The organism is Marilutibacter aestuarii (genome assembly GCF_006546775.1).
Classification (GTDB): Bacteria; Pseudomonadota; Gammaproteobacteria; order Xanthomonadales; family Xanthomonadaceae; genus Marilutibacter; species Marilutibacter aestuarii.
In genome coordinates, this window is the sequence record NZ_VICE01000054.1 from 1 (window position 1) to 44,090 (window position 44,090).

The 44,090-nt window shown below is 69.8% G+C and carries 48 protein-coding genes; 25 read left to right on the plus strand and 23 right to left on the minus strand.

The window, feature by feature from the left end:
* The first annotated feature begins 181 nt into the window (after positions 1-181).
* Positions 182-937, plus strand: coding sequence for a type 1 glutamine amidotransferase (locus tag FKV25_RS05700; RefSeq protein ID WP_170218560.1), 756 nt, complete (start codon positions 182-184; stop codon positions 935-937).
* 27 nt (positions 938-964) lie between these two features.
* Here the strand turns inward: FKV25_RS05700 and FKV25_RS05705 are convergent, their stop codons facing one another.
* Both FKV25_RS05705 and FKV25_RS05710 read right to left on the minus strand, forming a co-directional pair.
* Complete coding sequence (locus FKV25_RS05705; RefSeq protein WP_141517831.1) at positions 965-1,834, minus strand: pseudouridine synthase; 870 nt, start codon at positions 1,832-1,834, stop codon at positions 965-967.
* Positions 1,831-2,736: a LysR family transcriptional regulator gene (locus FKV25_RS05710; RefSeq protein ID WP_141517832.1), complete on the minus strand. Its 906-nt coding sequence runs from the start codon at positions 2,734-2,736 to the stop codon at positions 1,831-1,833. The genes FKV25_RS05705 and FKV25_RS05710 overlap by 4 nt, the downstream gene beginning before the upstream one ends.
* Positions 2,737-2,830: 94 nt before the next feature.
* Here FKV25_RS05710 and FKV25_RS05715 point away from each other — a divergent pair, with 94 nt between their 5' ends.
* Genes FKV25_RS05715 through FKV25_RS05735 form a run of 5 tightly spaced genes read left to right on the plus strand, consistent with a single transcriptional unit; the run spans position 2,831 to position 7,252 of the window.
* A complete protein-coding gene (locus tag FKV25_RS05715) occupies positions 2,831-3,229 on the plus strand; it encodes a VOC family protein (protein ID WP_141517833.1) in 399 nt (132 codons plus the stop codon).
* Positions 3,230-3,289: 60 nt separating this feature from the next.
* A complete protein-coding gene (locus tag FKV25_RS05720) occupies positions 3,290-4,423 on the plus strand; it encodes an alkene reductase (RefSeq protein ID WP_141517834.1) in 1,134 nt (377 codons plus the stop codon).
* A complete protein-coding gene (locus FKV25_RS05725) occupies positions 4,420-5,436 on the plus strand; it encodes a zinc-binding alcohol dehydrogenase family protein (protein ID WP_141517835.1) in 1,017 nt (338 codons plus the stop codon). The genes FKV25_RS05720 and FKV25_RS05725 overlap by 4 nt, the downstream gene beginning before the upstream one ends.
* 58 nt (positions 5,437-5,494) lie before the next feature.
* On the plus strand, positions 5,495-6,040 hold the full coding sequence (locus tag FKV25_RS05730; RefSeq protein ID WP_141517836.1) for a YaeQ family protein: 546 nt from the start codon (positions 5,495-5,497) through the stop codon (positions 6,038-6,040).
* 3 nt (positions 6,041-6,043) lie between these two features.
* Positions 6,044-7,252 (plus strand): BaiN/RdsA family NAD(P)/FAD-dependent oxidoreductase, encoded by a 1,209-nt coding sequence (locus tag FKV25_RS05735; RefSeq protein WP_141517837.1) that lies wholly within the window; start codon positions 6,044-6,046, stop codon positions 7,250-7,252.
* 197 nt (positions 7,253-7,449) lie between these two features.
* On the opposite strand, the gene FKV25_RS05740 is transcribed toward FKV25_RS05735, so the two are convergent.
* Complete coding sequence (locus tag FKV25_RS05740; protein WP_141517838.1) at positions 7,450-7,602, minus strand: DUF4175 domain-containing protein; 153 nt, start codon at positions 7,600-7,602, stop codon at positions 7,450-7,452.
* A gap of 16 nt (positions 7,603-7,618) precedes the next feature.
* Positions 7,619-9,220, minus strand: coding sequence for a serine hydrolase (locus FKV25_RS05745; RefSeq protein ID WP_141517876.1), 1,602 nt, complete (start codon positions 9,218-9,220; stop codon positions 7,619-7,621).
* A 199-nt stretch (positions 9,221-9,419) separates the two neighbouring features.
* On the opposite strand from FKV25_RS05745, the gene FKV25_RS05750 reads away from it, so the two are divergent.
* From FKV25_RS05750 to htpG, 5 genes are all read left to right on the plus strand, one after another.
* Positions 9,420-10,685, plus strand: coding sequence for a TIGR03862 family flavoprotein (locus FKV25_RS05750; RefSeq protein WP_246071951.1), 1,266 nt, complete (start codon positions 9,420-9,422; stop codon positions 10,683-10,685).
* 102 nt (positions 10,686-10,787) lie between these two features.
* Positions 10,788-11,171, plus strand: coding sequence for an ArsR/SmtB family transcription factor (locus FKV25_RS05755; RefSeq protein ID WP_141517840.1), 384 nt, complete (start codon positions 10,788-10,790; stop codon positions 11,169-11,171).
* Positions 11,171-11,731 (plus strand): SRPBCC family protein, encoded by a 561-nt coding sequence (locus FKV25_RS05760; protein WP_141517841.1) that lies wholly within the window; start codon positions 11,171-11,173, stop codon positions 11,729-11,731. Before FKV25_RS05755 ends, FKV25_RS05760 begins: the two co-directional genes overlap by 1 nt.
* Positions 11,732-11,813: 82 nt before the next feature.
* Positions 11,814-12,245, plus strand: a complete 432-nt coding sequence (locus tag FKV25_RS05765) for an FKBP-type peptidyl-prolyl cis-trans isomerase (protein WP_141517842.1) — start codon at positions 11,814-11,816, stop codon at positions 12,243-12,245.
* A gap of 115 nt (positions 12,246-12,360) precedes the next feature.
* The gene (gene htpG / locus FKV25_RS05770) at positions 12,361-14,256 is read left to right on the plus strand and encodes a molecular chaperone HtpG (RefSeq protein ID WP_141517843.1); all 1,896 of its coding nucleotides are present in this window, start codon (positions 12,361-12,363) and stop codon (positions 14,254-14,256) included.
* Positions 14,257-14,303: 47 nt separating this feature from the next.
* Here the strand turns inward: htpG and FKV25_RS05775 are convergent, their stop codons facing one another.
* Complete coding sequence (locus FKV25_RS05775) at positions 14,304-15,251, minus strand: AraC family transcriptional regulator (RefSeq protein WP_141517844.1); 948 nt, start codon at positions 15,249-15,251, stop codon at positions 14,304-14,306.
* A 166-nt stretch (positions 15,252-15,417) separates the two neighbouring features.
* On the opposite strand from FKV25_RS05775, the gene FKV25_RS05780 reads away from it, so the two are divergent.
* Positions 15,418-16,425 (plus strand): aldo/keto reductase, encoded by a 1,008-nt coding sequence (locus FKV25_RS05780; protein WP_141517845.1) that lies wholly within the window; start codon positions 15,418-15,420, stop codon positions 16,423-16,425.
* A 38-nt stretch (positions 16,426-16,463) separates the two neighbouring features.
* On the opposite strand, the gene FKV25_RS05785 is transcribed toward FKV25_RS05780, so the two are convergent.
* Positions 16,464-17,225, minus strand: coding sequence for a sulfurtransferase (locus FKV25_RS05785; RefSeq protein ID WP_141517846.1), 762 nt, complete (start codon positions 17,223-17,225; stop codon positions 16,464-16,466).
* 165 nt (positions 17,226-17,390) lie between these two features.
* Between FKV25_RS05785 and FKV25_RS05790 the strand changes: the two genes are divergently transcribed.
* Positions 17,391-17,702 (plus strand): HPF/RaiA family ribosome-associated protein, encoded by a 312-nt coding sequence (locus FKV25_RS05790; RefSeq protein WP_141517847.1) that lies wholly within the window; start codon positions 17,391-17,393, stop codon positions 17,700-17,702.
* Between the two features lie 82 nt (positions 17,703-17,784).
* On the opposite strand, the gene soxR is transcribed toward FKV25_RS05790, so the two are convergent.
* The 4 genes from soxR to FKV25_RS05810 all read right to left on the minus strand — a co-directional run bounded on the left by soxR (position 17,785) and on the right by FKV25_RS05810 (position 21,603).
* Positions 17,785-18,237, minus strand: a complete 453-nt coding sequence (gene soxR / locus FKV25_RS05795) for a redox-sensitive transcriptional activator SoxR (protein WP_141517848.1) — start codon at positions 18,235-18,237, stop codon at positions 17,785-17,787.
* Between the two features lie 73 nt (positions 18,238-18,310).
* Positions 18,311-19,486: a glycosyltransferase gene (locus FKV25_RS05800; protein WP_141517849.1), complete on the minus strand. Its 1,176-nt coding sequence runs from the start codon at positions 19,484-19,486 to the stop codon at positions 18,311-18,313.
* A gap of 121 nt (positions 19,487-19,607) precedes the next feature.
* Complete coding sequence (locus FKV25_RS05805; protein WP_141517850.1) at positions 19,608-20,891, minus strand: MFS transporter; 1,284 nt, start codon at positions 20,889-20,891, stop codon at positions 19,608-19,610.
* A 91-nt stretch (positions 20,892-20,982) separates the two neighbouring features.
* Positions 20,983-21,603: an HD domain-containing protein gene (locus FKV25_RS05810; RefSeq protein WP_141517851.1), complete on the minus strand. Its 621-nt coding sequence runs from the start codon at positions 21,601-21,603 to the stop codon at positions 20,983-20,985.
* 175 nt (positions 21,604-21,778) lie between these two features.
* Between FKV25_RS05810 and FKV25_RS05815 the strand changes: the two genes are divergently transcribed.
* Positions 21,779-22,495: an energy transducer TonB gene (locus tag FKV25_RS05815; protein WP_141517852.1), complete on the plus strand. Its 717-nt coding sequence runs from the start codon at positions 21,779-21,781 to the stop codon at positions 22,493-22,495.
* A 12-nt stretch (positions 22,496-22,507) separates the two neighbouring features.
* Here FKV25_RS05815 and sstT read toward each other — a convergent pair whose 3' ends face one another.
* On the minus strand, positions 22,508-23,749 hold the full coding sequence (gene sstT / locus FKV25_RS05820; protein ID WP_141517853.1) for a serine/threonine transporter SstT: 1,242 nt from the start codon (positions 23,747-23,749) through the stop codon (positions 22,508-22,510).
* A gap of 115 nt (positions 23,750-23,864) precedes the next feature.
* On the opposite strand from sstT, the gene FKV25_RS05825 reads away from it, so the two are divergent.
* Together FKV25_RS05825 and FKV25_RS05830 are read left to right on the plus strand one after the other, a co-directional pair.
* Positions 23,865-24,494 carry a hypothetical protein gene (locus FKV25_RS05825; protein WP_141517854.1) on the plus strand — a complete coding sequence of 210 codons (630 nt, stop codon included), beginning with the start codon at positions 23,865-23,867 and terminating at the stop codon, positions 24,492-24,494.
* Between the two features lie 32 nt (positions 24,495-24,526).
* On the plus strand, positions 24,527-25,045 hold the full coding sequence (locus FKV25_RS05830; RefSeq protein ID WP_141517855.1) for an LEA/WHy family protein: 519 nt from the start codon (positions 24,527-24,529) through the stop codon (positions 25,043-25,045).
* 26 nt (positions 25,046-25,071) lie between these two features.
* Here the strand turns inward: FKV25_RS05830 and FKV25_RS05835 are convergent, their stop codons facing one another.
* The 3 genes from FKV25_RS05835 to FKV25_RS05845 form a co-directional block, all read right to left on the minus strand.
* Positions 25,072-25,515, minus strand: a complete 444-nt coding sequence (locus FKV25_RS05835; RefSeq protein WP_141517856.1) for a hypothetical protein — start codon at positions 25,513-25,515, stop codon at positions 25,072-25,074.
* A 172-nt stretch (positions 25,516-25,687) separates the two neighbouring features.
* Positions 25,688-26,221: a hypothetical protein gene (locus tag FKV25_RS05840; RefSeq protein ID WP_141517857.1), complete on the minus strand. Its 534-nt coding sequence runs from the start codon at positions 26,219-26,221 to the stop codon at positions 25,688-25,690.
* 137 nt (positions 26,222-26,358) lie between these two features.
* Positions 26,359-27,009, minus strand: coding sequence for a hypothetical protein (locus FKV25_RS05845; RefSeq protein WP_141517858.1), 651 nt, complete (start codon positions 27,007-27,009; stop codon positions 26,359-26,361).
* A gap of 194 nt (positions 27,010-27,203) precedes the next feature.
* On the opposite strand from FKV25_RS05845, the gene FKV25_RS05850 reads away from it, so the two are divergent.
* From FKV25_RS05850 to FKV25_RS05880, 6 genes are all read left to right on the plus strand, one after another.
* On the plus strand, positions 27,204-28,238 hold the full coding sequence (locus FKV25_RS05850; RefSeq protein ID WP_141517859.1) for a mechanosensitive ion channel family protein: 1,035 nt from the start codon (positions 27,204-27,206) through the stop codon (positions 28,236-28,238).
* 1,087 nt (positions 28,239-29,325) lie between these two features.
* Positions 29,326-30,516, plus strand: a complete 1,191-nt coding sequence (locus tag FKV25_RS05860) for a trypsin-like serine peptidase (protein WP_141517860.1) — start codon at positions 29,326-29,328, stop codon at positions 30,514-30,516.
* Between the two features lie 133 nt (positions 30,517-30,649).
* Positions 30,650-31,195, plus strand: coding sequence for a peroxiredoxin (locus FKV25_RS05865; protein WP_141517861.1), 546 nt, complete (start codon positions 30,650-30,652; stop codon positions 31,193-31,195).
* Positions 31,196-31,404: 209 nt separating this feature from the next.
* Entirely contained in the window at positions 31,405-32,082 is a 678-nt protein-coding gene (locus FKV25_RS05870; RefSeq protein WP_141517862.1) for a class I SAM-dependent methyltransferase, read from the plus strand.
* On the plus strand, positions 32,079-32,393 hold the full coding sequence (locus FKV25_RS05875; protein WP_141517863.1) for a YkgJ family cysteine cluster protein: 315 nt from the start codon (positions 32,079-32,081) through the stop codon (positions 32,391-32,393). The genes FKV25_RS05870 and FKV25_RS05875 overlap by 4 nt, the downstream gene beginning before the upstream one ends.
* Before the next feature lie 163 nt (positions 32,394-32,556).
* The gene (locus FKV25_RS05880; protein WP_141517864.1) at positions 32,557-33,042 is read left to right on the plus strand and encodes a pyridoxamine 5'-phosphate oxidase family protein; all 486 of its coding nucleotides are present in this window, start codon (positions 32,557-32,559) and stop codon (positions 33,040-33,042) included.
* Positions 33,043-33,376: 334 nt separating this feature from the next.
* Here the strand turns inward: FKV25_RS05880 and FKV25_RS05885 are convergent, their stop codons facing one another.
* From FKV25_RS05885 to FKV25_RS05905, 5 genes are all read right to left on the minus strand, one after another.
* Positions 33,377-34,330, minus strand: a complete 954-nt coding sequence (locus tag FKV25_RS05885) for a glutaminase (RefSeq protein ID WP_141517865.1) — start codon at positions 34,328-34,330, stop codon at positions 33,377-33,379.
* A gap of 105 nt (positions 34,331-34,435) precedes the next feature.
* Positions 34,436-35,359 (minus strand): M14 family metallopeptidase, encoded by a 924-nt coding sequence (locus tag FKV25_RS05890; protein ID WP_141517866.1) that lies wholly within the window; start codon positions 35,357-35,359, stop codon positions 34,436-34,438.
* A gap of 114 nt (positions 35,360-35,473) precedes the next feature.
* Positions 35,474-36,205: a hypothetical protein gene (locus tag FKV25_RS05895; protein ID WP_141517867.1), complete on the minus strand. Its 732-nt coding sequence runs from the start codon at positions 36,203-36,205 to the stop codon at positions 35,474-35,476.
* Positions 36,206-36,289: 84 nt separating this feature from the next.
* The gene (locus FKV25_RS05900; RefSeq protein ID WP_141517868.1) at positions 36,290-37,147 is read right to left on the minus strand and encodes a PA4780 family RIO1-like protein kinase; all 858 of its coding nucleotides are present in this window, start codon (positions 37,145-37,147) and stop codon (positions 36,290-36,292) included.
* A gap of 82 nt (positions 37,148-37,229) precedes the next feature.
* The gene (locus tag FKV25_RS05905) at positions 37,230-39,719 is read right to left on the minus strand and encodes a response regulator (RefSeq protein ID WP_170218561.1); all 2,490 of its coding nucleotides are present in this window, start codon (positions 39,717-39,719) and stop codon (positions 37,230-37,232) included.
* Positions 39,720-39,879: 160 nt separating this feature from the next.
* Here FKV25_RS05905 and FKV25_RS05910 point away from each other — a divergent pair, with 160 nt between their 5' ends.
* Positions 39,880-40,617 (plus strand): rRNA pseudouridine synthase, encoded by a 738-nt coding sequence (locus FKV25_RS05910; protein WP_141517870.1) that lies wholly within the window; start codon positions 39,880-39,882, stop codon positions 40,615-40,617.
* Here FKV25_RS05910 and FKV25_RS05915 read toward each other — a convergent pair.
* Positions 40,590-41,237, minus strand: a complete 648-nt coding sequence (locus FKV25_RS05915; protein ID WP_141517871.1) for a DUF998 domain-containing protein — start codon at positions 41,235-41,237, stop codon at positions 40,590-40,592. The genes FKV25_RS05910 and FKV25_RS05915 overlap by 28 nt on opposite strands.
* 106 nt (positions 41,238-41,343) lie before the next feature.
* Between FKV25_RS05915 and FKV25_RS05920 the strand changes: the two genes are divergently transcribed.
* On the plus strand, positions 41,344-41,709 hold the full coding sequence (locus FKV25_RS05920) for a DUF1428 domain-containing protein (RefSeq protein WP_141517872.1): 366 nt from the start codon (positions 41,344-41,346) through the stop codon (positions 41,707-41,709).
* A gap of 12 nt (positions 41,710-41,721) precedes the next feature.
* Here FKV25_RS05920 and FKV25_RS05925 read toward each other — a convergent pair whose 3' ends face one another.
* The gene (locus tag FKV25_RS05925) at positions 41,722-42,201 is read right to left on the minus strand and encodes a DUF4126 family protein (protein ID WP_141517873.1); all 480 of its coding nucleotides are present in this window, start codon (positions 42,199-42,201) and stop codon (positions 41,722-41,724) included.
* 18 nt (positions 42,202-42,219) lie between these two features.
* Entirely contained in the window at positions 42,220-42,744 is a 525-nt protein-coding gene (locus FKV25_RS05930) for a type 1 glutamine amidotransferase domain-containing protein (RefSeq protein ID WP_141517874.1), read from the minus strand.
* A gap of 141 nt (positions 42,745-42,885) precedes the next feature.
* On the opposite strand from FKV25_RS05930, the gene FKV25_RS16180 reads away from it, so the two are divergent.
* Positions 42,886-43,035, plus strand: coding sequence for a hypothetical protein (locus tag FKV25_RS16180; protein ID WP_170218562.1), 150 nt, complete (start codon positions 42,886-42,888; stop codon positions 43,033-43,035).
* A 53-nt stretch (positions 43,036-43,088) separates the two neighbouring features.
* Here the strand turns inward: FKV25_RS16180 and FKV25_RS05935 are convergent.
* Positions 43,089-44,090: alpha/beta hydrolase (locus tag FKV25_RS05935; RefSeq protein ID WP_141517875.1), on the minus strand; the 1,002-nt coding region annotated here is incomplete at its 5' end.

Below are 44,090 nucleotides of genomic sequence, written 5' to 3' on the forward strand. Positions count from 1 at the left end.
CCCGCATCCGGGCAAGCCGCCGCATCGCGGGCCGAAGAAGCCGCATCGCGGCCGCTGAGCGCACGCCGGGGCAGATGACCGGCTGGAATGTCGGCCCAAGCAGCGGTTATCCGCCGCCGGGGCCGGGTTTGGCATAGTGCGGTGGCCACCCGGTCCCGCTGCCCTGCCCGCCCTTCCGTCCATGCCCCGCATCCAGGTCTTCCAGCACGTCGCCGCCGAACCCCTGGGCACGCTCGATCCGCTGATCCGGCGGCGCGGGCACCGGATCCGTTTCAGCAATTTCGAGCGCGAGCCGGACCTGCAGCCGGACATGGCGCGCTATCGCGGCCTGGTCGTGCTCGGCGGCCCGATGAACGTCGAGGAAAAGGACCGCCGTCCCCACCTGCTCGCGGAACTGCGGGCCATCGAGCAGATGCTCAAGCTCGGGCGCCCGGTGCTGGGCATCTGCCTGGGCGCGCAGTTGCTCGCGCACGTGCTCGGCGCGCCGATCCGCCGCCACCCCGTCCCCGAGGTCGGCTGGCATCCGCTGGCCACCACCGATGACGGGCGCCGGGACCCGGTGCTGGCACCGCTGGGTGAGCAGGCCCCGGTGTTCCAGTGGCACCGCTACAGCTTCCAGGTCCCCGATGGCGCCGTGCACCTGGCACGCTCGCCGCTGTGCGAGCCGCAGGCCTTCCGCTGGGGGGAAAACGCCTATGGCTTCCAGTTCCACCTGGAGATGGACGAGGCGTTGATCGAGCGCTGGCTTGCCAATCCCCGCTACCTCGACGAACTGCGGGCCTGCGGCCACGCGGCCGACGCAGCCGATATCCGCGCGCAGACGCGCCAGCATATCGCCGCCATGCAGGCGAGTTCGGAGGCCGTGTTCAACCGCTTCCTCGACCTGGTCGGGCGCCCGCGCCGCAAGCTCACGTTGCCGTCGCGCGAATTCACCTGAGTGCCGTCCCGGCAATCGGCAATCGGCTTACAGGGTCCTGTCGCTTTCGAAGACCCGCTCGCGCCCGTCGATCGGATCGAGGAAGCGCAGCGAGCGCGCCAGCAGTTTCAGTGGCCGGCTGAAGTCGTGGCCCGAGGCCGGCAACAGGTCGGGATAGAAGGGGTCGTTGAGGATCGGCGCGCCCAGCGCGGCCATGTGCACGCGCAACTGGTGCTTGCGGCCGGTGACCGGTCGCAGCCGGTACCGCCAGGTGTCGGGCGATTCTCGCGCGAGCACCTCGATGTGGGTCTCGCTGTTGGGCGGGCCGTCCACTTCGCGCATGCGGAAGAAGGGCTCGCCGGCTTCGATCCGGGAATGCCGCGATGCCGGCATGCGGCCCGTGGGCGGCGGCGCGAGCGCTTCGTAGGTCTTCTCGATGCGCCGCCCGGGAAACAGGGTCTGGTAGCGTGCCCGCGTCGCCGGCTCGACGGAGAACATCACCAGGCCCGCAGTGCCGCGGTCGATGCGGTGCAGCGGCACCAGGGTGTCCAGTCCGGTCGATGCGCGCAGGCGCGCGAGCAGGGTCTGGGCGACGAAACCGCCGGCGGGCGTCACCGGCAGGAAGTGCGGCTTGTCGGCGACCAGCAGGTGCGCGTCCTGGTGGACGATGCGCGCCTCGAACGGGATGCGCGGCTCATCGGCCACCTCGCGGTAGTACAGGACCTCCATGCCGGGCCGGTACGCCAGGCCCGGTGCCAATGCGTGGCCGGCGGCATCCTGGACGCGGCCCCGCGCGAAGCGCGAGGCCCATTCGGCGCGGGGCACGCGCGGGAATCGCGCACAGAGGCCGTCGATCAGGCTCGGCCAGGTGCCGGGCGGCAGCTGCAGGCGGCTGGGCGGCGTGCCGTCCTCGCTCACGGCCGCGGCACCGCTTCCAGTCGCGATTGCAGGAAGCCGCGCAGGGCCTGCACCGCGGGCGTGATCAGGCGCCGGTCCGGGATGACCAGGTTGAGCGGCGACGCCTCGCCACGCCAGTCGCCGCACAGGACCCGCAGACGCGCGTGGGCGATGTCGCCGGCGACGTCCAGCCACGACTTGTAGGCGATGCCGAGGCCGGCGAGCGCCCACCGGCGCACCACTTCGCCGTCGTCGCTGCTGCGGTCGCCTTCGACCGCCACGGCATGCGAGGTGCCGTCGGGCGCGACGAACTGCCAGTGCGCATGCAGGTCCTCGCCAAGCTTGAAGCGCAGGCAATTGCGGCCGGGCAGTGCCAGCGGCGAGGCAAGGGCGCCCTCGCGCGCGAGGTACTCCGGTGACGCGCACAGCACGCGGCGGTTCCACGGCGCGAGCGGCAACGCGACCAGCGAAGAGTCGGGGGGCGGGCCGTAGCGCAGCACCACGTCGACCGGCTGGCGGTAGACGTCGGCGAGGCGGTCGGTCAGCTGCACGTGCAACTGCAGGCGCGGATGGGCCTGCTGGAACGCGTCCAGCCAGGGCAGGAGCGTATGGCGCCCCACGTCCGAGGGTGCCGAGATGCGCAGCGCGCCCGCCAGTCCGGCATGTTCCTCACGCAGCTCCCGGGTGCCGACATCAAGACTCGCCAGGGCGTCGCGCGCATGAGGCAGGAAGCGCTCGCCCTCCGCGGTGAGGCGCAGGCTGCGGGTGGAACGCACGAACAGCGGGCTGCCCAGTTCGGCCTCAAGGCGTTTGAGCGCGGCACTGGCGACCGCCGGGCTCAGGTCCAGCCGCCGCGCCGCTGCGGACAAGCCTCCCAGGTCGGCCGCCTGAACGAACAACCGCAGGTCGTTGAGCGCTCGCATTTTCAAAAATCCATTGAAACTGAAACGCTTTATCGCGCCTTTTTCCCCATCAGACAAGAGCCGAGACTGTGCTCACCGCAACGCAGGCCACCCCATGGACCGCCCGACCGAACAAGCCGCCTTGCCCGACTGGCGCTTCGACCACGTCAACCTCCAGGCCAGCGATGGCTCGGCGCTGCACCGCCTGTTCGTCGAGGTCATGGGCCTCCGCCCCGGGCGCCGACCGCCCTTCCCCTTCCCCGGCCAATGGCTCTACGGCGACGCGGAGCACGCGCTCGTCCATGTCGTCGACGGACGCGGGCACGACGCGGACGCGGTCCGCCTCGGCCACGTCGCCTTCCGCACCGATCGTCCCGCCGCGATGGTGATCGATGCCCTTCGCCGCGCTGGCCTGCCGTTCGAGGCGACGACGGTGCCGGGCGACGGCGAAGTGCAACTCTTCGTGCCGCTCCCGGGCGGCCTGCTGATCGAACTCGACGCGCCTGCCCACTGACAGCTCCGGCCGCCGCATACCCTCCACGCCCTCCACGCCCTCCACGCACAAGGCCCTCCCATGCCGACCCCCGACCTGTTCCAGCCCCTCCAGCTCGGTCCGCTCGAACTGCCCAACCGCATCGTGATGGCGCCGATGACGCGCTCGCGCAGCCGCCAGCCCGGCGACGTGCCGCAGGCGATCAACGCGACCTACTACGCGCAGCGCGCCAGTGCCGGCCTGATCGTCACCGAGGCCACGCAGGTTTCCCCGCAGGGCAAGGGCTATTCGTTCACCCCGGGCATCCACGATGCGACGCAGGTGGCGGGCTGGCGCGGGGTCACCGATGCCGTCCACGCCGCGGGCGGCCGCATTTTCCTGCAGCTGTGGCACGTCGGCCGCATGTCGCACCCGGACTTCCATGGCGGCGCGCTGCCGGTGGCGCCCTCGGCGATCCCCTTCGAAGGCCAGGTCTGGAAGGTCGATCCCGCGACCGGCGTCGGCGCGATGGTCGACTGCCCGGTCCCGCGCGCGCTCGAAACCGGGGAGATCGCCGCCATCGTCGACGACTTCCGGCAGGCGGCGCTGCGGGCGATCGACGCCGGTTTCGATGGCGTCGAGATCCACGGCGCGAACGGTTACCTGGTCGACCAGTTCCTGCGCACCTCGTCCAACCAGCGCGAGGACGCCTACGGCGGGTCCCGCTCGAACCGCCTGCGTTTCCTGCGCGAGGTGGTGGATGCCGTCAGCGAGGCCGTCGGCCCCGAACGCACCGGCATCCGCCTGGCGCCTTTCCTGACCGCGCGTGGCATGGCCTGCCCCGACATCCTGCCGACGATCCTCGAGGCGGCCGAGCACCTGGATCGCCGTGGCCTGGCCTACCTGCACCTGGTCGAGGCCGACTGGGACGACGCGCCCCGGTTCCCCGATGCCTTCCGACGCGACATCCGCGCGCGTTTCGGCGGCGCGATCATCGTCGCCGGCAAGTACGATGCCCGGCGTGCCCGGGCGATCCTGGCCGACGGCCTCGCCGACCTGGTCGCCTTCGGCCGCCCCTTCGTCGCCAACCCGGACCTGCCGCGCCGCCTGCGCGAGGGCCTGCCGCTCGCCAGCCTCGACCCCGCCACGCTGTTCGGTGGCGATGCCCGTGGCTACATTGACTACCCCGAATGGACGGCCGACGCTGCCGCCCGCGCCCAGGAGATGCCCGCATGAAGGCCGTCGGATACCAGACCCCCTCGCCGATCGACGCCGCCGATGCGCTGCTCGACATCGAGCTGCCCGAACCCACCCCCGGTCCGCGCGACCTGCTCGTCGACGTCCACGCCGTCTCGGTCAATCCGGTCGACACCAAGGTCCGGCGCAGCGCGTCCCCCGACGGATCGCCCTACAAGGTGCTCGGCTGGGACGTCGCCGGCGTGGTGCGCGCCGTCGGCGCCGAGGCGACGCTGTTCAAGCCCGGCGACCGCGTCTGGTATGCCGGATCCATCGCGCGCCCGGGCGGCAACAGCGAGCGCCACGTCGTCGACGAGCGCATCGTCGGGCGGATGCCGCGCAGCCTCGACTTCGCCCAGGCCGCGGCGCTCCCCCTGACCGCGATCACGGCGTGGGAACTGCTGTTCGACCGCCTCGGCGTGGCCCGCGACGGGGGCGAAGGCCAGGCACTGCTGGTCGTCGGCGCCGCCGGTGGGGTCGGCTCGATCCTGGTCCAGCTGGCGCGTCGACTGACCCGGCTCAAGGTCATCGGCACCGCCTCGCGGGAGGAGACCCGCCAGTGGGTGGCGTCGCTGGGCGCCCATGCCGTCGTCGACCATCGGCAACCGCTGTCCGAAGCGCTGGTGGCGATCGGCGTGCCCCAGGTCGACTACATCGCCAGCCTGACCCATTCCGGCAGTCACTTCCCGCAGTTGGTCGAGGCCCTCGCGCCGCAGGGCCGGATCGGCCTGATCGACGACCCCGACAGCCTCGATGCGCGCCTGCTCAAGCGCAAGTCCGCCTCGCTGCACTGGGAGTTCATGTTCGCCCGCCCCCTGTTCGGGACGCCGGACATGATCGAACAGCACCGCCTGCTCGATACCGTCGCCGACCTGGTGGACGAAGGTGTGCTGCGCACCACCATGGGCGAGCACTTCGGCCGCATCGACGCCGCCAACCTCAAGCGCGCCCACGCCTTGCTCGAAAGCGGGCGCGCGCGCGGCAAGATCGTGCTGGAGGGCTTCGGCGCCTGAAATACCGTCGACGGCCATGGCGGCTAGAATGGCGCTCCTTCGTTCTCCCGAGCCGGCCATGGCCCTCAATTCGACCGTCGTCAAGGCGGAACTGCAGATCAGCGACATGGATCGGCATTACTACGCCACCCACGACCTCACGCTGGCGCAACACCCGTCCGAGACCGACCAGCGCCTGATGGTGCGGGTGGTGGCGTTCGCCCTCCACGCAAGCGATCGCCTCGAGTTCGGGCGCGGGCTGAGCACCGAGGAGGACCCGGACCTGTGGCTGCGCGACTACACCGGCGACGTCGACCTGTGGATCGACCTCGGCCAGCCCGATGAGTCGCGGATCAAGAAGGCCTGCGCCCGCGCGCGCCAGGTCGTGGTGGTGAATTACAGCGGGAACGCCGCCGACATCTGGTGGACCCGCATCGCCAACTCGCTCACGCGCCTGAAGAACCTCACCGTGCTCGACCTGCGCCCGGACACGGTCGACGCGCTGGCGGCGATCGGCAAGCGCGGCATGCGCCTGCAGGCCCTCATCCAGGACGGCGAGCTGACGCTGATGAGCGACCTGGGCAGCGTCGCCCTGCGGCCGGACGTCCGCGTCGCCGCGCAGTAACCCATGAGCGGCGCGTCCCCCGACACCCACGACGTGCTGGTCGTCGGCGGCGGCGCCGCCGGCCTGATGTGCGCGATCACCGCCGGCCAACGGGGCCGGCGCGTGTGCGTCGTCGAGCACGCCAACCGGGTCGGCAAGAAGATCCTCATGTCGGGCGGCGGGCGCTGCAACTTCACCAATACCGGCACCACGCCGGCGAACTACCTGTCGGCCAACCCCCACTTCTGCAAGTCGGCGCTGGCGCGCTACACGCCCTGGCAATTCATCGAGATGGTCGAGCGCCATCGCATCGCCTACCACGAGAAGGAGCTGGGCCAGCTGTTCTGCGACGTGTCCTCCAAGCTCATCGTGCGCATGCTGCTGGACGAATGCGAGGCCGCCGGCGTGCAGGTCGAGACCTCCTGCAGCATCGAGCAGGTGGTCCACGACGACGATGGCGGTTTCACCCTGCGGACCACGCGCGGCGCGTTCACCGCCCCGTCCCTGGTCGTGGCCAGCGGCGGGCTTTCCATCCCGAGCATGGGCGCGACGGGCTTCGGCTACGAACTCGCGCAACGCTTCGGCCACGCGGTCCTGCCGACACGGGCCGGACTGGTCCCGCTCACCCTCAGCGGCAAGCACCTGGACCGCATGGAGGGCCTCAGCGGCGTCGCACTGCCGGTCACCGCGAGCTGCAACGGACAGGCCTTCAGCAATGCCATGCTGGTGACCCATCGCGGCGTCAGCGGCCCTTCGATCCTGCAGGTCTCCTCGTACTGGCAGCCCGGCGATGCGCTGTACCTGGACCTGCTGCCCGGGCGCGACGCGCTGGACTGGCTGCAGGCGCAGCAACGCGAGCGTCCCGCGGCGGAGCTCAAGACCGTGCTCGCGGACGTCATGCCCAGGCGCTTCGCCCAGCGACTGTGCGAGGTCTGGCTGCCGGGAGCGGCCACGCCGCGACCGTTGCGCCAGTTCAACCTGCCGCAGCTGCGCGCGATCGCCGCGGTCCTCGCGCAGTGGCCGCTGGTGGCCAGCGGGACCGAGGGCTACCGCACCGCCGAGGTCACCCTGGGCGGCGTCGACACCGACGGCCTGTCGTCGAGCACGATGGCCTCGCGACAGGTCCCCGGCCTGTACTTCATCGGCGAGGTCGTCGACGTCACCGGCTGGCTGGGCGGCTACAACTTCCAGTGGGCATGGGCCTCCGGACACGCCGCCGGCCTGGCGGCGTGAGTGCCCCGCGGCGCGGGCTCGGGCCGTAGGGTGGGTCGAGCCGAAGGCGAAACCCACCCTCGCGCAGCCGCATGCATGACGAACGATGGGTTTTGCTGCGCGCTACCCATCCTACGGCGCCACCCGTCCTACGATCGCCCCCGGCGCGTCGCGCGGGGCAGCCATGCGCCATCCTCTCCCCCGTCGGGAGATCAACCTCAGAATGGCCGCGGCATGCCCAGCAGCGGCGCCAGCAGCCAATAGGCGGCCAGCAGCACCAGTCCCCACATCAACAGCTTGAGCACGACGCCTGCCAGCTTGAAGGCGAGGTAGAGGCCGACGACCAGAAGCGCGATGGCCATCCAGCTCATGCCCGGGCTCCGTTGTTCATTCGCCCTGCTCCTGCGCATGGTCCTGCGCGGCAAGTCGCAGGTGGTGGAAGTCGAAGCTGAAATCGGTCTTCGGCGAGATCGCCTCCATGCGCATGCCGGTGACCTTGCCATCGGGGTCCAGGCTGAAGTTGACGAAGGCATCGGCGTTCAGCCAGCGCTGGTCCCAGCGCACGATGAAGGTGTCGTGCTGCCAGTGCGACAAGGTGCCCACGAGGGCGGGCGTATGGCCGAATCGCAGCGCCAGGCCGTCGCCGCGAGGCTCGACGAAGACGTCGCCGTACCACGGATCGCGATACCTGCGTGCGTATCCGGACAGCGGCAGCGAGGGTCGCGAGCGCGTGTCGCGCGCGGCCAGGTGGGCCTCCCAGTCCTCGTCCGACTTCTCCTGTGCCTTGTCGACGGCCGCCTTGTAGGCCGCGTTCCAGTCGGTCGCCGGCAGGTCCAGCATCAGGTCCAGGGCGCGCAGGGTGACGGCATGGAAGGCCGCACCGACCTCGGCATTGGTCAGGACCACCACGCCCAGGCCCTGGTCGGGGACCAGGGTCAGGCGCGAGACCATCCCCGGCCAGCCGCCGGTATGCCAGACCAGCTTCTCGCCGCGGTAGTCGGTCAGGTTCCAGGCTTCGCCGTAGCCGGCGAAGTCCGGCGTCATCGGGGCCAGCTCGGGCACCGGCGGCTTGCGCACCGGGATCGGCGTCAGCACCGTCCACATCTCCTGCTGGCGCTTCTCGCTGAAGAGCGCGTGCGCCTTGCCCGCGGCGTCGCGATAGCGACCGCCGGCCAGTTGCATGGTCATCCACCGGGTCATGTCGTGCACGCTGGAATAGATCCCGCCCGCGCCCGACACGTTGTGCCAGGAGAGCCGCGGCGCGGGCTCGAGGTCCTTGAAGTCCGCCTTGGCATAGCCGGTGGCGACGTTGTCGCCGGGCCGCAGCGCGTCGCTGTTGAAGCGCGTGTCGGTCATCCCCAGCGGATCGAAGATGCGTTGCTGCAGGAAGTCCGCGTAGGACTGTCCGCTCGCCGCCTCGACGACCAGCTGGGCGACGCCGAAGAGGATGTTGTCGTAGGCGTACTGGGCGCGGAAGCCGCCCTCGATCGGTACGTCGCGCAAGCGGCGCGCGACCTCTTCGGTCGTGTAGTCCGTGGTCGGCCAGTACAGCAGGTCGCCGGCGCCCAGGGCCAGGCCGCTGCGGTGCGCAAGCAGGTCGCGGATGCGCATCTCGTGGGTGACGTAGGGATCCGACATGCGGAACCAGGGCAGGTGGTCGATGACCCGGTCACCCATGTCCAGCTTGCCCTCGTCGGCCAGGATGGACAGCGAGGCGGCGGTGAAGGCCTTGGTGTTGGACGCGATCGCGAACAGGGTGCGCGGCTCGACCGGTGCCTCGGGCGACAGCGAGCGAAGCCCGTAGCCGCGCTCCATCACCACCTCGCCATCCTTGACGATCGCCACCGCGATGCCGGGAACGTCAAAGGTGTCGCGCACGCGCTCGACATAGGCGTCGAAACCAGCCAGGCGCGTGGCCGCATCGTCCTGGCGTGGTGCGTCCGCGGCGGCGGTCGCGTCCTGTGCCAGGGCGGGCGTCGCGAACAGCATCGCCGATGCCAGCAGCAGTCCGGCCCACGCACTGCCACGGCCCACCCGCGTCGGCCGGCGGCCGTCGCACCCCTTCATCGTCGACCGCATAGGCGGCGTTACCGGATCACTGCACACGTATCGCATTCCCCCATGAGTGGTCGGGCGACGATACAACACGCGGCGATGCAGGGGGCATACTGGCGCCCCCCCGTGAGCCATGTCCCCTGCGATGCCGCCCAGTGACACCCACGAACCGACCCTGCCCGGCCTTGCCGTGGTCGGCGGCGGCCCCGCCGGCCTGATGGCGGCCGAGGCCGCGCGCGCCGCCGGCATCGAGGTCGACCTGTTCGAGGGCAAGGGCTCGGTCGGCCGCAAATTCCTGATCGCCGGCAAGGGCGGGCTCAACCTCACCCACGGCGAAGGACGCCCGGCATTCGACGCCCGTTACCGCGAACGCGCCGCGGCGGTCGGTCGCTGGCTCGACGACTTCGATCCCGATGCCCTGCGCGCCTGGGCGGCCGGGTTCGGCATCGATACCTACGTCGGCTCCTCCGGCCGCGTGTTCCCGCGCGACCGCAAGGCGGCGCCGTTGCTGCGCGCGTGGGTCCGCCGCCTGCGCGATCAGGGCGTGCGCTTCCACGTGCAGCACCGTTGGACCGGATGGGACGACGCGGGTGCCTTGTGTTTCGAGACACCCGCCGGCCCGCTGCGCCGGCACGCGCGGGCGACGGTCCTCGCGCTCGGTGGCGCGAGCTGGCCGCAGTTGGGCTCGGATGGCGCGTGGGCCCACACCCTCCGCGGGGTCGGCGTCGACGTGCGGCCGCTCGAAGCGAGCAACTGCGGCTTCGACATCGGCTGGAGCGATCACTTCCGCGAACGCCACGCCGGCGCGCCGATCAAGCCCGTCGTCGGCATCTGGCGCGACGCAACGGGGCAGGAACACCATCTCCAGGGCGAATGCGTGGCGACCTCGCACGGCATCGAAGGCAGCCTGGTCTACGCCCTGTCGGCGCCGTTGCGCGACGCCATCCGTCGCGACGGCAGCGCCCGCCTCTGGCTCGACCTCGTCCCCGGACGCAGCGCGGACCGGCTCGCGGCCGAGCTGGCACGCCCGCGCGGCAAGCGCAGTCGCAGTGAGCACCTGCGGCGCCAGGCGGGGCTGTCGGGGGTGAAGGCCGCGCTGCTGCACGAGTGCCTGCCCGCCGCCACCCTGGACGATCCCGGCGCGCTGTCCGCGGCCATCAAGCGGCTGCCGCTCGAGCTGCGCGCGACGCGCCCCGTCGCCGAGGCCATCAGCAGCGCCGGCGGGGTCGCCCTCGAGGCGCTGGACGCATGCCTCATGGCGCGCGTGCGCCCGGGCGTGTTCCTGGCCGGCGAAATGCTCGACTGGGAAGCGCCCACCGGTGGCTACCTGCTGCAGGCCTGCTTCGCCAGCGGGATGCGCGCGGGGCGCTGCGCCGTGGCCTGGCTGGGCGGGGAGTGAATCCGCCGCCCGGTCGTCGCCCGGTTCGCCGTTCGTCGGGCCACGTGGAATATATTTTACCAATTGGTTGACTTTCGCCTGGAGTGCGATATCTTCAACCACATGGTTGAATTTGACTCCCGATCGCTGGACGCGCTTTTCCATGCCCTGTCGGACCCGACCCGGCGCGCGATGCTCCAGACCCTCTCGAACGGCTCCCACAAGGTGGGCGAACTCGCCGCCCCGTTCGACATGTCGCTCGCGGCGGCCTCCAAGCACATCAAGGTGCTCGAACAGGCCGGACTGGTCCGCCGCGAAGTGCGCGGCCGCACCCATACCTGCCACCTCGAGGCCTTGCCGATGCATGCGGGCCTGGAGTGGATCCGGCACTACGAAGCCTTCTGGCGCGGCCGCCTGGATGCGCTCGAAGCCCTGCTCCGGGCTGGCGACGCCACCGGCACCCCGCCAACGGGCACCCCCGCCCCCACCCGCAAGGAGACACCCTGATGGACAATGATGCACATGGCACCCTGCTCGGCGACGATGCGGTCCGGCTGCAACGCCTCCTGCCCGGCCCGATCGAGCGGGTCTGGCGTTACCTCACCGAACCCGCACTGCGCCGGCAGTGGCTGGCCGACGGTCCCTTCCCCGGGGACGCGGGCGAAGGCTTCGAGCTGACCTTCCGCAACAACTCACTGACCCGTGCCGACGATCCGCCCCCGGCCCGGTACGCCGGCATGGCCGAGCTCGCCCACACCCGTGGCCACCTGCGGGCGTGCTCGCCCCCGCACCGGCTGGTCATCACCTGGGACGAGGATGCCGAAGGCAACGGCTCCGAGGTGAGCTTCGAACTCGAACCCGACGGCGACGAAGTCCTGCTGACCCTGACCCACCAGCGCCTGCCGCGCCGTAGCGCGCTGGTCAGCGTCTCCAGTGGCTGGCACGCCCACCTGGGCGTGTTGCACGCGCGCTTGATGGACACCGACCCGCCGCCGTTCTGGCAGACCTTCTCGCGGCTGGAACAGGACTACGAGCAACGTATCCCCACGCCGCCGTCCGAAGGCTGAGGGACCCGCCTGCTGGCTTCCGCATCGCCGCCGCGACGGTGGCGATGCGATACTGCGTGGCCCCGCCCACCCGACCGGCCCGATGCTTCGACCGACCGTCCTCTGCGCCTGCCTGCTGCTCGCCGCCTGCCATGACCCCGGCCCGCCCCCTGGCGGCCAGGTCGCCGCGCTCGAGCGGATCGAACTGCAGGCAGGCAGCGGCGACGTCGCCCGTCCTGGCATGGAAGTCACGGTCCACTACACCGGCTGGAACTACGACGAGCGCCGGCCCGGGCTGCGTGGCGAAAAGTTCGACAGCTCCCGCGATCGCGGCGAACCCTTCACCTTCCTCCTCGGCGCGGGCCGCGTGATCCGCGGTTGGGACGAGGGCGTGGCCGGGATGCGCGTGGGCGGCAAGCGCGAGCTGCGCATCCCCGCGTCGCTGGCCTATGGCCGCAAGGGCGCGGGCGGGGTGATCCCGCCGAACGGCTCGCTCGTCTTCGAGGTCGAACTGCTCGACGCGAAGCCGCGCTGAGCCGCGCGCGCCCCGGCGGCGACTTGAAAGTCACCGCCGCACACCCATCTTGCGCCTGTATCCCGAACCCCGGGGCGAGCCCGATGCTCGACACCACGCATACAGGAGCCATGGCATGAGCGCCGAGTCACACAAGGAAACGCTGGGATTCCAGACCGAGGTCAAGCAGCTGCTCCAGCTGATGATCCATTCGCTGTACTCCAACCAGGAGATCTTCCTCCGCGAGCTGGTCTCCAACGCGTCCGACGCGATCGACCACCTGCGCTTCCAGGCGATATCCGATCCGGCACTGCTGGAAGGGCCGCACGAGCCGCGAATCCGCATCGACTTCGACAAGGACGCCGGCACCGTGACCGTCGAGGACAACGGCATCGGCATGGGCCGCGACGAAGTCATCGCCAACCTCGGCACCATCGCGCGCTCGGGCACCGCGGAGCTGCTGCGCAGCATGTCGGGCGAGCAGAAGAAGGACTCGCAGCTGATCGGCCAGTTCGGCGTCGGCTTCTACTCCTCCTTCATCGTTGCCGAGCGCGTGGACGTGTTCACGCGCCGGGCGGGACGGCCGGCCAGCGAGGGCGTGCACTGGAGCTCGCGAGGCGATGGCGAGTTCGACATCGCGACGATCGAAAAGGCCGAACCGGGCACCCGCATCGTCCTCCAGCTGAAGGACGACGCGAAGGACTTCGCGGACGGCTGGCGCCTGCGCGACATCGTCAAGCGCTACGCCGACCACATCGGCGCACGGATCGAGATGCCGGGCACGCCGCCGGAAGACGACGCCCCGGGCGCGCCCGCCTGGGAGGCGGTCAACGATGCCAGCGCCCTGTGGACCCGTCCGCGCAGCGAGGTCGGCGACGAGGAGTACCGCAGCTTCTACCAGCACGTGACGCACGACTTCCAGGACCCGCTGGCCTGGAGCCACAACAAGGTCGAGGGCAACCTCGAGTACACCTCCCTGCTCTACCTGCCGGCACACGCGCCCTTCGACCTCTACCATCGCGACGGCAGCCATGGACTCAAGCTGTACGTGCAGCGCGTCTTCATCACCGACAAGGCCGAGCAGTTCCTGCCGCGCTACCTGCGATTCGTGCGTGGCGTGGTCGACTCCAGCGACCTGTCGCTGAACGTCTCGCGCGAGATCCTGCAGAACAACCCGATGATCGGCTCGATGAAGACCGCGCTGACCCGGCGCGTCCTCGACATGCTCGACAAGCTCTCGGGCGACGCCGACAAGTACGCGACCTTCTGGGACCAGTTCGGCGAGGTCCTCAAGGAAGGTCCGGCCGAGGACTTCGGCAACCGCGAGAAGATCGCCGCGCTGCTGCGCTTTTCCTCCACGCACGACGACAGCGGCAAGCCCAGCGTCGCACTGGCCGATTACGTGGCGCGCATGAAGGACGGCCAGGACAAGATCTACTACCTGGTCGGCGAGAGCCACACCCAGTTGCGCAACAGCCCGCACCTGGAGGTCTTCCGCAAGAAGGGCATCGAGGTCCTGCTGTTCAGCGACCGCATCGACGAGTGGATGATGGGCTACCTGCACGAGTTCGACGGCAAGTCCTTCGTCGATGCCGGTCGCGGCGACCTCGACCTGGGCGCCCTGGACTCGGAAGCGGACAAGGCCGCGCAGGAAGAAGTCGCCAAGTCGCGCCAGGGCCTGGTCGACCGGCTCAAGGTGGCGCTGGGCGAGCAGGTCTCCGACGTACGGGTCTCGCACCGTCTGACCGACTCCCCGGCCGTGCTGGCGATCGGCGAAAACGACATCGGCGCGCAGATGCGCCAGATCCTCGAGGCCAGTGGCCAGGCCGTGCCCGATTCCAAGCCGGTGTTCGAGTTCAATCCCGCGCACCCGCTGATCGACAAGCTCGACGGCGAGCCTGACGGCGAACGCTTCGATGCGCTGAGCCTGATCCTGTTCGACCAGGCGGCCCTGGCCGCGGGCCACGGCCTGAAGGACCCGGCCCGCTACGTGGGCCGCCTGAACAAGCTGCTGGTCGAACTGGCCGGCTGACGTCGGGCGGGGCGATCGCCCCGCACGGTCCTCGCGCGCCTGCCGGCCTATCCGATGCCGGCGGCGTCGCGCTGGATCGCCCTGACCTCGCGACGCGGCGGCGCACCGAACAGGCGCCGGTACTCTCGGCTGAACTGCGACGGACTCCCGTAGCCGACGCGGTGGCCGGCCGCGGCCGCCTCCAGGCCCTCGCTGAACATCAGTCGCCGCGCCTCGTGAAGGCGTAGCTGCTTCTGGAACTGCAAGGGCGACATCGCGGTCACCGCCTTGAACTGGTGGTGCAGCGACGAGGCGCTCATGTGCATCGCCTCCGCCAGCGCGTCGACCCGCAGGGCCTGGTCGAAGTGCGCGCGGATCCAGTCGATCGCACGGGCGACCCGGTGGGCATGGCCTTCCTGTACCACCAGGTGGCGCAGCTGGTGGCCGAGCTCGCCCATCAGCACGCGATACTGGATCTCGCGACAGGCCGCGGGCGCCAGCACCGGCAGGTCGCGCGGGCTGTCGAGCAACCGCACCAGCCTGAGCAATGCGTCGAGCAGTTCGCCGGACATCGATGCGACGTACATCCCCAGCCCGTCGTCGCGGTCCGCCGGCGCGGATGCGGACGGGCCGAGTTCGAGCAACAGCCGCGCGATCTCTTCGGTGTCGATCGCCAGGCGCAGGCACAGGTAGGGCTGCTCGGGCGTCGCCTCCAGGATCTGGCCGACCGCCGGCAGGGTCAGCGACACGACCAGGTAGTTCAGCGGGTCGTAGTGCAGCACCCGGTCGCCGACCACGGTCCGCTTGCGTCCCTGCACGACCACGCAGAGGCTGGGCTCATAGACCGAGGGCAGGCCCTGGTTGGGTGCACTGGCACGGATCAGGGTCAGGGGTGCCCAAGGGCTGGGATGGGCGCCGTCGACGGTCGCCAATCGGGCAATCCGCCCGGCCAGCTCGCGCTGGCGCGGGTCGCCCGCAGTCCGGGCCTCGCTCGCGTGTCCTGTGTGCAATTGCATGATTTCGATGGTGCTTCTGGTCCAGGACCAGCATACGCCGGCCCGGGCGACGTGATGCGTCGGCAAAGCCCGCCATGCAGGATCGGGCAAGGATCCTGCGGCAACCGTCTACCGGCCCGGCCGTGCCCGCCCCTAGGCTGTCCCCTCCCCCACACGGAGCGATGCAATGACGCTTTCTCTTTCCCGCCCTGTCCCGCGCCGGCGCCTTGGTGCCGCGCTGGAGGTATCGGCCATCGGCCTGGGCTGCATGGGCATGTCGGACTTCTATGGCCCGTCCGACGAGCAGGCCAACCTCGCCGTGCTCGACCACGCGCTCGACATCGGCGTCGACTTCCTCGATACCGCCGACATGTACGGCGTCGGCCGCAACGAGATCCTGCTGTCGAAGGTCCTGGCCCGGCGGCGCGATGAAATCGTGCTGGCGACCAAGTTCGGCAACGTGCGCGCGGCCGATGGCGCGTTCCTCGGCATCGACGGCTCACCTGCCTACGTCGCCGCCGCCTGCGACGCCAGCCTGAAGCGCCTGGGCGTCGACCACATCGACCTGTACTACCAGCACCGCGTGGATCCGAACGTCCCGATCGAGGAGACCGTCGGCGCGATGGCGCGCCTCGTCGAGGCCGGCAAGGTCCGCCACCTGGGCCTGTCGGAGGCGTCCGGCGACACCGTGCGCCGCGCTGCCGCCGTGCACCCGATCGCCGCGCTGCAAAGCGAATACTCGCTGTGGACGCGCGACGTGGAGACCGACGCCCTGCCGGCGTGCCGCGAGCTCGGCATCGGTTTCGTGCCCTACAGCCCGCTCGGCCGCGGCTTCCTGACCGGCGCGATCGCGTCCACCAGCGCCCTTGCCGACGACGACTGGCGACGGCAGAACCCCCGCTTCCAGGACGGCAACATCGACGTCAACCGCGCCCTGGTCGAGGCGGTTACGGCCCTGGCCGATGCACGGGGCTGCACGCCGGCGCAGCTGGCCCTGGCCTGGCTGCTGCATCGCGGTCCCGACATCGTGCCGATCCCGGGCACGCGCCAGACCCGCCGCCTGGACGAGAACGCGGCCGCGACCATGCTCGAACTCGACGCAGTCGAACTCGCACGCCTGGACGAGGTGCTCGCGCGGCACGAGGTCGCCGGCACCCGCTATCCCGAAGCGGGCATGCGCAACGTCAACGCCTGAGGCCTCGTCCGCCCGGCCAGGGCCACGCGCTGGCCGGGTCAGGCCGCGACCGGGGTGGCCGGATCGACCGCATCCACGAGCGGCTGCAGGGCGGGATCCAGGGCGACCCGTCCGTCGAACACGAAACAGCGCCCCTCGTAATGGGCGCCACCCACCTGCTCGAAATATCCAAGGATGCCGCCGTCCAGTTGCACGACGTTGTCCATGCCGGAGGCCTGCATCCACAGCGCCGCCTTCTCGCAGCGGATGCCGCCGGTGCAGAAGCTGACCACGGTGGCGTCGGCCAGCGCCTCGCGGTGCGGCGACAGCGCCTCGGGGAGGTCGGTGAAGTTGTCGATCGGCAGGGTGAGCGCGCCGGTGAAACTGCCGTAGCCCACCTCCTCGCGGTTGCGGGTATCGAACAGGACCAGTCGCCGCCCGGTGTCGTCGTGGCCCTGCGACAGCCAGCGGGCCAGGTCGGCCGGCGCCACCGTCGGCGCGCGGCGCGCCAGCGGCGAGGCGTCGCCGCGGCGGAACGCGATGATCTCGCGCTTGACCTTCACCTTCAGGCGCGCGAATGGCTGGGACCGGCTGAGGCTGGACTTGACCACGATATCGGCGAAGCGGGCATCCCGCCGCAGGTCGGCAAGGAACCCCTCGATATCGTCCTGCTTGCCCGCCAGGAACAGGTTGAGGCCCTCTTCCGCGACAAGCACCGTTCCCCGCAGCCGTCCGGCCTCGGCGCGTTCGCGAAGGCGGTCGGCGAGCACCCGTGGCGCATCGAGCGGGGTGAAGTGGTAGGCGGCGATATTGACGATCATCGCCGCATTTTACGCGCCCGCCTCGCGCCGGGGCGTGTCCGGGCGCTGAACGCGCCACGGAACCCCGGGCCCTTCGCGCAGTCTGAATGCAGGCACTGTCACTGTGTGCGACAGGTAGCCCGGACCCCGTTCCGGCTACCGCCCATAACAAGAAATGGAGGCGCAATGAAGGTACAGATCAACACCGACAGCCACGTCCAGCACGACGAGTCCCTGACGCGGCATGTCGAGTCGGCCCTGGCCAGTTCGCTGGACCGGTTCAATGGCCAGATCACCCGGATCGAGGTCCATGTCCGCGACAACAACGCCACCAAGACCGGCGGCAACGACAAGCATTGCGTGATGGAAGCGCGCCTGGAAGGCTTGCCGCCGATGACTGCTTCCGAGGACGCGGATACCGTCAAGAGCGCAGTGTCGGGCGCCGCCCGCAAACTCCAGCGCGTGCTCGACCACGCACTGGGCAAGCTGACCCACTGACCCGCCCTGGCCCATTCACGGGCCCGCTGCCGGCCGCCGGACGCGCTCCGGCGGCATGGCGATCCCGCTTCCCCGCGTTCTTCTAGCTGCCTTCGCGCTCACCAGCGCCACGCCAGCGGCGTGCCCCGGCGCCAGACCCGCCCAGACTGTCGCGGGGATTGGCCAGGCGACACCGCTCCAGCGACAGGCAACCGCAGCCGATGCACTCGCCCAGCGTGTCGCGCAACTGTTGCAACTGCGCGATGCGCGCGTCCAGGTCCGCCTGCCAGTGCGTGGACAGCCGCAGCCAGTCGCGTCGCGTCGGCGTCCGGTTCTCCGGCAAGGTCGACAAGGCCTCTCGAATCGCCGCCAGCGGGATGCCGACCCGTTGCGCGACCCGGATGACCGCTACCCGCCGCAGACTGTCGCGCCCGTAGCGGCGCTGGTTGCCCGCCGTGCGTCGACTGTGGATCAGGCCCTTGGCCTCGTAGAAGTGAAGGGCCGACACGGCCACGCCGCTGCGTTCGGCCAACTGCCCCACGCTCAGCTCGGACATACTCGCTACCTCGACATTGCTCGAGCTTTCATCCTCGCCTGCACGCGTCGGGACGACAAGCGCGATGGGGCGCTCAGGCTTCGTCGACGAGTCCCTGGTAGAGCGATACGACCCGGCCCATCAGGGTGTCCGTGCTCCATGCACGCGCGTCCTCCGGCCCGGCCAACGCCAGCTCGGCGCGACGCGCCGGCGACCGCAGCAGGCCTGCAACGGTCTCGGCGAACGCCCCGGCATCCTCGGGACTGACCACTGCGCTGCGCGTGCCGGCCAGCACTGTCGCCGTCCCCATCACCGCGGTCGAGACCACGGGCACGCCCAGCGCCATGGCTTCGGTCAGCACCAGGCCCTGGGTCTCGGTGGGCGACGCGAAAACGAACAGGTCGCCGGCCCGGTACGCATCGAGCAGGGCCCCCTGACGATCGAGGTTGCCATGGAAACGCACCGTATCGTGCAGCCCCAGCGACGCACTGAGCTGCTTGAGGCGCTTTGCGTCCGGGCCCTCGCCGGCGATGATGAATCGAAGGCGCGGGAACTCGGCGACCAGCCGTTTGGCGACCTCCAGCAGGAAAGCGATGTTCTTCTCGACCGCAAGCCGGCTCACCGTCACCAGCACCGGCTGGTCCAGCCCGATTCCGTTGGCCTGGCGGAAGGCGGCGCCGTCGCCGCCCTGGAATTCGTCGAGGTCGATGCCGGTGGGAATCACCGTCCAGGGCGTCTGGATCCCGTAGCGGGCCAGCACGCCGGTCATCTGCTCGCTGGGCACGATCAGGTGGTCTACGCCGTGGCAGAGTTGGCGCGAAACGCGCCGGGCGATGAAGCGCAGCAGGCCACCCGGCAGCCAGGGCAGGTAGTGGGCGACGTACTCCTCGAAATAGGTGTGGTAGGTCTCGACCGTGGGCACCCGCGTGCGTTCGGCCAGCCGTACGCCCAGGCCGTGCGCGCGGAACGGGGTGTGGATGTGGATCACGTCCCAGCGTCGCGCCGCCAATCGCGGCAGCAGCGCCTTGATCGCGTCCCCACGGATGAGGCGATCCTCCGGGTCGAAAAAGATCTCGCGCGAAGGCAGCCGTATCACCTCCATGCCCTCCAGCGCGCCATCGGCCGCCCCTTCCGCAGACGGGCCGTAGTCCGGCGCGACCAGGGTGACCTGGTGCCCCATCCTCAGCAGCGAACGGGCGAAGGTGCGAATGGAGGTCGACACCCCGTTCACACGCGGGAAATAGACGTCCGACAGCATCAGGATGTTCATCGCGTCAGGCTATGCACGCGCGGTTACCATCGTGTTGCATGCATCGGTGCGACGCCTCCACGCGGCGCTTTCGCGCCCCATGGAGTGTCATCCAGCCGTCATGCGGCCCTCGCCACGGGCCTCAGTCGTGCAGTCGCCGGGGCACCGCCAGCAAGGCCAGCATGCTCAGCGCGCCGGCCACCGAGAGATAGAGCCCCACATACCCGAGTCCATGGTGGCTGGCGAGCCAGGTGGCGATGTACGGCGCGAGCGACGCACCGAAGATGCCCGACAGGTTGAACGCCAGCGAGGCACCGCTGTAACGCACTTCGGCGGGGAACAGCTCGGCGAGGATGGTGCCCAGTGGCCCGTAGGTGAGGCCCATGATCGCGAGGCCGATCGCCAGGAACGCCACCGTGCCCACGGTGCCGCCGCCACCGAACAGCGGCTCGAAGAGGAAGCCGAAACCCATGACCGCCGCACTGGCCACGAGCATCATCCGGCGACGCCCGACCCGGTCGGCGTACAGCGCCGAAAGCGGGATCGTCGCGGCGAACAGCAGCACCCCGCCCATCTGCATCCACAGGAAGTCCTCGCGCGCATGCCCCAGCCGCGAAGTGCCCCAGCTGAGCGCGAACACCGTCATCAGGTAGAACAGCACGAAGGTCGCCAGCGCCGACACCGTGCCCAGCAACAGCGCCCGCGGATGCAGGACGAGCACGTCGCGCATCGGCAGCGCAACCCGTTCCTGGCGGTCGATGACGCGCTGGAACGCCGGGGTCTCGGTCAGTCGAAGCCGGATCCACAGACCCAGCAGCACCAGGACCGCGCTGCCCAGGAACGGCAGGCGCCAGCCCCAGGCCATGAAGTCGGCCTCGTCCAGGCCGGCACTCAGCGACAGGAAGGCGCCGGTGGCCATCAGGAAACCCAGCGGCGCACCCAGTTGCGGGAACATGCCGTACCAGGCGCGCTTGCCGGGCGGCGCGTTCTCGGTGGCGAGCAGCACCGCCCCGCCCCACTCGCCGCCCAGGCCCAGGCCCTGGCCGAAGCGGCACAACGCGAGCAGGGCCGGCGCGGCGACGCCCCACTGCGCGTAGGTTGGCAACAGGCCGATCACCACCGTCGAGACCCCCATGGTGAGCAGGGCCGCCACCAGCGTCGCCTTGCGGCCGACGCGGTCGCCGAAATGCCCGAAGACCGCCGACCCGATCGGTCGGGCGAAGAACGCCAGGGCGAAGGTCGCCAGCGATTGCAGCGTCGACGACGCCGGGTCGCCGGCCGGGAAGAACAGGGACGGAAACACCAGCACCGCCGCGGTGGCATAGATGTAGAAGTCGAAGAACTCGATCGTGGTCCCGATCAGGCTGGCCAGGAGTACATGGGTCTTCGACGGGCTCGCCGGCCCGGTGCTGCTGGCATCGTTCATCGCGTGGCATCCCCGTCCGCCGGTTCGGGTCGATCCGGCCAGGTCCGCATTCTGCCCGATGCGCCCGGCGCGGCGGAACGCGCCGGCTGCCTCAACGCTTGCCGGTCACCGCGCGACGCAGGTTGGCCCGCGCGCGCGCATCCAGGCGCTCGTGGAAGAAGTCGCTCAGGAAGATCCTTTCCTTGGCCAGAAGTCCCTTGAGGAAACGCCTGCGGTTGATCCGGAACAGCCAGCCCGGCACGTGGCCGCGGTACTCGCTGGCGATCCCGCGGTCATAGGCATCGAAGGCGTCCGGCGCGGCGCCGAGGATGGCCATGTCGCAGTCCAGGAAATGGCGGACGTCGCCGGGATGGGCGTCGTCGGCGAAATCAGCCGGGCCGAACTGCCCGTGGCGCGCGGTGAGCTCGATCAGCCATGCGACGCGCTCGACGTCCACGTCTTCACGGGACATGGCGGCGCCGATCTCCGCGCGGGCGAACGCGGCCGAGCGCGCCTCGTTGTCGTGCCGGGAAGGCTCGTAGATGGCATCGTGGTACAGCACCGCCAGCCGCACTTCGCGGGGCTGGCGCCAGCCGGGCCCGTCCGCCACCGCGTCGACGTGGCGCATGACCTCCTCGACATGGCCGAAGTTGTGGTAGGCCCGCGGCGGACGGGCGTAGGCCTCGCGGAGCCGCGCTTCCTGCTGGACGTCCAGCCCGTGGTCCTCACCCATTCGTCGCTGCCCTCACGGCCGTGCCGTGCCGATATATACCGATTGTCGCCATTTTAGTACCGTTTATCAATATTCACGGGTTTTGAAATATGGGTGTAACCCAAGCCGGGGCCGGACAGGGTCAGATGGGTTCCATTCCAGAACAATACAGGCCGCCTGGCCGGAAGGAGCGCCCATGAAACCCCTCGTACTCGCCGCCGCCCTGCTCGGCCTCGCTCCCGTCGCGGTCCTCGCGCAAACCGGTGGCGCCGGCCCCGCGTGGAACGGCGAACAGGTCCACACCTTCGCCATCGAACTCGACCCCCAGGGGCGCATGGTCTCGATGCAACCGACCGCGCCGATGCCCGACACGCTGCGCAACGCGCTCGAATCGCGTGCCGCCGAATGGGTGTTCCAGACCGACGGCCAGCCCGCGGGTTCCATCCGCAGCTACCTGCGCATCGCCGTCGCCGGCGGCGCCAGCGCGGGCGAACCCCTGCGCATCCTGTCGGCCACGACGGGCCCTGCCTTCGACACCCTGAGCAACCCGGTCTACCCGACCAGCGAGCTGCGCCGCGGCGAAGGCGGCGTGGTCGTGCTGCAGGTCGAGGTGGATGCGAACGGCGCGGTCACTGCGGTCGACTTCCACGGCGACAAGCAACGCGCCACGCGCTCGATGGCCAATGCCGCGCGCGACGCCGCCTGGCAGTGGCGTTTCACCCCCGAGCAGGTCGATGGCACGCCGATCGCCAGCACCGTGCTGGTGCCGGTGTGCTTCATGGCCGACCATCCCGTGCCTTCCAGCTGCAGCTGGCAGGGCCCGGGCGCACGCCACCTGAGCCGACTGGCGATCGTGACCCTCGATCCGGCCGCGCGCGTCGACACCCAGGCCGGCCAGCTCGCCGGCTTCTGAGGCGGGCGCCCTTCAGCCGTCGCCGCGGGTCGCGGCGCGGCTGGCCGCGGCGGTGAACAGCACGTCGGTCGAGGAATTGAGCGCGGTCTCGGCCGAATCCTGGACCACGCCGATGATGAAGCCGATGGCCACGACCTGCATGGCGACATCGTTGGAGATGCCGAACATGCCGCAGGCCAGCGGCACCAGCAGCAGCGAGCCACCGGCCACGCCCGATGCGCCGCACGCGGCGACCGCCGCGACCACGCTCAGCAGCAGTGCGGTCGGCAGGTCTGGCTCGATGCCCAGCGTATGTACCGCCGCCAGGGTCAGCACGGTGATCGTGATCGCCGCACCCGCCATGTTGATCGTGGCCCCCAGCGGGATCGATACCGAATAGGTGTCCTCCGGCAGGTCCAGCCGGCGGCACAGGTCCAGGTTGACCGGGATGTTCGCCGCCGAGCTGCGGGTGAAGAACGCGGTGATGCCGCTCTCGCGCAGGCACGTCAGCACCAGCGGGTACGGATTGCGGCGGGTCACGAAGAACACCAGCAGCGGGTTCGCCACCAGCGCCACGAACAGCATGCTGCCCACGAGCACCGCCAGCAGGCGGACGTAGTCCAGCAGCGCGCCGAACCCCGACTCCACCAGCGTCGCGGCCACGAGACCGAGGATGCCCAGCGGGGCGAAGCGGATCACCAGCCGGACGATGAAGGTGACCGCGCCGGCCAGGTCGTCGACCACGCGCCGCGTGGTTTTTTCGCCGGCACTCCTGAGCGCGATGCCCAGGCCGACCGCCCAGGCGAGGATGCCGATGAAGTTGCCCTCCAGCAGCGCGTGCACCGGGTTGTCGACGATCTTCATCAGCAGGTCGCGCAGAACCTCGACGATGCCCGCCGGCGGCGCCACGGCGACGTCCGCGGCGGCCAGTTGCAGGGTCGAGGGAAAGGCGAAGCTCGCCACCACCGCGACCAGGGCCGCCAGCAGGGTGCCGACCAGGTACAGGACGAGGATCGGGCGGATGTGGGTCGACTGTCCGCGCTTGTGGTTGGCGATCGCCGCGGTGACGAGCACCAGCACCAGCACCGGTGCCACCGCCTTGAGCGCCGACACGAACACGTTGCCGAGCAGGCCGCTGGCGCGCGCGGCATCGGGCCATGCCCAGGCCAGCAGGACGCCGATGACCAGGCCGACGACGATCTGGGCAACCAGGCTGGTGTTGAACAGGAACGCCAGCCAGCGTGGGCTGGCGGGGCGGTCGTTGGCAGGTGTCATGCGCGTTGTTCCTCGGCATCCGGGGCCCGGGCGAAGCGCCCAAGATACGGAGGTCGGCGACGCCGTGCCAGTCGCCCGCGTTCCCGCCGGGCCGCCGCCGCGGCATACTGGCGCCATGGTCCCGGACCGAATCGCCCGCTGGGCCTCCGCCCTACCCGATGCCGTCACCTCGGCCTTCTTCCTGTCGGTCTGGATCGCGCCGGCGTGGTGGGGTGCCGGGGCCATCCGCACCGGCATGCTGATGATGCTGGTCGAATTCATCCTGCTGCACGCCACCGCGATGCTCGGTTCGATGCTGCTGCAGTCCGGCGCCGATCGGGACAAGCGCCGTCATCGACTGGCCGTCGTTGCCTCGCTGGGCGGCTTCTACCTGCTCTTCATCGCCGTGTGGTCCTACCAGTTCGGAGCGTGGTGGCCGCTGGTCGCCTTCGCCTGGCTGCTGCTGGGCAAGGCCTGGCAGGTGTTCCAGCCCCTGCCCGGCGAGGCCCGGCGCCAGCGGATGCAGTCCGACTGGGCGATCGGGGCCATGGCCTACCTGGCCGGAGTCTTCCTCACCGTGTTCGTGCCGGTGCCCCGCCTGGGGATGAGCCGGGCGATCGTCGCCGAGGCCGGGCTGCCCGGCGACGGGCTCTGGGTCAGCCAGCCGCAAACGGTCATCGCCTTCGGCGCCTTCTACTTCGCCGTGCTGGCCATCACCAAGGCGCGCGGCACGCTTTTGCGCCATGCGCAGCGTGTCCCTGGCTGAGCACGAACGCCCCTGCCTCCCCGAGACCGCCCATGGCCAGCACCCTGCCCTTCCCACGTCGACATCGCCTGCTGCCGCCTGCGGCCTGGCTCGTGGGCATCGCCCTCGCCTGGATGCTGTCGGCCTGCGCGAGCATGCCCCACCGCGATCCCTTGAACGTGGATGTCGCGGGCGTCGAATCGCTGCCCGGCGAGGGCCTGGAAATCCGCCTGGCGGTCACCCTGCGAATCCAGAACCCGAACGCCGACGCGGTCGACTTCGACGGCGCGGCGCTGGCCCTCTCGCTCAACGACCGCACCCTCGCCACCGGGGTCAGCGACAGCGCCGGACGCGTACCGGCCTATGGCGAACGGCTGCTGACGGTGCCGGTCACGATCCCGGCGATCAAGGCGATCCAGCACGTGGTCGGATTCGCCCGCGACCCCGGACAGGCTCCCCTGCGCTACCGGGTGGACGGCAAACTCGAAGGCGGCTGGTTCGGCACGCGGCGCTTCAGCAACGAGGTGGAGTTCGAGCTGCCCGGCGCGCCGCGCGGAGCGGGCGGCCGCTGAGCCTCCGGATCCGGCAAGGTGGCCGGTCAGCGCGGTTTGCCGTCCGCACCGGGTACCGGCCTGATGCCCGCCGAACGCCCCGAGTGGGCCAGCAGGGAATAGACCTCCATCACCGTGTCCATCAGGTCGCCGCCACTGGCGTGCACCGCGGCGTCGGCATGGGCGGCCAGCCGCCGAAGGCGGTCGCGGCGGCGGACCAGGCGGTCGATCGACATCAGCTCGTCCTCCATGATCCGGCGCACGTCGCGGACGTCCAGGTCGCCCGGCAGGACTTCCGGAAACATCGCCAGCGCGTCCAGCACCTGTTCGCAGAACCTCACCGACGGCGCGCCCAGCCATGCACGGCGACCCTCGGCGGGCGTCCGGCCGTCCCAAGGCGACAGGCGCTTGAGCTCGGTTTCCATGGCGTCCATCGCCGTGTCGAGGCGAGCGAGCCGATTCGTTTCCGACGAGACGGGCCTATGGGCCATCCGGATCTCCATATCGAACCACGCGACCGTCGACCGACGGCCGGGGGTGGCGCCGGCGGACGCGCGTCGCGGCGCGGCCCCGTTCCGGCAGGCACCCGATAACAAACAACGCAGAATGCGCCGGAAACCGGCGCACGGGTGTCATGGCCCGTGCGCGGCGCAGGTGGACGGGCTAGAGCGACGATACGGCCGTGCCACCCCGGCCTTCGAGCAGCGCGGCCGCCCGTGCCCGCTCCTCGGCAGAGCGCGCGTGCACCACCACGGCCGAGCGTCCCTTCTTCAATGCGGCCTTGACCGTGTGGACGTAGCGGTCGTGGTCCGGTCGCAGGCTGAGCAAACCGCCCACCAGCAATCCGGCGATGCCGCCGAAGAACATCAGCGCGCCGAGGGACAGCCAGGACGACTGGGTGATCATGGGAATGTCGATGAAATGCAGGACCAGCCATGCCGTCACCCCGGCGACCACGCCGGCAGCCCCCATCGTCACGTGCGAACGGATCATCGTGGCCTTGATGCCCTGGATCTCCGGTTCGAGCTTGCGGTCGGTGGCGGGATCGCCGGGCAGGATCACGCATACCTGTGCATCGGGCAACGCAAGCGCATCCTGGAGCGCCTGGCGGGCTTGGTCCGCGAGTGCGGGTTCGTTGAAAATGGCCGCGAGCTTGGTATCGAAGACCTCGCCGCTGACCGGGCTGGAAGTCTTCATGCTCGACTCCTGACGGAAGGTCGAAGCCAGCATCACGCGACATGCATCGCGGCGACGTGAATTGACGTGCCGCCGCGGCCACGATCGTTGCCGGCGATTCAGCCGGCAACGCCGCGGGCCTCAGGCAGGCGACCGGGTCAGAACTCGCTGATCCGCTCCTTCTCCAGTACCCAACCGGCTTCGCCCGGCATCAGGCGATACACGACCTGACGGGTCTTGCCGGTCGGCTGGCCATCTTCGCCCACCAGCGGAAAGCGACGGATGAGGCGGTTCTCGACCACGGCGATCTCGTCGCCGCCCTTGTAGCCGTCGGCCGCGTCCTGGTCGTCTGCGAGCGGCGCCAGGTAGATGTCGCTCAGGCTCTTGCGCTTGTTCGCGGCGAATGCGACCAGGCCGGCGGGTGCTCCCTCGCTGGCCGGGGTAACGAACACATAGACCTCGGGCGAGCCGTCGGCATCGAGATCGGCCAACTCGGCGTCCTTCACCTGGCCATCGATGTCGCGCGTCATCGGCTCGTTGCTGGCCTCGAGGCCGGTGGGGGTAACCGTGACCTGGCCATCGCCTCCCTGGACATGGAAACCGATGCCCTGCAGTTCCAGCGTCTTGTCGAAGGCCGGCCCGCGCACGGGGGCCTCGGCAGGCGGAAGCGGGGTGTCGGTAGTCGCCTGAGCCGGGGTCGGCTCAGCAGGCGCGTTGTCGACGACCGGCTGGGCACCGTCTCCGTCGGACGCGGGCTTGCAGGCGGCCAGGGCCACGCATACGGCCAGGATGGAAATCGCATGCTTCATGTCGCTGCTCCTCGAGTGGTCGTCCCCTGTACGGGCGAGGCACGGGTGCCTGGACGCGCCTGGACTGCCCGCGTCCGCGCGGCTGCCGTCGCGGGCCGAAGATAGCACCGGCCGGGGAAAAGCGGCGTGCACCGGCGGCCGCCGCGCGCACGCATGGCCTGCACGCCACCAGTGGCACTCTGGCGGTCCACTCGATGCGAAAGACCCCGATGCCCGACTTCGAGATCAGCTTCAGTCCCGCGTTCGACCGCCTTCAGCACGAAGTCACCTCGCTGGTATCCGCCGCGCCGGTGTTCGTCCTCGCCCTCGTCATCGTCGTCCTCGCGTGGATGCTGGGGCGCTGGCTCTCGCGGCGCGCGCTCATCGACCGGGTCGGCCGCTACAACCCCTTCATGCAGGAACTCGCGCGCACCAGCGTGCGCTGGCTGGTGCTGGCCCTGGGCGTACTGGTCGCGCTGGAGATCCTCGACGCCACTGCGCTGGCGGGCGCCATCCTGGGCACGGCGGGCGTGCTCGGCGTCGCCCTCGGCTTCGCGTTCAAGGACATCCTGGAGAACTACCTGGCCGGCATCCTGATGAGCATCCGGCAACCCTTCTCGCCGCGCGACCACGTCGTCATCGACGGCAACGAGGGGATCGTCGCCTCGATGACCTCGCGCGCGACCATCCTGGTCACCCTCGACGGCAACCACCTGCGCCTCCCGAACGCGCTGGTGTTCCGCAGCGTGATCCTGAACTACACGCGCAACCCGAGCCGTCGCTTCGAGTTCGACGTCGGCATCGGCGTCAACGAAGACCTGCTGCGCGCGCAGGCGATCGGCATCGAGGCGATCGCTTCGCTCGAGGGCGTGCTCGATGCTCCGCCGCCGCGCGCATTCATCGCCTCGCTCGGCGACTCCAACGTGCAGGTGCGTTTCCTGGGCTGGGTCGACCAGCGCAGCCATGACTTCGCGGCGGTGAAGAGCGAGGCGATACGCCTGGCGAAGACCGCGCTGGAGGCCGCCGGCATGGACATGCCCGAGCCGATCTACCGCTTGCAGCTGCAGTCCTTCGAGCCACCGTCAACCGCCCAATCGCACGCATCGCCCACGCCCGCGGCACCCCGTGCCGACCCGGGGGTCGATACCCGCGCGCGCGACGAGATCGGCACGCGCATCGAATTCGAGCGCGCGATGGATCCGGATGCGCGTGGACGCGACCTCCTCGATGAGACGGCGCCCAGGGAATAAAGGGAGCGCCCCCGACCACGGAAAGATGCAGGGTCCCCGGGTGCGCTTCGCTTACCCGGGCTACGCGGCGCGTTGCCGTTGCCGTTGCCGTTGCCGTTGCCGTTGATCCTGATCTTGATCTTGATCTTCGCGACTTTGAGGCCGCCGAGCACCGCGGGGCATGGCGGCCGCAGAGGCGCCCTTGTCCGGGCGAAGCGAGTTCGGGCGCGGTGCCGCCACGGCCGAGGCGCACAGGGAACCGGTGCGGCGAAACCGGACCCGGCGGCCGATGGAGCCCGCGGTTTTGGTTCCTCTTGCCAAGACAAAAGGGACTCGCGCGCGCGTCGGGCGAAAGCCCCCGACCTTGCCTGGGGTTTGGATTCCCCTCGCAGGAAGGATTACGCGAACCACGATCAGTCCTGCGTCGTGCCGAAAGACACGGTGGGTATCGCCTTCGGCTCGACCCACCCTACGAAGCGCGGTGAGATGCGTGGTCGTAGGATGGGTAGCGCGAAGCAAAACCCATCGCGTCGTGCGTGCACCTTCGCGACGGTGGGTTTCGCCTTCGGCGCTACCCACCCTACGTGGCCAATCAGGGCCTACGGGCCCGCGGCATGCCAGCCAAAGTTGCCATCTCGGCCGTCATGCGAAAACTGCTGGCCATCCCCTCCCCAATGCCCGCCCGCGCGACGCCATCAAGAACACGACAATCGCCAGGTGACGGACACAGTTCCTACGGCCCTGCAGTCCTTCGAGGCCGTCTCGACGAGACGGTGCCCAAGGCATGTGCCGTTGGCGCTGCAGGCCATCGGAAAAAGTGAACGGGCGACGGCGCGCGTTCAGTCTCGAAGCACGCGCGCACACGTGTCCGGCATTCGCGAAACGCTGCGTTGGATTGACTGACCCGGCATGACAGGACCGTCATCCACCGGGTCGAACCAACCGGCCTGAAAAGGATGTCGACGTGCCAGCACTCCCCTCCTCCAGCATCGCGACGCGGCGTTCCAGACGGACACCGCGGCGTCGGTGCGTGCGCGGAACGACGACTCCCGGGGCCGGTATCCCCCAAACGATGCGATCCCGCATCGGCAGTCAAGGAGTCAATGTCATGGAAGCACGCAACAGCAATCGAAGCGCGTCCCCCGCCACCCGTTCCTCGCGGGCCCGCGCCCCGGCCCTGGTGGCCGCCCTCGCGCTGGTCGCGATGGTGCCCCCGGCCTTCGCCGCGGAGAAGCTGCTCCGCATGCCCGAGGGCGACGTGGTGAAGCTGGAGGCGCCTCGCGGCGCGCAGCAGACGCTCACCGGAGCACTCGGTCGCCCGCATCCCTTCGCCACCGCCGAACAACGCGCGGCCGTCGCCCCGCTGCCCTGGCTGGACGATGCGGCGGCGTCGAAGCCCGCCAAGGGCAACGCCAAACCCGCGCCGGAACTGCGTGGCCCTGCCGGTGACGCCCGTGGTGGCGCCGCGCCGCCCTTCGCCGAGTATCTCGCCCGCGGTGACTTCGCCGAGGCCTGGCGCGACCTGGAACGCATGGACGCCGGCGCGCAACCCAAGGCGCGCGATGGCATGGTCTCGCCCCAGGACGGCGCGCACTACGGTTACGTCCGCTATCCGGGCAACCTCAACACCTCGCAATGGCTGGCCGCGCCGTGGAACAAGATCGGCAAGCTCTACTTCACCACGCCCAGCGGCGGCAGCTCGTACTGCACCGCGAACGTGGCCAGCGGCAACTCGGTACTGATCACCGCCGCGCACTGCGTGTACACCCGCGGCCAGGGCTTCAACTCGAACTTCGTGTTCGTGCCGGCCGACCGCTACGGCGTGGCGCCCTATGGCAAGTACGGCTGGCAGTCGGCAACGGTGCTGAACAACTGGATCAACGAAGGCGGCCGTCGCTGGGACGTCGCGGTGATCCGGCTCGCCGGCGAACAGTCCAGTGGCCGACCCGTCACCGACTACGTGGGCTGGCTTGGCCGTTCCTGGAACCAGCCCTACGTGCAGTACACCTACTCGCACGGCTACGCCAGCAACATCAGCACCCAGTACACCAACATCTGCCGGGGCTATACGTACGCCTCGAGCAACGAGGGGACCGACGTGCTGGTGCAGGGCTGCGACATGACCTACGGCAGCAGCGGCGGCGGCTGGCTGCGCAACTACACGCCCCATTCGCATTCGGGCAACCACGTGAACGCGGTCGTCAGCGGACCGCACATCGGCGACTTCGGCCAGAGCTACGTCGGGCCGCGGTTCAGCAGCAGCAACATCGTGCCCTTGTGCAACGCCGCCGGCTGTTGAGCGGTGGGGTGACGGCCGGCTGAACGTTCGGCCGCGATGCGCGGGCCAACTGGCCCGCGCATCTTCGCGCCGGGACGTCGCACCCGGAGGGCGGATGCCCGTATGCTGGCGATCCCTCCCCGGAGAAGTCGCGATGAACGCCACGACCAAGCGCACGCTGTCCGCCACCCTCATTGGCCTCGCATTCGCCTCCACGGCGATGGCGGCGCTCAAGCCCGGCGCCGAAGCCCCGGCCTTCACCGCACCGGCCTACCTCGCGGGCGAGCCATTCACCTTCGACCTGGCCGAGGCCCTGGAGAAGGGGCCGGTGGTGGTCTATTTCTTCCCCGCCGCGAATACCCCGGGCTGCAACATCGAGGCCCACCTGTTCTCCGAGGCCATCGAGGAATTCAAGGACCACGACGCGACCGTGATTGGCGTGACGGCCGGCAACGTCGATGAACTGCAGGCGTTCTCCAGCAACACGGAAACCTGCGGCGGCAAGTTCCCGGTCGCGGCCGACGTGGGCGCGAAGATCGCCGCGCAGTACGACGCGACCCTGTCGATGAAGCCTGAGTGGTCGAGCCGGACCTCCTACGTGATCACGCCCGACGGCCATGTCGCGCACGCCTATTCGGACATGAGCCCCAACAAGCACGTGCGCGAGACGCTCGACGCGGTGATCGCGCTCGACAAGTAATCCCCGGCGATCCTCATCCGCCGGTCGTCCGTGCACGCGGTCGACCGGCCGCCCGGCCCGCGCCACCGTCACGCGTCCGCCGGGCCGCGGTGCTACCATCACGGGCACGCAAGAGGCTCCATTCGCCAGCCCCCCGCGACGCGCCTGCGTCGCCGGCCGCTTCCCTCCACGTGTCATCGCCCCTCGGGCGACACTTCCCAGGAAGCGCCGTGCCCGGCTACTCCACCCGTACCCTGCTCGTCCACGTGGGCGGCCATGCATTCCGCCTTCGGGTCCTGAGCGACCTGCAGCAGTTCTCCGACCCCGATGGCCACGGCGAACGCCTGGGCATTTCCTCGGCACAGTGGAGCCTGTTCGGGCAGCTGTGGCCCGCAGGCCGCCTGCTGGCGCAGGCGATGGCCACCGCCAACGTCGACGGCAAGCGCATCCTCGAAGTCGGTTGCGGGATCGGGCTGGCCAGCCTGGTCCTGCAACAGCGTGGTGCGGAGATCGTCGCGTCCGACATCCATCCCCTCGCCGAGCCCTTCCTCGCCTACAACTCGGCGCTCAATGCACTCGACTCGGTGCACTACCGGCAAATGGACTGGGACCTGCCGCTGGAGACCCTGGGTCGGTTCGACATGATCATCGCCAGCGACGTCCTGTACGAGCGCGGGCATGCCGCCCTGCTGGCCGACGTGGTGGAGCGCCACGCGCAGGCGGCCGCCGAGGTCGTGGTCAGCGACCCGGGCCGCGGCAACAGCGCGCCGTTCTCCAGGCACCTCGCGTCGCTGGGTTTTTCCGTCACCGAAAGCCGCGAGGCGCTGGAGGGCGAGCCCGACATACCGCACGGCCGGCTCCTGCACTACCGCCGCGACGAACGCGCCACCAGCGTGACGGCACCATGAGCGGCGCGCGGACCCGCGCCGACTGCAGCCGCTGCGACGCGGTCTGCTGCCGCCTGACCGTCGTCCTCGCCGCCGAGGACCGCATACCCGAGCACCTCACCGCACGCACGGCGGCCGGCCTCCACGTCATGGCCCGTGACGCCGAGGGCTGGTGCGTCGCGGTCGACGCGGCCACCGGCGGCTGCTCGATCTACGGCAGCCGGCCCGACGTCTGCCGCCGCTTCCGGATGGACGGTCCGTACTGCCGCGACATCCGCGCCGACTACCGGGATCGCCGCGCGCGCGGCATCCCCCTGGCGGTCTACACCTGAGGCGCGGCGCGCACCCGCCCGTCACCAAGATGTACCGCCCGACAATCGCCTTCGCGGCCAGGCGTGCCCGGGGCGCGAAACGGACGCCTGCTTAACGCCCCATGCCCTACCAATGGGGCGTGGGCCATCGTGGCCCCGATTGCTCCCCCCCAACGAGGCTCCCATGACGACATCCCAAGAACTCGAAAAGCGCTTCTGGAAGGCACTCAAGTCCGACCGCACCCTCATGCTCGGCGTGGACGGCGTCGAGGACGGCCACTCGCGTCCGATGACCGCCATGACCGAACACGACGAAGGCGGCCCCATCTGGTTCTTCACCGGTCGCCCCAATGCCGTCGTGCAACACCTGGCCGAGAGCCGCCGCGCGATCGCGGCCTTTTCCGCCAAGGACCACGAGCTGTTCGCCAGCATCCAGGGCAGCCTGGTCGTCGACAACGACAGGGCGGTGATCGATCGCCTGTGGAATCCCTTCATCGCGGCGTGGTTCGAGGGCAAGGACGACCCCAAGCTGACCCTGCTTCGCTTCGACGCCGAGCATGCCGAGATCTGGCTCAACGAATCCAATTTCCTGGCGGGCGTGAAGCTGTTGCTGGGTGTCGACCCCAAGAAGGACTACCAGGACAAGGTGGCGGACGTGCGCCTGGATTGAAGCCCGCAGCGCTGCCCAGTCAGCGCTGCGGATCAGGGCAGCAGCGGCGGTTGGGCGTCGTACCACCGCCGCGATCGCACCAGGTGGAACGTGCGCCCGCCGTTGTGCAACTCGACGGCGCAATCGAGGGGCCCGCCAGATCCAGGGTCGAGCCGTCGAGCGTGCGCGACCGCACCGTTTCGCGCCAGCCGCGCGTGCAGGTCCGCCATGGGCAGGCGTGCGCCCGTCGATTCCCCCGGGGCTTCGACCGCCGGTTCCATGCGGGCTCATCGCGCGAGCATAGCCAAGACCGCCGGGCTTGGGTATCGGCGACCGGATCCGGTCCGGGGACGCCTCAGAACACCGACAGGCCGGTCATCCGGCTGAAACGATGCAACGCATACCGGCCCAGCAGCGAATTGCCCTTGTCGTCGAGACCGGGATACCACACGCACAGGCTGAGCACGTGCGGGACCACGGCGACGATGCCGCCGCCGACGCCGCTCTTGGCCGGCAATCCGACGTAGAACGCGAAGTCGCCGGCGGCATCGTAGGTGCCCGCGGTCATCATCATGGCGTTGATGCGGGTCGCCAGTTCGCCGCTGACGACCTGCTCGCCTGAGACGCTGCAATGCCCGTTGCCGGCCAGGTACTGCATGCTCCTGGCCAGGTCGACGCAGTCCATGCTCAGTGCGCACTGGTGGTAGTAGAAATCCAGCACGTCCTCCACGGGGTTGTGCAGGTTGCCGTAACTCTTGATGAAATGCGCCAGCGCGAGGTTGCGGTGGCCGGTCTCCGCCTCCGAGCGCGCCACGTCCTCGTCGCAGGCCACCCCGGGGTTGCCCGAACGGGCGCGCATGAACGCAAGCAGGCGCGAGCGCGCGTCGCTGCAGCTCGACAGCACCACGTCGGCGACCACCAGCGCGCCGGCATTCATGAACGGATTGCGCGGAATGCCCTTCTCGTACTCGAGCTGGATGAGCGAATTGAAGGCGTCGCCCGAGGGCTCGCGATCCACCCGCTCCCAGAGGGCATCGCCCACGGCGTCAAGCGCCAGGGTCAGCGTGTGGACCTTGGAGATGCTCTGGATCGTGAACCGATGGCGCGCCGAACCCACCTCGAACACGCGGCCGTCGCGAAGGACCAGGGCCATGCCGAAGCCGTCCAGCGATACTTCGGCCAGGGCCTTGATGTAGTCGGCCTGGCGACCTTCGCCCAGGCGCTGGCGGACCTCGTCGTGGATGGCGTCGAGGATGGCGGCGAAGTCATGCTGGTCGATGTCGCAGGCGCTTGGGAACCGCAGGTGCATGCAGGGACGTCTTCGTGGAAAACCGCGCACAGCATGACCGGAATGCGCCGGCACCGGAACCCGTCCGGGCCGCTTGGCGAGCGGCCGGTGCTGCGCGGAAGGCGCTCAGTGGTGCGCGAGTGCGTAGTCGATCGCCGCGCGCACCGCGGTGGCCTGGGCCTCGTTGCACTGTTCGGGCGTCGCCCTGGGGCTGTCGGGGTACACCTCGGTGGTGGTGGTGTAGCGCGCTCCGGTGATGCTCGCGCACAGGCCCAGCGGTTTGAGCGGGTAGTTGATCACGCCCGGTGCGACGACCGGCGAACCGATGATCTCGCCGCGCGCGTCGGCGGGAGCGATGTGGGTGACCTTGGCCACGGCTTCGATGATCGCCCGCTGGAAGTCCGATTGCGGGTTCGCGGTGTCGCCGACCAGGTAGAAGCCATCCGGGATCTCGCCCGGCTCGAACGGCTTGCCGTCCCGCGCCGCCAGCGCGGGCCGGAACTCGCTCTCGTCGCTGTCGGTGGTCTCGTGAAGGTCCACGTGCACCCGCACGCGCCCCTGGAGCGGCGCCACCAGGCGCATCAACGCGGCCGATTCACCCGCGGGACTGTCCTCGACGAAGGACCGGTTGGGGTCGATCGCATCCGGGTTCCAGCGGTGGATGCGCTCATAGGCCCAGGGACTCACGCAGGGCACCACCAGCAGGTTCACGCGGTCCGCATAGTCGGCGGCATACAGGTCGAGGAAACGCAGCGCGCCATGCACGCCGCTGGTTTCGTAGCCATGGACGCCGCCGGTCACCAGCACGACCGGGCGCTCGTCATGCCAGTCGCGGCTGCGCACGGCATACAGCGGGTAGGCCTCTTCGCCGTAGACCAGGCGCCCGTAGTCCTCCACGTCGAAGCGGGTGCGCAGGCGATCGATCGCGTCGACGACGTCTTCCCGGTAACTGCGTTGCCTGGACTGCCGCGCCAGCCATTGCCCGCGCTCGGCCGCCCCCCACGCGACGCCGGGGGTACCGATGGGATGGAAGGCGGGGGCAATGGACATGGACGCTGGCTCCGGTGCGGGCGAGCGCTCCACTTTACCATCGCCCCTCGGGGCGCCGGGTGCCCGCGCCATCCGCCCCGGCCCTGCGCGGCACCCGGCGCCCGATGCCAGGTCCTAGAGGTCGAAGGGGAAGAAGCCCCAGCAGTCGGCGGTGTCGCGCGCCGTCGGCGCGCCGTGTGCGGCGCAGATCAGGCGCGCCTGGGCGATCGTGTCGGCGTAGGCCGCGTCGTTGGTGTCGGCGAGCGCATGCGACATCTCGTGGATGATCGTCTCCTGCTTGAGCATGTCGTCGGCATTGCGGAAGCGCGTGTTCAGCTGGATCCGGAACGACAGGTCGCGCGCTGGCGACACCGTGACCGGCAGCCCGTTGTGCATGAACACATAGCTCTGGGTGCCGCGGTTCATGTTGTTGCGGACGTCGGCCCAGGTCGCCTGGAAGCTGTTGGGGTTGCCGGCATCCACGTTGCCTTCGGCATCGGGGAACACCACCGGCGGGCGCGCCGATGCGTACTCGTCGGGATCGTGGTCCTGCCAGTCCGCGTACTCGATGTAGACGGTCCAGGTATTGAGCGCGGTGGCGATGGCGGCATACACGGTCTGCGCGGTATCGACGAAGACGGTGTCGCCCGGGCCCAGCGCCGGCGCTGGGCCGGCGCCGAACTGGACGCCGAAGTAGGTCGTCAGCGCGGTGCGCACGGTGGTGGCGTCGGCGTCGTTGGCGTCCAGCAGGACGTTGCGGTTGCGAGGCTGCAGCCAGCCTGCCGCGGTCCGGCACAGGCCAAGTGCGTCGATGAAGTACGTGTCCAGGCTCTCGATCTGGGCCTGGCCGCGATAGATGCGGGTCATGGGGTGTCCTCCGGGATGGGCGTCATTGCCCTTCGACCTGGAGAACGTCGGCCGATGGCCCGGCGTGAACCGCGCCCGGCCGGGTCAGTCCTCCAGTTCGGCCGCTTCCCGGCCCTGCTGGCGGATCAGCGCTTCGTCGCGGGCCTCGTTGATCGCGTCGCGCACGCCTTCGATGTCGGCTTCGTGCTCGTCGTGCTCGAAGTGGCCGCTCAGGTCGGTATCGGGCGCGAGGGCACCGGCTTCGTAGAGTGCCCACATCTCCTCGCCGTACCAGGTGTCCAGCAGTTCCGGTGCCGATCGACCGAGCCATGCGGTGAGGTTGTTGACGTCGCGCAACAGCATCCTCCGCGCCGCGTTGTTGCCCGCCGCGCTGACCACCTGCGGGAAGTCGATCACCACCGGACCCTCCGCGCCGACGAGGACGTTGTAGGGCGACAGGTCGCCATGGACCAGGCCGCAGCACAGCATCCGCACGACCTGCCGCACGAGCACGCCATGGAATGCCCGCGCCTGTTCCGGACCCAGCTCGACCTCGCCCAGGCGGGGCGCCGGCGCGCCGTCGGCGTCGACGACCAGTTCCATCACCAGCACGCCGTGGAAGAAGCCATGCGGTTCGGGCACGCGTACGCCGGCGTCGCGCAGCTGGTAGAGCGCATCGACCTCGGTGTTCTTCCATTCGGCTTCCTGCTGCCGCCTGCCGTAGCGGGTCGCCTTGCCGATGGCCCGTGCTTCGCGACTGCCGCGGACCTTGCGCCCTTCCTGGTACTGCACCCGCTGCTGGAAACTGCGTTGCGCCATGTCCTTGTAGACCTTGGCGCAGCGCACGTGGTCGCCGCTGCGGACCAGGTACACCGCCGCTTCCTTGCCGCTCTTGAGCGGGCGCAGCACGGCATCGATGACGCCGTCCTCGATCAGCGCCATCAGCGCGGTGGGGGTCTTCATGGACTGGGGGCGGCTCGTGCGCTCGGGGGCGGGCATTCTCTCATGCGCCCGCGACGGCGACCGGTCCGCCGTCCCGGAACGTTCAGCCTGGGAGCGACGACGTGGCCTCCAGCGACTGGGTGGCCAGGGCAATGGCGGAGGTCAGCTGCGCGCGCGAGAAGGGCTTGGACAGGGTCGCCCCCACCCCGCCCCGCTCGCGCACCGCCTCTTCGTCGTGGCCGGTGACGAACACCACGCGCAGGCCGGGCTGGCGCGCGCGCGCCCTGCGAGCGAGCTCGATGCCGTCGCAACCCGGCAGCTCGACATCCGTGAGGAGCACGTCTCGCGGCGACTCCGCGAGCTTCCTGAGGGCCTCCTCGGCACTGTCCGCGTGCGCCACGTCCATCCCACAGGCCTCGAGCAGTTCGCTGGTGAGCAGCCTGTCGTCGTCGTTGTCTTCCACCAGCAGCACGCGCAGCGAAGGCGGCAACCGGTGGCCGTCGATGGCGGCGCGCACGTGGCGCCCGAGGTCCGCGCGGGTGTAGGGCTTGGCGAGCATCGGCACGTCCGGGCGGGCGGCGCCCGAACGCGCAAGGGAGGCCTGCGCGTAGCCCGAGGTCATCAGCACGGCGGTGGCGGGCAGCTCTGACTGCACGTGCGCGACCAGTTCGAAGCTGTGCATGGGGCCGGGCATCACCACGTCGCTGAACAGCAGCGCGGGACGCAGGCCCTCATCGAGCAGGGCACGCCCCATCGCGGCATGCGAGGCCTGCACGACGTCGTAACCCAGGTCGAGCAGCATGTCCACGCCGGTGCGACGCACGCCTTCGTCGTCCTCCACCAGCAGCACGATCTCGTTGCGTCCGCGCGGGATCGTGTCCGCCTCGGCGACGAGCACCTCGTCCGGCTGGTCGGTGGTCGGCAGGTAGAGCGTGAAGCGGCTCCCCTTGCCGGGGACGCTGTCGACGCGGATCTCGCCGCCGCTCTGCTGGACGAAACCATAGACCGCGGCCAGTCCCAGTCCGGTCCCCTCCCCCTGCGGCTTGGTGGTGAAGAAAGGCTCGAAGATGTGCTCCACGACCTCGGGCGCCATGCCCATGCCGGTGTCGGCGATGGTGATGCGGACCCGCTCGCCGTCCTGCCCGGCTTCGGCGCCGTCCACGCAGCGGCACTCGATGCGGACCTTGCCGCCGTGGGGCATCGCGTGGCGGGCGTTGATCACCATGTTGAGGATCGCCGTCTCGAACTGCTGCGGGTTGGTCCTGATCCGCGTCTCGCAGTCCAGGTCGAGCTCGAGCGCAATGTCCCGTCCCTCGCCCAGGGTCCGCTCGAGCATGTCGGCCAGCGTCGCGAGGGTGCGCGCCGGATCGAACACGGCCACGTTGAGCGGGTCGCGTCGAGCGAAGGCCATCAGCTGCGATACCAGCTGGGCGCCGCGCTGGACCGCATTCCGGGCCGAGGCAAGGCGCTGGTTGGCGCCCCCTTCAGGAACCTGCCCTTCCAGCAGCTCGAGGTTGGCGCCGATGACCTGCAGCAGGTTGTTGAAATCGTGCGCCACGCCGCCGGTGAGCTGGCCGATCGCCTCGAGCTTCTGCGACTGGTGCAGGGCGGCCTGCGCGGCCAGCCGCTCCTCCTCGCTGACCTTCAAGGCCTGCGTGCGCTGCTCGACCAGCTCGGCGAGATTGTTGTGGAAGAGTTCGACCTCGGCCTGTGCGGCGACCTGCGCGGTCATGTCGTTGCCCTGGACGAAGATGCCAACGACCTTTCCAGCGGCGTCCTTCACCGGCTGGTAGACGAAGTCGAGCACCACCTCCTCGGGTTCGGCGCCGGGTTCGCGCTGGAGTCGCAGGGGCACTGCCTGGCCGACATAGGGCCGGCCACTGCGGTACACCTCGTCGAGCAGCGCGACGAAGCCCTGGCCGGCCGCCTCCGGCAAGGCCTCTTCCAGTACCCGTCCGATCAGGTCGCGGTCGCGGCCCACCAGGGTTTCGTAGGCGCGGTTGGCCAGGGTGAACCGGTGCTCGGGCCCGGACAGGTAGGCCATGAACCCGGGTGCCTGCGCGAACAGGGTCTCCAGGTCGCTGATGCGGTGTTCGAGCGCGCGATTGTGCTCCTGCACCTTGCGCGCACGCTCGAACATGCCGAACTCGATCTGCTCCTGCGACGCCCCGGTGGCCCGCGCGAGCGCCTGGTTGAGGCGCTGCAGGTGGGTGACGTCGGTGGTGTGCTGCAGGACATGCACGACCCGGCCCGCGCTGTCGAACAGCGGCGTGTGCGTGGCCGACCAGTAGCGGTCCTCCATGACCGGCCCGGCCTCGCCCGGTCGCTCGATCGCGTAGCGGATCAGGCTCAGGACGTCGCGCTCGCCGGTGGCGAAGACCCGCTCGATCGATTGTCGCAGCAGGGCGACATTGGTCTCGCCCAGGCGCGTGCCGTCGCCGGGGAAGGCCTCGAACAGGCCCACCCCGAGCAGCACGTCGCGCGTGCGCCCGACCACCGACTCATAGGCACGGTTGACGGCGACGTAGCGCAACCCGCGGTCCAGGACCATGTACGGGTTGGGCGAACGTTCGAAAATGTCCAGATAGTCCAACGGCGCCCCCTGCAAGCGACCGCAACTGCAATCGCACGATGGATGGTTGCAGAACGCCGCGCAGCCGGCAAACGCTTCGTTCAGGCAACGCGGCCCAGCCAGCACGCCCGGTGCCGGGCCGCTACACTGCCAGCCCCCCCTGCCCCGCCGTATTGCGCCCATGCCAGACCCCGTCCGCCTCGCCCACCGCGTCGCCGAGTTGTTCAGGTGCTCGCGCGCGGATGCCGAGCAATACATCCGCAACGGCTGGGTGTCGGTGGATGGCCAGGTGGTCGAGTCGCCGCAGCATCCGGTCGCCGAGGCCACGGTCGAGCTGCATCCGGACGCGCGCCTGGAGGATGTCGAGCCGGCCACGGTGCTGCTGCACAAGCCGCCGGGCTACGACGCGATCGAAGGCAGGCGCATGGCCGCGGCCCTGGTCCAGCCAAGCTCGCACTGGACGCACGACCCGTCGGGCATCCGGCCGCTGGAGCGTCACTTCCATCGACTGACCCCACTGGTGCCCCTCGATACCGATGCCAGCGGCCTGATGATCCTCACCCAGGACGGCCGTGTCTGGCGGCGGCTGACCGAGGATGCCGATCTGATCGAGCACGAGTACCTGGTCGAGGTCCAGGGCGAGCTGGCGCCCTGGGGCTTGCGCCGGCTCAACCATGGACTGTCCTTCCAGGACCGCGCGCTACCCCCGTGCAAGGTCAGCTGGCAGAACGAAACACGCCTGCGTTTCGCGCTCAAGGGCGTGCGCGAGGGCCAGTTGCAGGACATGTGCGCGCAGGTCGGCCTGTCGGTGCTGTCGATCCGGCGCTTGCGGATCGGCAGCATCCCGATCGGCAAGGGCCCCGAGGGCGCGATGCCGCCGGGACAGTGGCGCTACCTGCCGGTCGGCACGAAGATCTGACCGCGCGGGCCGCTGCGCAGGGCCGCGGCAGAGAGCGCCAGCCAGGCGAGGATCAGCAGGATCTCGAGCTTCTGGGTCAGGCCGCGCGGGGCTTCGCGCCAGAGCGCATGCACCCACAGGCCGATGAAGGCGAGCAGGGCCAGCGCGAACGCACCGGCGAATCGGTGGCGCCAGACGGGGTCGCCGCGCAGGCGCCAGGCTTGCAGCAGCATGGCGACGGTGACGCACAGGAAGGCGGTCTGTGCGGCGAGTCCATGCACCAGGGCTTCCAGGCGGGGCGGTTGGCCCAGGCGGCCGGTCTCCGCCAGGGCAGTCACGGCCAGGGCCACCGCGGCCACGACGAACAGCAGCAGCGGCGCCGCGCTGCGCGCGGCCGCACTCAGCGCGCGATACCAGCCCAGGCCGAGCAGGACCAGGGCCAACGCCAGCGCGAGATACGCACCCTGCACCCAGGCGCCGTATGGGCCCACCAGATAGAAGCTCAGCGGCACCTGCTGCCAGTCCAGGTCGGCGCGAAGCCATTGCGCCGCGGTCGCGCACGCGGCGAACGCGCCGATCCCCGCAAGCGCAGTGCCACCCAGGCGGGCGGACAGGTCGTGGTCATCGCGAGTCCTGTTCATGCGGGCATTATCGGCGGGCGTCCAATGGCGTGTCGATCCTCGCCGCCGCCGACCGTCGTATCGGTGAAGGCGCGCCCGTCGCGCGCCACGCCGAGCGGAGCCCACCATGACCTATGTCGACGGATTCATCATCGCCGTCCCCACCGCCAACAAGGACGCCTTCGTCGCGCACGCCCGTGCGATGGACCAGGTGATCATGGAGTATGGGGCGCTGCGGATCGTGGAATGCTGGGGCGACGACGTGCCGCGCGGCAAGCACACCGATTTCTTCGGTGCGGTCCAGGCGACCGACGCGGAGACCGTGGCGTTCTCCTGGATCGAGTGGCCGGACAAGGCCACGCGCGACGCCTTCATGAAGAAAATGATGGACGGCGACGACCCCCGCTTCGATCCCAAGGCACATCCCATGCCGTTCGATGGCAAGCGCATGGTGTTCGGCGGTTTCGTCCCGGTCCTGGACCTGCCCGACTGACGCCGGCGGCCGTCAGTCCTGGCCGCCCGCCAGCAGCGCAACGGCGCCCAGCGCCAGCGTGAGCGCAACCACGTCCTCAAGCAGGGCCGCGGGCCAGTCCTTGCCGATACGAGTGGCCAGGCCCATGCGCATCCGATAGCCGCCGCGTGTGCCCAGCACCGCGGCAACTGCGCCGGCCAGGACCGGAAGCGGCCAGGCGCCCCCCATCGACAGCGCGACCGCCCAGCCGCAGAACGCGCCCGACAGCACGCGTGCCGTGGCGGCCGGCAGTGTCTTGCGGCTCGGAGCGCGCGGCGACTTGTCGCCGGCGAGTTCCGCCAGTGCCAGCAGGGTGAACAACCAAGGTGCCCAGTTGCCCCCCAGCCATTCCAGGGGCGTGCCCTGCAGCTCGAGGGCACCGCTTCGCGCCGCCCAGGCGAGCACGGCCGGCGCGGTGAAGGTGCGCGCGCCGGCGACCAGGCCGAACAGGCAGGCGGCGAAAGTCGCGATCATGCGACCGCGGCCCTGGCGTCAGGACAGCGCATCGATCACCGCGCGGGTGAATGCCGGAATGTCGTCGGGCTTGCGGCTGGTGATCACGTGGCCGTCCACCACCACCTCTGCGTCGCGCCAGCGCCCGCCGGCATTCTCCAGGTCGGTGCGGACCGAAGGCCATGATGTCAGCGTGCGATCCTTGGCTGCCCCGGACTGCACCAGCAGCCACGGGCCGTGACAGATCGCCGCGAGCGGCTTGGCGGCTTCGTCGAACGCGCGCACGAACGCCACCGCCGATTCGTCGATACGCAGCTTGTCGGGATTGATCACGCCACCGGGCAGCACGAGGGCGTCGTAGGCATCGGGCGAGGCATCGTCGAGCGCGACATCCACCTCGACTTCATCGCCCCAGTCCTTGCCCGACCAGCCACGGATGCGCACGCCGCCCGGCGACACGACATCGACATGGAAGCCGGCGGCGCGCAGGCCGTCGCGCGGTTCCACCAGTTCGGACTGTTCGAAGCCATCGGTGGCGAGGATGGCGATCTTCTTCTTGCTCATGGATTCACTCGTTGCGTGGGGGATGCACGGACGCTATCGCGATCGGAGTGGCAACCGGGTGAAACCCTCGGCCGGCCACCGACGAGGGCCACGGCGACGCGAACCCGTACACTGCACGGACACCCTCCAACGGAACGCTCGATGGCAAAGCCCAATTATTCGTACGAAAAGCGACAGCGCGAGATCGCGAAGAAGAAGAAAAAAGACGAGAAACAGGCCAAGAAGCTCGCTGAACGCGACACGTCCAGGGACAACGACACCGCGCCGCCTTCACCCGGCAGCGACAGCTAGGCGTCGGCGCGCCGCGCCGGACACGGGCGCCGCGGGCGCCACGGGCGCCGCGTTCACGGTGGCAGCAGTTTCCAGAACACCCCTTCGCGCAGCTTCACCGTCTGCAGGGGCTTGCGCTCGGCGGCCGGCAGGTTGCCCCGCAGCATCTGCCGGATATCGCCCATGACCTGGTCCGACTCCATGAAGTAGGAGTGGGCCAGGATGCTCTGGTCGACGCCGGAGACATCGATCGTGTCGATGCCGTCCACCAGCATCACGCCCTCGCTCGAGTCGCCGGCGCGGGGACCTCGGTTGACCTGCCGGGAGGCCTTGAGCGCGAGGTCCTCGGACGAGGCGTATAGCGTCACCCGACCGCTGGCCAGGTGCATCGCCGGTGCCAACTGCTCGCGGAAGACCTTGGCGTCGATGTCGGGCGCGGCCAGGATGATCCCGCGGAAGCGACCGCGCAGGTCCGGGCGACGGGCCACCAGGTTGCGGAGCGCGCGGGTGACGCCGCGCGTCCCCATGCTGTGGCCGATCACGTACAGGTTCCGTGCACCGGAGCGGTCGGCCATGTCCGCCAGGAAACCCTCGATCAACGGCACGGTCCTGGCCATCGTCTCTTCGTCGGTGAAATAGCCCGTCAGCGATGCCTGCGAGGGCCAGCTGTAGAACACCGGCGCACCGTCGAAGCGCAGGTCGTAGGCCAGCTGCGCGGTGCGGCGGGCGGCATCGCGGTAACTGACGTTGAAACCGTGCACGAAGACGAAGGCGCTGCTGTCGCCCGCATCGCGCACGCGCGACTGCAGCGCTCCGAAGAAAGCGCCCTCTGGAAGGCGACGGACATCCTGCAGCACGACATGGCGGGCGGGGTCCTCCTCGAACTCGAGCAGGTACCAGCGCGGCGATTCCAGCTCACCGGCGACATGGCTTTTCGGGATGCTGACCCGCGCCTGCCCGTAGGTCAGCTTTCCCGCATTCGTGGCGGTGAAGCGATCCGCCGCGGGCCGGCTGTCGAACGCGGCGTCCGGGCTGCGGTTGGTCGCGTAGAAGACATCGACATTGACGTAATCGGC

What these genes read in the sequence shown, in the direction of transcription:
- FKV25_RS05700 (WP_170218560.1), top strand. Translation starts at nt 182, where the DNA reads ATGCCCCGCATCCAGGTCTTCCAGCACGTCGCCGCCGAACCCCTGGGC.
- FKV25_RS05710 (WP_141517832.1), bottom strand. Translation starts at nt 2,736, where the DNA reads ATGCGAGCGCTCAACGACCTGCGGTTGTTCGTTCAGGCGGCCGACCTG.
- FKV25_RS05715 (WP_141517833.1), top strand. Translation starts at nt 2,831, where the DNA reads ATGGACCGCCCGACCGAACAAGCCGCCTTGCCCGACTGGCGCTTCGAC.
- FKV25_RS05720 (WP_141517834.1), top strand. Translation starts at nt 3,290, where the DNA reads ATGCCGACCCCCGACCTGTTCCAGCCCCTCCAGCTCGGTCCGCTCGAA.
- FKV25_RS05725 (WP_141517835.1), top strand. Translation starts at nt 4,420, where the DNA reads ATGAAGGCCGTCGGATACCAGACCCCCTCGCCGATCGACGCCGCCGAT.
- FKV25_RS05730 (WP_141517836.1), top strand. Translation starts at nt 5,495, where the DNA reads ATGGCCCTCAATTCGACCGTCGTCAAGGCGGAACTGCAGATCAGCGAC.
- FKV25_RS05735 (WP_141517837.1), top strand. Translation starts at nt 6,044, where the DNA reads ATGAGCGGCGCGTCCCCCGACACCCACGACGTGCTGGTCGTCGGCGGC.
- FKV25_RS05740 (WP_141517838.1), bottom strand. Translation starts at nt 7,602, where the DNA reads ATGAGCTGGATGGCCATCGCGCTTCTGGTCGTCGGCCTCTACCTCGCC.
- FKV25_RS05745 (WP_141517876.1), bottom strand. Translation starts at nt 9,220, where the DNA reads ATGCTGTTCGCGACGCCCGCCCTGGCACAGGACGCGACCGCCGCCGCG.
- FKV25_RS05750 (WP_246071951.1), top strand. Translation starts at nt 9,420, where the DNA reads ATGTCCCCTGCGATGCCGCCCAGTGACACCCACGAACCGACCCTGCCC.
- FKV25_RS05755 (WP_141517840.1), top strand. Translation starts at nt 10,788, where the DNA reads ATGGTTGAATTTGACTCCCGATCGCTGGACGCGCTTTTCCATGCCCTG.
- FKV25_RS05760 (WP_141517841.1), top strand. Translation starts at nt 11,171, where the DNA reads ATGGACAATGATGCACATGGCACCCTGCTCGGCGACGATGCGGTCCGG.
- FKV25_RS05765 (WP_141517842.1), top strand. Translation starts at nt 11,814, where the DNA reads ATGCTTCGACCGACCGTCCTCTGCGCCTGCCTGCTGCTCGCCGCCTGC.
- htpG (WP_141517843.1), top strand. Translation starts at nt 12,361, where the DNA reads ATGAGCGCCGAGTCACACAAGGAAACGCTGGGATTCCAGACCGAGGTC.
- FKV25_RS05775 (WP_141517844.1), bottom strand. Translation starts at nt 15,251, where the DNA reads ATGCAATTGCACACAGGACACGCGAGCGAGGCCCGGACTGCGGGCGAC.
- FKV25_RS05780 (WP_141517845.1), top strand. Translation starts at nt 15,418, where the DNA reads ATGACGCTTTCTCTTTCCCGCCCTGTCCCGCGCCGGCGCCTTGGTGCC.
- FKV25_RS05785 (WP_141517846.1), bottom strand. Translation starts at nt 17,225, where the DNA reads ATGATCGTCAATATCGCCGCCTACCACTTCACCCCGCTCGATGCGCCA.
- FKV25_RS05790 (WP_141517847.1), top strand. Translation starts at nt 17,391, where the DNA reads ATGAAGGTACAGATCAACACCGACAGCCACGTCCAGCACGACGAGTCC.
- soxR (WP_141517848.1), bottom strand. Translation starts at nt 18,237, where the DNA reads ATGTCCGAGCTGAGCGTGGGGCAGTTGGCCGAACGCAGCGGCGTGGCC.
- FKV25_RS05800 (WP_141517849.1), bottom strand. Translation starts at nt 19,486, where the DNA reads ATGAACATCCTGATGCTGTCGGACGTCTATTTCCCGCGTGTGAACGGG.
- FKV25_RS05805 (WP_141517850.1), bottom strand. Translation starts at nt 20,891, where the DNA reads ATGAACGATGCCAGCAGCACCGGGCCGGCGAGCCCGTCGAAGACCCAT.
- FKV25_RS05810 (WP_141517851.1), bottom strand. Translation starts at nt 21,603, where the DNA reads ATGGGTGAGGACCACGGGCTGGACGTCCAGCAGGAAGCGCGGCTCCGC.
- FKV25_RS05815 (WP_141517852.1), top strand. Translation starts at nt 21,779, where the DNA reads ATGAAACCCCTCGTACTCGCCGCCGCCCTGCTCGGCCTCGCTCCCGTC.
- sstT (WP_141517853.1), bottom strand. Translation starts at nt 23,749, where the DNA reads ATGACACCTGCCAACGACCGCCCCGCCAGCCCACGCTGGCTGGCGTTC.
- FKV25_RS05825 (WP_141517854.1), top strand. Translation starts at nt 23,865, where the DNA reads ATGGTCCCGGACCGAATCGCCCGCTGGGCCTCCGCCCTACCCGATGCC.
- FKV25_RS05830 (WP_141517855.1), top strand. Translation starts at nt 24,527, where the DNA reads ATGGCCAGCACCCTGCCCTTCCCACGTCGACATCGCCTGCTGCCGCCT.
- FKV25_RS05835 (WP_141517856.1), bottom strand. Translation starts at nt 25,515, where the DNA reads ATGGCCCATAGGCCCGTCTCGTCGGAAACGAATCGGCTCGCTCGCCTC.
- FKV25_RS05840 (WP_141517857.1), bottom strand. Translation starts at nt 26,221, where the DNA reads ATGAAGACTTCCAGCCCGGTCAGCGGCGAGGTCTTCGATACCAAGCTC.
- FKV25_RS05845 (WP_141517858.1), bottom strand. Translation starts at nt 27,009, where the DNA reads ATGAAGCATGCGATTTCCATCCTGGCCGTATGCGTGGCCCTGGCCGCC.
- FKV25_RS05850 (WP_141517859.1), top strand. Translation starts at nt 27,204, where the DNA reads ATGCGAAAGACCCCGATGCCCGACTTCGAGATCAGCTTCAGTCCCGCG.
- FKV25_RS05860 (WP_141517860.1), top strand. Translation starts at nt 29,326, where the DNA reads ATGGAAGCACGCAACAGCAATCGAAGCGCGTCCCCCGCCACCCGTTCC.
- FKV25_RS05865 (WP_141517861.1), top strand. Translation starts at nt 30,650, where the DNA reads ATGAACGCCACGACCAAGCGCACGCTGTCCGCCACCCTCATTGGCCTC.
- FKV25_RS05875 (WP_141517863.1), top strand. Translation starts at nt 32,079, where the DNA reads ATGAGCGGCGCGCGGACCCGCGCCGACTGCAGCCGCTGCGACGCGGTC.
- FKV25_RS05880 (WP_141517864.1), top strand. Translation starts at nt 32,557, where the DNA reads ATGACGACATCCCAAGAACTCGAAAAGCGCTTCTGGAAGGCACTCAAG.
- FKV25_RS05885 (WP_141517865.1), bottom strand. Translation starts at nt 34,330, where the DNA reads ATGCACCTGCGGTTCCCAAGCGCCTGCGACATCGACCAGCATGACTTC.
- FKV25_RS05890 (WP_141517866.1), bottom strand. Translation starts at nt 35,359, where the DNA reads ATGTCCATTGCCCCCGCCTTCCATCCCATCGGTACCCCCGGCGTCGCG.
- FKV25_RS05895 (WP_141517867.1), bottom strand. Translation starts at nt 36,205, where the DNA reads ATGACCCGCATCTATCGCGGCCAGGCCCAGATCGAGAGCCTGGACACG.
- FKV25_RS05900 (WP_141517868.1), bottom strand. Translation starts at nt 37,147, where the DNA reads ATGAAGACCCCCACCGCGCTGATGGCGCTGATCGAGGACGGCGTCATC.
- FKV25_RS05910 (WP_141517870.1), top strand. Translation starts at nt 39,880, where the DNA reads ATGCCAGACCCCGTCCGCCTCGCCCACCGCGTCGCCGAGTTGTTCAGG.
- FKV25_RS05915 (WP_141517871.1), bottom strand. Translation starts at nt 41,237, where the DNA reads ATGAACAGGACTCGCGATGACCACGACCTGTCCGCCCGCCTGGGTGGC.
- FKV25_RS05920 (WP_141517872.1), top strand. Translation starts at nt 41,344, where the DNA reads ATGACCTATGTCGACGGATTCATCATCGCCGTCCCCACCGCCAACAAG.
- FKV25_RS05925 (WP_141517873.1), bottom strand. Translation starts at nt 42,201, where the DNA reads ATGATCGCGACTTTCGCCGCCTGCCTGTTCGGCCTGGTCGCCGGCGCG.
- FKV25_RS05930 (WP_141517874.1), bottom strand. Translation starts at nt 42,744, where the DNA reads ATGAGCAAGAAGAAGATCGCCATCCTCGCCACCGATGGCTTCGAACAG.
- FKV25_RS16180 (WP_170218562.1), top strand. Translation starts at nt 42,886, where the DNA reads ATGGCAAAGCCCAATTATTCGTACGAAAAGCGACAGCGCGAGATCGCG.